General features: G+C 63.3%; 49 protein-coding genes, 1 tRNA gene and 4 pseudogenes (1 of these 54 running past the window's edge). 10 read left to right on the plus strand and 44 right to left on the minus strand.

Features of this window, described 5'->3' with window-relative positions; genetic code table 11:
* Positions 1 to 1054: 1054 nt before the first annotated feature.
* The 31 genes and pseudogenes from JWN03_RS25765 to JWN03_RS25910 form a co-directional block, all read right to left on the minus strand.
* Positions 1055 to 2009: pseudogene (locus JWN03_RS25765) on the minus strand (transposase); the annotation flags it as partial.
* A gap of 74 nt (positions 2010 to 2083) precedes the next feature.
* Positions 2084 to 3487 (minus strand): class-II fumarase/aspartase family protein, encoded by a 1404-nt coding sequence (locus JWN03_RS25770; RefSeq protein ID WP_297620175.1) that lies wholly within the window; start codon positions 3485 to 3487, stop codon positions 2084 to 2086.
* On the minus strand, positions 3474 to 5495 hold the full coding sequence (locus JWN03_RS25775; RefSeq protein WP_297620178.1) for an FAD/NAD(P)-binding protein: 2022 nt from the start codon (positions 5493 to 5495) through the stop codon (positions 3474 to 3476). The genes JWN03_RS25770 and JWN03_RS25775 overlap by 14 nt, the downstream gene beginning before the upstream one ends.
* A 38-nt stretch (positions 5496 to 5533) precedes the next feature.
* On the minus strand, positions 5534 to 5752 hold the full coding sequence (locus JWN03_RS25780) for a hypothetical protein (protein WP_297620181.1): 219 nt from the start codon (positions 5750 to 5752) through the stop codon (positions 5534 to 5536).
* 207 nt (positions 5753 to 5959) lie between these two features.
* Positions 5960 to 8164 carry an anthranilate synthase component I gene (locus tag JWN03_RS25785; RefSeq protein WP_297620184.1) on the minus strand — a complete coding sequence of 735 codons (2205 nt, stop codon included), beginning with the start codon at positions 8162 to 8164 and terminating at the stop codon, positions 5960 to 5962.
* Entirely contained in the window at positions 8161 to 9744 is a 1584-nt protein-coding gene (locus tag JWN03_RS25790) for a class I adenylate-forming enzyme family protein (RefSeq protein ID WP_297620187.1), read from the minus strand. The genes JWN03_RS25785 and JWN03_RS25790 overlap by 4 nt, the downstream gene beginning before the upstream one ends.
* 5 nt (positions 9745 to 9749) lie before the next feature.
* Positions 9750 to 10265 (minus strand): acyl-CoA thioesterase, encoded by a 516-nt coding sequence (locus JWN03_RS25795; RefSeq protein WP_297620190.1) that lies wholly within the window; start codon positions 10263 to 10265, stop codon positions 9750 to 9752.
* A complete protein-coding gene (locus JWN03_RS25800; protein ID WP_297620193.1) occupies positions 10262 to 11914 on the minus strand; it encodes an AMP-binding protein in 1653 nt (550 codons plus the stop codon). Before JWN03_RS25800 ends, JWN03_RS25795 begins: the two co-directional genes overlap by 4 nt.
* A 7-nt stretch (positions 11915 to 11921) precedes the next feature.
* Positions 11922 to 12998 carry a 3-deoxy-7-phosphoheptulonate synthase gene (gene aroF / locus JWN03_RS25805; RefSeq protein WP_297620196.1) on the minus strand — a complete coding sequence of 359 codons (1077 nt, stop codon included), beginning with the start codon at positions 12996 to 12998 and terminating at the stop codon, positions 11922 to 11924.
* A 14-nt stretch (positions 12999 to 13012) separates the two neighbouring features.
* Positions 13013 to 13336 carry a hypothetical protein gene (locus tag JWN03_RS25810; RefSeq protein ID WP_297620199.1) on the minus strand — a complete coding sequence of 108 codons (324 nt, stop codon included), beginning with the start codon at positions 13334 to 13336 and terminating at the stop codon, positions 13013 to 13015.
* A gap of 42 nt (positions 13337 to 13378) precedes the next feature.
* Positions 13379 to 13759 (minus strand): hypothetical protein, encoded by a 381-nt coding sequence (locus JWN03_RS25815; RefSeq protein ID WP_297620202.1) that lies wholly within the window; start codon positions 13757 to 13759, stop codon positions 13379 to 13381.
* Between the two features lie 38 nt (positions 13760 to 13797).
* Positions 13798 to 14415, minus strand: a pseudogene (locus tag JWN03_RS45570) (DUF2332 family protein); the annotation flags it as partial.
* The gene (locus JWN03_RS25820) at positions 14399 to 14947 is read right to left on the minus strand and encodes a nitroreductase family protein (protein ID WP_297620205.1); all 549 of its coding nucleotides are present in this window, start codon (positions 14945 to 14947) and stop codon (positions 14399 to 14401) included. The gene JWN03_RS25820 and the pseudogene JWN03_RS45570, both read right to left, overlap by 17 nt.
* On the minus strand, positions 14944 to 15309 hold the full coding sequence (locus JWN03_RS45575) for a ferredoxin (protein WP_366914472.1): 366 nt from the start codon (positions 15307 to 15309) through the stop codon (positions 14944 to 14946). The genes JWN03_RS25820 and JWN03_RS45575 overlap by 4 nt, the downstream gene beginning before the upstream one ends.
* Positions 15191 to 15982 carry a phytanoyl-CoA dioxygenase family protein gene (locus tag JWN03_RS25830; RefSeq protein WP_366914473.1) on the minus strand — a complete coding sequence of 264 codons (792 nt, stop codon included), beginning with the start codon at positions 15980 to 15982 and terminating at the stop codon, positions 15191 to 15193. The genes JWN03_RS45575 and JWN03_RS25830 overlap by 119 nt, the downstream gene beginning before the upstream one ends.
* On the minus strand, positions 15942 to 16805 hold the full coding sequence (locus JWN03_RS25835) for a maleylpyruvate isomerase family mycothiol-dependent enzyme (RefSeq protein ID WP_366914474.1): 864 nt from the start codon (positions 16803 to 16805) through the stop codon (positions 15942 to 15944). The genes JWN03_RS25830 and JWN03_RS25835 overlap by 41 nt, the downstream gene beginning before the upstream one ends.
* Complete coding sequence (locus JWN03_RS25840; RefSeq protein WP_297620211.1) at positions 16705 to 17421, minus strand: SDR family NAD(P)-dependent oxidoreductase; 717 nt, start codon at positions 17419 to 17421, stop codon at positions 16705 to 16707. The genes JWN03_RS25835 and JWN03_RS25840 overlap by 101 nt, the downstream gene beginning before the upstream one ends.
* Before the next feature lie 20 nt (positions 17422 to 17441).
* The gene (locus tag JWN03_RS25845) at positions 17442 to 18491 is read right to left on the minus strand and encodes a PEP-utilizing enzyme (protein ID WP_297620214.1); all 1050 of its coding nucleotides are present in this window, start codon (positions 18489 to 18491) and stop codon (positions 17442 to 17444) included.
* A gap of 31 nt (positions 18492 to 18522) precedes the next feature.
* Entirely contained in the window at positions 18523 to 19116 is a 594-nt protein-coding gene (locus JWN03_RS25850; RefSeq protein WP_297620217.1) for a hypothetical protein, read from the minus strand.
* Complete coding sequence (locus JWN03_RS25855) at positions 19109 to 19621, minus strand: LeuD/DmdB family oxidoreductase small subunit (RefSeq protein ID WP_297620220.1); 513 nt, start codon at positions 19619 to 19621, stop codon at positions 19109 to 19111. Before JWN03_RS25855 ends, JWN03_RS25850 begins: the two co-directional genes overlap by 8 nt.
* A complete protein-coding gene (locus tag JWN03_RS25860) occupies positions 19618 to 20877 on the minus strand; it encodes a 3-isopropylmalate dehydratase/homoaconitate hydratase family large subunit (protein WP_297620224.1) in 1260 nt (419 codons plus the stop codon). Before JWN03_RS25860 ends, JWN03_RS25855 begins: the two co-directional genes overlap by 4 nt.
* Positions 20867 to 21130 (minus strand): acyl carrier protein, encoded by a 264-nt coding sequence (locus JWN03_RS25865; protein ID WP_297620227.1) that lies wholly within the window; start codon positions 21128 to 21130, stop codon positions 20867 to 20869. Before JWN03_RS25865 ends, JWN03_RS25860 begins: the two co-directional genes overlap by 11 nt.
* A complete protein-coding gene (locus JWN03_RS25870) occupies positions 21123 to 22616 on the minus strand; it encodes a PEP-utilizing enzyme (protein WP_297620230.1) in 1494 nt (497 codons plus the stop codon). The genes JWN03_RS25865 and JWN03_RS25870 overlap by 8 nt, the downstream gene beginning before the upstream one ends.
* Positions 22609 to 23610 (minus strand): NAD-dependent epimerase/dehydratase family protein, encoded by a 1002-nt coding sequence (locus JWN03_RS25875; RefSeq protein WP_297620233.1) that lies wholly within the window; start codon positions 23608 to 23610, stop codon positions 22609 to 22611. The genes JWN03_RS25870 and JWN03_RS25875 overlap by 8 nt, the downstream gene beginning before the upstream one ends.
* Positions 23607 to 24734 (minus strand): SDR family oxidoreductase, encoded by a 1128-nt coding sequence (locus JWN03_RS25880; protein WP_297620236.1) that lies wholly within the window; start codon positions 24732 to 24734, stop codon positions 23607 to 23609. The genes JWN03_RS25875 and JWN03_RS25880 overlap by 4 nt, the downstream gene beginning before the upstream one ends.
* Entirely contained in the window at positions 24731 to 25900 is a 1170-nt protein-coding gene (locus JWN03_RS25885) for an acyl-CoA dehydrogenase family protein (RefSeq protein ID WP_297620239.1), read from the minus strand. Before JWN03_RS25885 ends, JWN03_RS25880 begins: the two co-directional genes overlap by 4 nt.
* Positions 25897 to 26919 carry a UbiA prenyltransferase family protein gene (locus JWN03_RS25890; RefSeq protein WP_297620241.1) on the minus strand — a complete coding sequence of 341 codons (1023 nt, stop codon included), beginning with the start codon at positions 26917 to 26919 and terminating at the stop codon, positions 25897 to 25899. Before JWN03_RS25890 ends, JWN03_RS25885 begins: the two co-directional genes overlap by 4 nt.
* Before the next feature lie 54 nt (positions 26920 to 26973).
* A complete protein-coding gene (locus tag JWN03_RS25895; protein ID WP_297620243.1) occupies positions 26974 to 28629 on the minus strand; it encodes an AMP-binding protein in 1656 nt (551 codons plus the stop codon).
* Positions 28626 to 29375 (minus strand): TenA family transcriptional regulator, encoded by a 750-nt coding sequence (locus tag JWN03_RS25900; RefSeq protein ID WP_297620246.1) that lies wholly within the window; start codon positions 29373 to 29375, stop codon positions 28626 to 28628. Before JWN03_RS25900 ends, JWN03_RS25895 begins: the two co-directional genes overlap by 4 nt.
* Positions 29372 to 30583: a cytochrome P450 gene (locus JWN03_RS25905; RefSeq protein ID WP_297620248.1), complete on the minus strand. Its 1212-nt coding sequence runs from the start codon at positions 30581 to 30583 to the stop codon at positions 29372 to 29374. The genes JWN03_RS25900 and JWN03_RS25905 overlap by 4 nt, the downstream gene beginning before the upstream one ends.
* Positions 30584 to 30605: 22 nt before the next feature.
* Positions 30606 to 31826, minus strand: coding sequence for a cytochrome P450 (locus tag JWN03_RS25910; RefSeq protein ID WP_297620251.1), 1221 nt, complete (start codon positions 31824 to 31826; stop codon positions 30606 to 30608).
* A gap of 686 nt (positions 31827 to 32512) precedes the next feature.
* Between JWN03_RS25910 and JWN03_RS25915 the strand changes: the two genes are divergently transcribed.
* On the plus strand, positions 32513 to 33415 hold the full coding sequence (locus JWN03_RS25915; RefSeq protein ID WP_297620254.1) for a LysR family transcriptional regulator: 903 nt from the start codon (positions 32513 to 32515) through the stop codon (positions 33413 to 33415).
* A 55-nt stretch (positions 33416 to 33470) separates the two neighbouring features.
* On the opposite strand, the gene JWN03_RS25920 is transcribed toward JWN03_RS25915, so the two are convergent.
* The 6 genes and pseudogenes from JWN03_RS25920 to JWN03_RS25945 all read right to left on the minus strand — a co-directional run bounded on the left by JWN03_RS25920 (position 33471) and on the right by JWN03_RS25945 (position 38028).
* Complete coding sequence (locus JWN03_RS25920) at positions 33471 to 34955, minus strand: DHA2 family efflux MFS transporter permease subunit (RefSeq protein WP_297620257.1); 1485 nt, start codon at positions 34953 to 34955, stop codon at positions 33471 to 33473.
* 46 nt (positions 34956 to 35001) lie between these two features.
* Positions 35002 to 36114, minus strand: a complete 1113-nt coding sequence (locus tag JWN03_RS25925; protein ID WP_297620260.1) for a citrate synthase 2 — start codon at positions 36112 to 36114, stop codon at positions 35002 to 35004.
* A gap of 337 nt (positions 36115 to 36451) precedes the next feature.
* A complete protein-coding gene (locus JWN03_RS25930; RefSeq protein WP_297620262.1) occupies positions 36452 to 36580 on the minus strand; it encodes a hypothetical protein in 129 nt (42 codons plus the stop codon).
* 114 nt (positions 36581 to 36694) lie between these two features.
* Positions 36695 to 37129, minus strand: a pseudogene (locus JWN03_RS25935) (hypothetical protein); the annotation flags it as partial.
* Positions 37129 to 37284: pseudogene (locus JWN03_RS25940) on the minus strand (transcriptional regulator); the annotation flags it as partial. The pseudogenes JWN03_RS25940 and JWN03_RS25935, both read right to left, overlap by 1 nt.
* A gap of 150 nt (positions 37285 to 37434) precedes the next feature.
* Positions 37435 to 38028 (minus strand): hypothetical protein, encoded by a 594-nt coding sequence (locus JWN03_RS25945; RefSeq protein ID WP_297620265.1) that lies wholly within the window; start codon positions 38026 to 38028, stop codon positions 37435 to 37437.
* Positions 38029 to 38479: 451 nt separating this feature from the next.
* Between JWN03_RS25945 and JWN03_RS25950 the strand changes: the two genes are divergently transcribed.
* Positions 38480 to 38680, plus strand: a complete 201-nt coding sequence (locus JWN03_RS25950) for a hypothetical protein (protein ID WP_297620268.1) — start codon at positions 38480 to 38482, stop codon at positions 38678 to 38680.
* Here JWN03_RS25950 and JWN03_RS25955 read toward each other — a convergent pair whose 3' ends face one another.
* Both JWN03_RS25955 and JWN03_RS25960 read right to left on the minus strand, forming a co-directional pair.
* Positions 38681 to 39442: a helix-turn-helix domain-containing protein gene (locus JWN03_RS25955; protein WP_297620270.1), complete on the minus strand. Its 762-nt coding sequence runs from the start codon at positions 39440 to 39442 to the stop codon at positions 38681 to 38683.
* A 970-nt stretch (positions 39443 to 40412) separates the two neighbouring features.
* Positions 40413 to 40865, minus strand: coding sequence for a hypothetical protein (locus JWN03_RS25960; protein ID WP_297620272.1), 453 nt, complete (start codon positions 40863 to 40865; stop codon positions 40413 to 40415).
* Positions 40866 to 41188: 323 nt separating this feature from the next.
* On the opposite strand from JWN03_RS25960, the gene JWN03_RS25965 reads away from it, so the two are divergent.
* The 5 genes from JWN03_RS25965 to JWN03_RS25985 all read left to right on the plus strand — a co-directional run bounded on the left by JWN03_RS25965 (position 41189) and on the right by JWN03_RS25985 (position 52759).
* Positions 41189 to 42469 (plus strand): hypothetical protein, encoded by a 1281-nt coding sequence (locus tag JWN03_RS25965; protein WP_297620274.1) that lies wholly within the window; start codon positions 41189 to 41191, stop codon positions 42467 to 42469.
* A gap of 205 nt (positions 42470 to 42674) precedes the next feature.
* Positions 42675 to 43319 (plus strand): murein transglycosylase, encoded by a 645-nt coding sequence (locus tag JWN03_RS25970; RefSeq protein ID WP_297620276.1) that lies wholly within the window; start codon positions 42675 to 42677, stop codon positions 43317 to 43319.
* A 222-nt stretch (positions 43320 to 43541) separates the two neighbouring features.
* Entirely contained in the window at positions 43542 to 49991 is a 6450-nt protein-coding gene (locus tag JWN03_RS25975) for a PA14 domain-containing protein (RefSeq protein WP_297620278.1), read from the plus strand.
* Positions 49988 to 50293, plus strand: coding sequence for a hypothetical protein (locus JWN03_RS25980; RefSeq protein WP_297620281.1), 306 nt, complete (start codon positions 49988 to 49990; stop codon positions 50291 to 50293). Before JWN03_RS25975 ends, JWN03_RS25980 begins: the two co-directional genes overlap by 4 nt.
* An 864-nt stretch (positions 50294 to 51157) precedes the next feature.
* A complete protein-coding gene (locus tag JWN03_RS25985; protein ID WP_297620284.1) occupies positions 51158 to 52759 on the plus strand; it encodes a DUF6301 family protein in 1602 nt (533 codons plus the stop codon).
* A gap of 456 nt (positions 52760 to 53215) precedes the next feature.
* On the opposite strand, the gene JWN03_RS25990 is transcribed toward JWN03_RS25985, so the two are convergent.
* Entirely contained in the window at positions 53216 to 53365 is a 150-nt protein-coding gene (locus tag JWN03_RS25990; RefSeq protein WP_297620287.1) for a hypothetical protein, read from the minus strand.
* Positions 53366 to 53686: 321 nt separating this feature from the next.
* Between JWN03_RS25990 and JWN03_RS25995 the strand changes: the two genes are divergently transcribed.
* Positions 53687 to 53914 carry a helix-turn-helix domain-containing protein gene (locus tag JWN03_RS25995; RefSeq protein ID WP_297620290.1) on the plus strand — a complete coding sequence of 76 codons (228 nt, stop codon included), beginning with the start codon at positions 53687 to 53689 and terminating at the stop codon, positions 53912 to 53914.
* A complete protein-coding gene (locus JWN03_RS26000; protein WP_297620293.1) occupies positions 53911 to 55242 on the plus strand; it encodes a tyrosine-type recombinase/integrase in 1332 nt (443 codons plus the stop codon). The genes JWN03_RS25995 and JWN03_RS26000 overlap by 4 nt, the downstream gene beginning before the upstream one ends.
* Positions 55243 to 55330: 88 nt before the next feature.
* Here JWN03_RS26000 and JWN03_RS26005 read toward each other — a convergent pair.
* The 3 genes from JWN03_RS26005 to JWN03_RS26015 all read right to left on the minus strand — a co-directional run bounded on the left by JWN03_RS26005 (position 55331) and on the right by JWN03_RS26015 (position 56383).
* Positions 55331 to 55404, minus strand: a tRNA-Met gene (locus JWN03_RS26005).
* 94 nt (positions 55405 to 55498) lie between these two features.
* Positions 55499 to 55969, minus strand: coding sequence for a nuclear transport factor 2 family protein (locus tag JWN03_RS26010; protein WP_297620296.1), 471 nt, complete (start codon positions 55967 to 55969; stop codon positions 55499 to 55501).
* A gap of 21 nt (positions 55970 to 55990) precedes the next feature.
* Positions 55991 to 56383 carry a carboxymuconolactone decarboxylase family protein gene (locus JWN03_RS26015; protein ID WP_297620299.1) on the minus strand — a complete coding sequence of 131 codons (393 nt, stop codon included), beginning with the start codon at positions 56381 to 56383 and terminating at the stop codon, positions 55991 to 55993.
* Positions 56384 to 56481: 98 nt separating this feature from the next.
* Between JWN03_RS26015 and JWN03_RS26020 the strand changes: the two genes are divergently transcribed.
* Positions 56482 to 57330 (plus strand): helix-turn-helix domain-containing protein, encoded by an 849-nt coding sequence (locus JWN03_RS26020; protein ID WP_297620302.1) that lies wholly within the window; start codon positions 56482 to 56484, stop codon positions 57328 to 57330.
* Here JWN03_RS26020 and JWN03_RS26025 read toward each other — a convergent pair.
* Positions 57315 to 57671, minus strand: partial view of a PP2C family protein-serine/threonine phosphatase gene (locus tag JWN03_RS26025; protein WP_297620304.1) — the final stretch only. 441 nt of this gene lie beyond the right edge of the window; only the last 357 of its 798 coding nucleotides appear in the window; its start codon lies beyond the right edge, outside the window; it ends in the stop codon at positions 57315 to 57317. The two genes, JWN03_RS26020 and JWN03_RS26025, sit on opposite strands and share 16 nt — an antisense overlap.

The raw sequence follows: 57671 nt of genomic DNA on the forward strand, positions 1-57671 counted from the left end.
CGCAGCAACACCAGCATGATGTCCATGGAGAGCCGGATGCGGGGAAACTCGCACGTCCGGTTCGGAGGGCGGTCCTGGGAAACGGACCCGAGGCAACTCGGACACCGCGCCCAGGGCCGACCCCTACGGGGAAGCAGTCCCGGACGTGCCGCAGCGTACCGCTACGTCCTATCTGCACAGGTCAGCGGAATATCAATCGTCCATGACGTCCGTCTGATCCCACGCGGTCCGCTGGGTTCCGCCCTGTCTTGATGCCAAAGTTGATGCCAAATCCCCGCAGGTGACCAGCGATTTCCCCGGCTGGGGTTGTCGGCCGACCACTGCGGTCTACGGCGGTGGCTGGCAGCAGCCACTTCTTCGGCATGGCCATTCCTCGGCCAATGTGCCGACGGCGACGATGGCTAGGGATTGCACCGGTTCGGCGCTATGCGGCACACCTGTGCCGCAGGAATCGGCATAACCCCGCCCCAGGTCCAGTTGTCGAGGGGTGCGGATCGTCTCGTCTGCACCTTCGGGACGCTGGGTCGGTCAACGGTCCGTCGTCTCACGAAATCGATGCGGTCGCTGGAGATCCGTGGCGTCGCACCCTCAGTCGTTGCCGTACTCGAGCTCGAGCCAATCCTCCAGGTCCTCGGGTCGACTTCGACGATGAATCCCTCCTCACCCAGTTCGGACTCAAGGGTCAGCTCGAATTTGTCGAATACGAGATGGCAAGTCGGACAGCTGAAGTAGTCCGGACTGACATCGATCTCGGCAATCGTTCCAGCGAAATGATCGCGCTCGTCAGCGCCGTATTGCGCCACCCGACGATCGACGATCGCTACCTGCAACCTGCCGATGTTCGAGCATGCCCGGCAGGCTGCCTGTGTGCTGTACTCCAGGAGTGGTGTCCAGTGCGGCCAAGCCTGCCACTTCGACTGTTCACTGCCACTTATTCGCCCTTCCCGGAATCGAGCCAGAGACAGCTTCGCGGCCTCGATTCATGTCCGTTGTCATCTGATGTGACGCAGGAGATGGGGCGTGTTTTTCAAGCTGAATGAGCCCAATGATTGTGTTATGCCGCTCGTGTATTGGCCTCCGGGGTCGTGGGTCGGTTGATCCAAACGGTGCCAAGTAGGTCGAGGATCTTCGGCGGTGTCGTGGTCGCGAAGCGGCGCGGGTGCCGGGCGCGGGCCTCGTCGAGCACCGCCTTGCGGTCGGCGGCTTTGCTGCCGGCGAGCCCGTAGTGGACATCGGCGGCGGTGTACAAGCCGATGCCAGTGTGGCGGTGTTCGTGGTTGCATCACCAGGCAAACGAGTCCATGAATTGTCGTGCCTGGGTGAGGGATCCGAAGCGAGCGGGGAATTCGGGACCGCATTTCAGGGTCTTGAACAGCGATTCAGAGTACGGGTTGTCATTCGATACTCGGGGTCGCGAATGCGAGCCGGTGACCCCAAGATCGGCGAGTAATGCGGCCACGGTCTTCGACGTTCTCGAGGTGCCCCAGTCGGCGTGAACGACCTGCGGGATGCCATGGACACCGAAGATCTCCAGCATCAATTCCGTTGCCCGAACACCGGATTCATGGGAATGGACATGAACCCCGACAAGGTAGCGGGAGTAAATATCGATCACAACGTAAGCGTCGAAATACTGGCCTTGACCGGGCCGGCGAGTTTGGTGATGTCCCAGGAATACACCTGCCGCAGAGCGGTCGCGACCAACTCCGGACACACCTTCGCTGGATACCGAGCCAACCGGCGTCGTTCACCGACCCGCCGATTTCGCGCAGCACCCGATAGATCGTGGACACCGAACGCAAGTAGATGCCCTCGTCGAGCAGCTGGGCATAGATCTGCAACGGCGCCAGATCCACGAACCGGGAACTATTGAGTACCTCCAAGGTTCGGCGTCGTTCCAGCACCGTGAGCTTGTTGGGCGGCGGCGCCACGCCTAGCGCGCACCGCGGAATCGATTTCACGATCGTCCGGGTCGGCGGACGCCGGGGATGGCGCACGAGTGCACAGCGGTGCTTCCGGTGTCGTACTGTGCCGGACGACCAAAAAATCGAATAAACGCCGATCAGCTCGCGGACCCGGCCGGTCACCTCCGACCCGGCTGGCGAGAGAGGACGAGGTCGATCAGGTCGGGGGCGAGGCCCAGGTAGGTTTCGGGGCGCAGTAGGTCGCGGATTTCGGCTGGGTCGAGGTGTGCTCGGATGGCCGGGTTTTCGGCGAGGACGTCCGCGAGGGGGCGGCCGGTGTCGTCGGCTTCGAACGCGGCGGCTTGCAGCATCTTCTTCGAGCGGACCCGGCCGAGCAGTGGGGTCAGGACGATCGACAGGCGCTCCGAAACCAGTTGGCCCGCACTGAGATCCAGGATGCGGCCCATGCGAGAGGGATCTGCCCGCAGGCCCGCGGACAGTTCGGCGGCGGTGTGGGCGCTGCCGCCGACCAGTAACAGGCATTCCCGCAGCGGATGCCATTCGGCGTGCCAGGCCCCGGCCGAGCGCTCGTCCTCGGCGAGCATGGCGCCGAACACCGTGGACGCCAGCGCCGGAACCTGCATCGATGCCGAGCGAATCAGCGTGGCCAGCACTGGATTCCGCTTCTGCGGCATGGCGGAGGATTCGCCGCGGCCCGCCGCCACCGGCTCGGACACTTCCATGAGCTCGGTGCGGGACTGCGTGATCACGTCGACGGCGAACTTGCCGAGCGCACCGGACGTCACCGCCAGCGCCGCCGCCAGGTCTGCGAGCGGGGTCCGGACGCCGTGCCAGGGCGCGGTGCCCTGGGCCAGCGACAGTTCGGCGGCCAGCTCCCCGGTCAGGCGGGCGTATATCTCGGCGGCGGGAGCCGTCGACAGCGCACCGCCGCTGCGGTGCGCGCATTCAACATAGGACGCGAACGTTCCTGCGGCACCACCGAATTGGATGGGCAGATGATGATCACGCACCTGGAGCAGCCGCTCGCGCGCGTCGAGCAGCCCGAGCACCCAGCTCGCGACCCGGGCCCCGAACGTGGTCGGCACGGCATGCATACCAAGGGTCCGCGCGGCCATCACAGTGTCGCGGTGCCGCTCGCCCAGCCCGGCCAGCGCGTCGATGCTCGCGTCGAGGTCGGCGATGATGGCCGTCAGCGCCCGCCGGGCGACCAGCATTGTGGCGGTGTCGAGAATGTCCTGACTTGTCGAACCCCAGTGGACATAGTCGGCCGCGACCGAATCAACCTCGGCCACCACACGCTGCAACTCCCCGACGAAGGCCACCACCGGATTCGCCGCGTCCCGCGATGCCCGGGCCAGCGTCCGGGCATCGAAGCGATGGGTCCCCACGGCCACGGTGATGCGCTCGGCTGTGGCCACCGGAATGATGCCCAGCCGCGCCTGCGCCCGGGCCAGCGCCAGCTCCACCTCGACCATGGCCTCAAGCCAGGCGTCATCGGACACCAGGGCTTCCATCGGCACGCCCGCGCGCACCGGCGCGAGCAGCCCCTCATCGACGACCATCGGCGTAGTCCTTTCGCTGGTGGCAGCCGCCCACCGTACAGTGCGCGGCAATGATCGAACGGGCGATGCCGTCGTTGTCGGACAGGGTCACCGAGTTCACTCCCGGCCGCGGCCCGGCGGCGGTCACCCAGTGCACGGCCTCGGTGGGCACGCCGACCGCGAAGCGGCGCGGGTGCGGGCGTCCGGCACTGTCGAGCACCGAGTGCGAGTCCCGGGCTACCTCAAGTCCGCCGGTCCGGTAGTGTGTGCCGTCCGGATTCGTCACCGCGAAGCCGCGGACCTTGTTGACCCGCAGCATATTACGCATCAATGTGTCGCCGGTGCCACGCAGGTCCGGTTCCGGCAGGCGCGCGTCGATGAGCACCTGTCCGGTGATGGCCGAGCCGTCGACCGCGGGCGAATCCGCCACGAAGCCCTCGTCTTCGGCGCGCACCCGCATCCCAGGCCCGATGATGCGCACCACGCCCGCCCGGATGAGCGCAGTTAGCTCCGCGATCCGGGTGGCGGGCGGACCGATGGACAGGAAGGCGTTCAACGGCGTGTACCACCCATCGAGGTCGTCGCGATACGACTCGCCAGTAATGCCACCGTGATCCACGATAAGCCGCACCTCGTTGCGCAGGTCCCGCAGCACGTCCAGGGCGGCCTTGACCGGGCCGCGCACATTGCCCAGCCGCGCATTGCGGACATCTGTGTCGAGGTAGTCGAGCAGCCAGTCGTGGAATTCGATGACGCCGCCGAATCGGCGGCCCTCGGTGGGATCGCCGAGGGCCCCCCAATTCCAGCGCTGCGCGGCGTCGATCCCGAATTCGGTGAGCAGTTCGGCGGCCGCGTGCTCGCTAGGCGCGTACAGGTAGCGGGTGCGGAACCCGCGCAGCTCGCGCGGACTGATCCGATCGGCGATCAGCAGCGCGTAGTAGACCGTCTCCACTTCCCGCGCCACCAGCGGCCAGACGTCGCGCCGGAACGAGACGTCACCGAAACGCTCTGCCCGGGTCCGAAATTCGGCAATGCAGGCCGGGTTGAGCAGGGTCGGCTCGTGCCGGTCGGCCACAGCCTTCTGATTCTCCCCCCGCGCGTGATGCGGGACGCCGCGCCGGCATCCGGCCACGATCAGTGGCTCCCGGCCGGAGCGCCGGTATTCCAGCCGTTCGTCGCCGGTCTCCTCGAACCGGCCACCGCGCCCGACCGTCAACAGCACCATGTGGTCGAAGAAGGTGAGACCGAGCCCGCGAATGATGACGGTCGACCGGTCCGGCACCCGATCGATATCGACATCGGCGGCATTGCCCGGCGCGATATGGATCGGCCCCGCCGCTGCGTGTGAAGCCGGCGGCCGTTGCGGCAGCACATGGCCCTGGGCGAGCACCACTGCGTGCAGGCCCACGATCCGTTCGCCCGTGCTCAGCGTCAGCGACTGCAGACCGGCGGGCTCATCCCGCAGATCCGTTGCCGTGGCAGTGATCTCGTGGACCCGCAGCCACGGCTGATACCGGTCGCGCAGGTGCTCGTACGCCCAGCGCAGGTAGTGCCCGTAGATGGCGCGGGTCGGATAGCCGTCGGGCGTAGTCCGGCACGCCTCCTCATACATGTCGGGCGACAGCTCGGCGAAGTTGCCGACCTTCGCCAGGAAGCTCGCCCACTCGTACAGGCTGGGCCCCGGCACCACAGGCCCCGCCATGGTCACACTGTCGTCGGTGAAGATGGTGACTTGGGCCGCAACGGTATTCATCAGCAGGTGCCGGGATTGCCCGGTGCGCCAGACCGCTCCGGTGCCGACCCGGGTCGAGTCGATCAGGTAGATCTCGGTGTCGGCGCGCTCGCCGTCGGCCACCAGGTTGGCGCAGAGACGCTCGAAGAAGCTCAGCCCGCGCGGACCTACACCGACCACCGCGATGCGCGCGGGACCCTCGGAGAGGCTGACGCACGGCTGTGGCAGACCGCGCAGCCCGTCCTCCGGGAGGTCCGGCAATCTCGGTTCGCGGAATTCTTGCTTGGACCTGGACACGATGTCCCCTTCATGAGATTCGCGACTGACGAACAGCGCTACACGGCAACCGATTCGGCGCGCGGCTCGACGGCGGGTGCAGCTTCCTCGCCGCGCACGTTCGCCGTGCGCAGCGTGGTGAGCGCACCGAGCGCCGCGATGATTGCGGCCACCAGCCGGGCACGTCGGAACCCGGCCGTCATGGCGTCAAGCGCCGGACTCATGTGCGCCAGTTCACCATTGATGCGGGAGATGTAGCGGGCCGTCAACACGGCCACCCGAGGGCGACGCCGCGAATGGTGCCTACGAAGTACGCGGACACCCGCTCACCTAACCACCGAGCCGTTGCAGTATTAGGCGATCACAAGCCCGGCATTCCGGCGACCTGTGTGGGACCCACCCGGTCATCGGGTCGAGATCGCAGAAGTTAGCAATGGCTGGACATACACCGCCACGAAAGTTGCGCCACGAGTTGCACTCCCGAGTCAGTGATTCGACATCGTCGCCTCGGGAGTAGTCCATCGGGCAAACGATCGCACAACGTTATCGAGGATGCGCTGCCCCATCGCGCCTGACGCGGTCATGATCGATTCGGGGTGGAATTGAACGCCCGCGAAAGGCAGACTGCGATGCTCGACCGCCATCACGATGCTGTCGTCCGTGACTGCGGTCACACGCAGTTCAGCCGGTGTGGAATCCTTCGAGGTGTAGAGCGAATGGTATCGACCCGCTTGGAAAGTGTCGGGCAGCCCGGACAATAGCTGGCTGTCTTTCGCAGTGCGGCATATCGCCGAAGGCACGCCGTGAACCGGTGTATCTAGTACCTCCAGCTGTCCGCCAAAGTACTCGATGAGTGCCTGCATGCCCAGGCAGACGCCGAACACCGGAATGCCGAGGCGCTGCGCGGCGGCGAGGGTGTCACCGATGTTGAAATCCGATGGGCGACCGGGTCCTGGGGAGAGCACGATCAGATCGGGTCGCCGATCGGCCAGGATCGGCAGATGTCCACCGGCACGGTAAGTGGTGACGTCGGCGCCGGTGCGCCTCAGATAGTCGGCGAGCGTGTGCACGAACGAGTCTCGATGATCGACCAGGAGAATTCTCAGTCCCTCTCCCGCGCGCGAGCATGCTGTCCTCGAATGCGATCGGACAGCACCGGGCTCATCGAAGATGCCCAGCAGTGCCTTTGCTTTCAGTTCGGTTTCAGCCTCCTCCGCGATCGGGTCCGATGCGCAAAGCAACGTCGCGCCTGCGCGGATGGTCGCCACCCCGTCATTGACATGGATAGTCCGCAATGTGAGAGTGGTGTCGAGGCCACCGTCGAATCCGATGTGCCCTGTCGCACCTCCATACCAGCGGCGAGGTGATCGTTCTACTCGCTCGATATATTGGGCCGCAGCGAGTTTCGGGGCGCCGGTAACAGTCACGGCCCACATGTGCGTCTGGAAGGCGTCGAGGGCGTCGCGGTCCGTGCGGAGTTCGCCTCGCACGTGATCGACTGTGTGGATCAGCTCGGAGTACATCTCGATCGTGCGCCGCCCGGTGACCTGAACAGTCCCGGGCTTGCACACTCGCGCCTTGTCGTTGCGATCGACGTCGGTACACATCGTGAGTTCACACTCATCTTTGCTGGAGTTCAGCAGCGTTCGGATCTGATCGGCGTCCTCTAGCGCGTCTCGCCCGCGAGCGATTGTCCCGCTGATGGGCGCGGATTCGACAACCAGCGTGTCGGAGATCTGGTCTCGACGAACGCTCACGAACATCTCAGGCGAGGCGCCTACCAGGTATTCACCGTCGCCCAGATTGGCGAAGAGGCTGTGCGGCGCGGGGTTTCGGGCGTAGAGCCGACGGAACAACTCGGCCGGGGTGTACAGGCAGCGCCGGTGAAATGCCTGTCCGGGAACGACTTCGAATAACTCCCCTGCGCGGAACTGCGGCATCGCCTGCCTGACCACCTCGGCATACTCGCCTGGCTTGTGGTCGCGGTCGGTTTGAGGATTGGCTGGGGTGAACGGACAGTCGGTGGTTGTTCGGGGCAATCCGACGGTCGTGCCGGTATCGGTGGTGAATTCGTAGCGGTACTCGACCGCTACATCTCGTGCGATATCGATCTCAACGATCGTGTCGGGCAAGTGTAGGACGAGGTCACGGTCACGGGAATCGCGTTCGCGCAGCACACCGATCGGCTCTGCATGAAACAGCAGGTCGTAGCCGAAAGCGCCGTACAGACCCAGCAGCGTGTCCTGCGGCGCGGCCATCACTGCGATGACTGCCCGGACCACGACGAAAACACCGACGTGACGAGTGCGATCCTCCTCGGGGAAGTCTCCGGCGGCGATACGGATCGGCACGCGAATCTCGGTGTCGGAACCCAATAAGGAGAAACCGGCGTCCGCCAGTGCGCGACGAAACACCGGAAGCAGAACCCGCCCCCGCGCGTTCAGCGCGACGATAGACATCTCGTGGGCTTGAACAGTGAATTCGATCGGCGGATCAGTGTATCCGAGCGCACGCTCCGATCCGCGATACCACAGCATGCCGCGCCGACGATCCAGAACGATTTCCAACTCCGACTGCGCGACGCCGGCTGGACCGGCCGATGCTGCGATTCGGTCGACACGGACTCCCGAGGCGGTCGTCCAGCTGTCGGCTGCATCAGATCGCGGTCTAGCACTCGTCGCCGAGGTCATCGGGCCGCCTTGGAAGAACGGAAGTCGTCTCGCATGTCGCGTTTGAGCGCCTTGCCCGTCACCCCGAGGTAGCCGCCCGACGACTGCACCATCAGTTTGTCGACGGTCGGCATCCCGGCATCCCGAAGAACGACGTTGACTCGGCTTCGTAGGACTTCCGAGTCGACGCCGTCGTGACGGACGTCGACCGTGAGGATGATCTCTCCCCGTGTTGTCCCGCGGCCGTCCGTGGCCTGGTCGTAAGTGGAGACGAGCGAACAATCGAAGATTTCGTCGATCTCGGCCATCACCAGTTCTTCGGCAAGCGCGCTGTAGGTCTCACCGTCGGAGTACACGATCTTGTCTGTCGTACGGTCGACGTGATAGCACAGGCCCCGGTCGTCCTGGAACGCGAGATCACCGGTCAACCAATATCCCGATAAGCGGTTCTTCTCGCTGCGCGAGGTGTCGTTCCAATATCCGGCGGTCATCGTCGGTGATTTCAGAGCGAGACGGCCGACCGTAAGTGGCGGTGCTGGTTTGTCATTGTCGCCCAATACACGGACGTCCACCCACTCGAAGGGCTTTCCGATGCAGCGCCCGTACCGATCAGTCCCGGGGGCATGGACGTTTCGGAACATCGCGAACCCGAATTCGGAGGAACCAAAGTTGTCGATGAACAGCGAACCCGAGGCAGTCATACCGTCGCGACCGGTATAGGTGCCGTGGCGGATCAACTCTCGAATGTGTGTCTCGTGGTTGGCGTCGCCTGTGCTCATCCAACGTGCGACCGAGGATAGGTCGTAGCGGTCTAGATCCAGTCTGCACAGGTCGACGAACGCCCGAGGGAACGCCGCGACCAGAGCGGGACGGAACTCGGCGATGCCAGCTGCCAGAGTTCGCGGCGTGCGGTCGGTGACGAGCCTGATGGTGGCACCGCGGACGACCGCCGACATCACCACCGAGATCGCTGAACCGTGGCTTTGCGGCAAGGCAGACAAAATCCGCTTCCCCAGCTCAGCGGTTCGTTGCCGATACACGCCGTAGTAGAAGCCGCCGTGGTTGAACTGAACCGCCTTCGGCACGCCGGTCGTGCCCGAAGTGTGTGCGATCAAGACCGGGTCGTTCAGGGCGTGTTCGTAGGGGGTGAAGTCGTCACCGGCTCCGTCGTATGGCTCGCTGAGATGTTTGACGGCGCCGACGCTGTCCACATCGTGGTCCACGTCGGTGACGAAGTGTGTAACTCCGACTTTCTCGAATATCTTCGTCGCGACGGCCGGATCGAGATAACTGTTGATGAAGACCGGGATCGCCCCCAGCTTCGTCAAGGCCGCGAAATTCACCAGATATCGTGCGCCCTCGCTGACGAAGATGCCTACCGGGTCCTTGGCTCGGACACCTGCGCGATGGAATCCCGCCGCGATACCGGTGGCCAGAGTGTCGAGTTCGGGCAGCGTGAATCGATGGTACTCACGTCCGTCCGGTCCGTGATAGCCGTGGTCGAGCTCGATGCGGCAGGTCGCGGAAATCTGAGGATGAGTGGCAGCCACGGCCAGTAGATTGCCGGCGCCGACGCGGTCCGGCGCGAAGAAGTCAGACATGGTTCTTAAGCCTCGTGATCGAGAGATGTAATGGTTCCGAAGGTCTTTGGGACAGCTGTGACGCCGCGTGAGCGGTCAGCGGTGGGGTCGAACCGGCGCATCGCTGCTCGGATGTCAGCGGGGATGGCGATCGATCCTGGCGTGTCAAGCGAGATGCACACGAGTACAACGCAGATGCTCAGTCGCTCCGAGCGACGGTCTGGCCCGGTTATCCTGAAATGCAACCGAAAAGACGATCGCCCGATGTCCTCCAAGCACAGTTCAAAGTGAATCGCGTCACCGAATCGGCTGGCCGCCGTGAAATTGCACTCCAGCCGCACCGCCGGTATTCCGATGCGCCGCACCATGAATAGCGCCGGGTAGTCCACATCTAATCCGATGGTGAACCACTCCTGCAGCACTTCATTCATCAGTACCAGATAGTTCGGATAGAAAACTATTCCCGCGGGGTCGCAGTGATGGAATTGGATGTCCTTCGACCGGCGGAACACTCCCTCAGGTCTAGCATCGGCCTCGGTCACCGGGTGTTCTCCGCATCAACAGAAAGCTTGGATCGCTGGAGTTTCCCGGAATCCGTGCGCGGCAACGATCTTCGGAAGCTGACATGGCGTGGATACTTGTATGGTGCCAGCCCAGCCTTAGCGAAGTGCTGGAGATCCTCGGCTAGGACCACGTCCGCTGTCCACCCCGCCGCCGGCACCACATACGCGGCGACGATCTGCCCGCGGACCGGATCCGGCAAGGCAGCGACACCACATTCGTAGACGCCGGGGTGTGTAAGCAGCAACTCCTCGATCTCAACCGGGGAGATGTTGTAGCCGGCCGACACGATCATGTCGTCGTATCGTCCGACATGGTGGTACGAGCCGGATTCGTCGATCCAGCCGGTATCGCCGGTCACGTTCCATCCGTCGACCACGTACGCACGCTGCCGGGCCTCGTCTGCCAGGTACCGGCACCCTGTCGGGCCTTTGACCGCCAGTCGTCCGACCGTGCCGGTCGAGACAGGCGATCCTTTGTCGTCCAGAACAGTGATGCGATATCCAGGCACGGCGCCACCGATTGCTCCGGGCGATGAGACGGTCGTGCCAGGGGGATTCGCGACGAAGATATGCAGGAGCTCAGTGGACCCGAGCCCATCGAGGAGTTCGAGTCCCGTCCGCTCGCGCCATCGCTGTCGTGTCGCGTCCGGCAGTGGTTCGCCCGCCGAAACGCAGATGCGTAGTGCAGGAAACGATTCCGAGGTTTCCGTAGCGATCTTGCGGTAGGCGGTCGGAGCAGTGAAGCAGATCGTCGCGCCATACTCCTCGATGCCGCGAGACAGGGCCTCCGGCGACGCCCGATCCAACAAGACTGTCGAAGCGCCTGCGGTCAGGGGAAACAGCAACAGGCCGCCGAGCCCGAAGGTGAATGCGAGCGGCGGCGATCCGATGAAGCGGTCCGTATCGTTCGCTCGCAGAATCGAACTCGGGAAGGTATTGCAGATCGCCAGGATGTCACGGTGGGTGTGCACCGTGGCTTTGGCTGGACCGGTCGTACCGGAGGTGAAGGCGATCAGGCACGGATCACCGGACCATGTGTCGACCGCCTCGAAGGTCGACCGCTTCATCGAGGCAGCCCGGGCCAGTTCCCCGCCCCAGGGTGCGTCATAGGACATCACTGTGATCGCGGGTCCGCTGGTCGGCAATGCGGTCACCAGGTCGGCCTCGAGCCCCTGTTCATAGAGCACATGGGTGATCTGGGCCTTGTCGATGATGTGCCGTAGTTCCTTAGCTCGCAGCAGCGGCATCGTGGGAACGACCACACCACCGGCCTTCACAACGGCAAGCCAGATCGCGGCGAAAGCCGGTGTGTTCCAACCTCGGACGAGCACCCGGTTGCCGGACGTCATCCCTAGGTCTTCGGCGAGCACCTGCGCCACTTGGTTGATAACGATGTCCAAATCGTGGTAACTCCACTGGAAGCTACCCGGCGCAAGGATCGCGAGCCCCTCCGCGCGGTCGGAGGATGCGCCGCCGAGTACGTCGGACACGCAGTTCAACCTGGGCGGGACGGCGAATTCTGCTTGATTGAGCAGTAGTTCGGGCCACGCGTCTGGTGGCGGTAGGTTGTCGAGCACGAAGCGGTCGAGGTGCGCGGATTCCGAGTATGCCGAAGCGATGCTTGTCATAGAGCCATCACCTCGGGATCGGCTGTTCGTCCAGGCCGTGGGCAGCGACGATCGGCTCTCCCACGGAGAAGGACCGGCCGACCCCGCTGACCACCCCGCCTAGAGCTTTCATCAGTTCGTCGAACTCGCCGGCAAGTAGTGCCTGCTCCGCGTCACATTGCGCACTGGTGGGGTCGGTATGCACGTCCACGATCAATCCGTCGGCACCGACGGCGGCGGCAGCCAGAGCCATCGGCAGGACGAGTTCTCGTCTGCCGACACTGTGACTCGGATCGACGATCACGGGGAGGTGCGTCCGCCGCTTCAGGACGGCGACTGCAGCCAGATCGAGCGTGAACCGGGTGGCATGCTCAAAGGAGCGGATGCCGCGCTCGCAGAGCACGACGTCCGGATTTCCTTCTTGGAGAACATATTCTGCGGCACCGAGCCATTCGTCGATGGTGCAGCCAAAGCCACGCTTCAGCAGGACGGGCACTTCAGCCCGGCCCAGCTCTGCGAGCAAGGTGTAGTTCTGCGCGTTCCTCGCCCCCACCTGGAACATATCGACCTTGTCGATCATCTCGTCGAGATCCCGCACATCTACGATCTCCGAAACTACGGGCAGCCCGAATTCCCGGCCGACCTGGGCCAGCAGCTCGACGCCGGGGCGATGCAAACCCTGGAACGAGTACGGTGACGTACGCGGCTTGTAGGCGCCTCCGCGCAGTATCGTCCCACCTGACTCCTTCACCGCGGCCGCCGATGCCTTCAACTGTGCCAGCGACTCCACGGCGCACGGGCCGGCCGCCACCACGAACTCCGGTCCGCCAAGCGAGACCGTCCCGGCGATCGTCACGATGGAGCCGGTTCCGGCCACGGACATCTCGGCGAGTGGGCTACCTCCGACAGGAACGAGTACCCGCGCGGATCGTGACACCGCTTCGACTCTGTCGGCAATCGATCGATCCGTATGGGGAACAATCAACACTTCCGCGGAACCGATCCATAGAGCACGGATATCAGAGATGCCCTCTGCCTCCAATTCAGCGCGAATTAGCACACTATCCTTTTGTGCTCGCACGCCATCCAGGACAATGAGTATCATTGCTCTTTCCCCCTTCAAAGGATTTTGGATCCCGCGATGCTTCCAATCGCGCAGACCCCGATCATCGCCGAAAATACGGCAGCCACGGCCGCGGCCGACCAGTACAGAGACAGCACTCCAGTTCCGACAATCGGCGCCGCAAGGCCTGAGCAGGCCACCGCGAGATAGCTGGAACCGACCTGCCCAAGCCGATCGGCAGGAGATTTCGAAACGACGATTGTCAGACGGGAACGGAATCCGAGTCCAGCTCCAGCCCCTCCGACAACTGCCGCCATGACAAACACCACCGTCGAGCTGAAGTGAAGCGCCCACACGAGAAATACGACGCCGATTGGCATGAATATTGCACCGAATATCAATCCAGTGCGGACCGATCGCATTCAAGCCGATACAACCTGCGAGGCCGCTGCAGTACCGAAGGCGGCGAATACAACCGCGCTAGTAAGCACACGATCATGAATATCCAATTCTCGTGTCATGAATTGCCCAGCCAAAGCGCCGAACAGACCCAATGACGCAAACGCCGCAAGTGCCACGCTGATGAAACCTTGTCGCATGCCCGCGGGAACACCGAACCACTGCGGCCGCAAAACAGGCCGGGTCATGGCCGCCGTCTCCATCGTCTCGGGCCCACGCCACATTGACAAGGCGTCGGAGGCGGCCTCCACCACGCCGTTACGGCGCGCCCGGGCCATCTCGGTCGCGGCGGCGAATTGTCGCACCTGATCCGGCCGGTCCGGTGCAGACAGGCAAACCGCCATTGACGGTCACCGGCGTCTTCGAGGTCGGTGGGGTTCAGGTCGAAGCCGACACGTGCGGCGACCCTTGGTGCTGGTAGTCGGGGCAGTACTGTCTCGTCTTTCAACTCGCAATCGATCCGCACCGGCGAATAAGTGCTGCCCAGACTCGCAGCGAACCATTCCGAGGAGTAGTGCACGACATAGGAGTCGAAATGAGGGTTCAGTCCCGAATCAGCTCGGCTGTCCGGCACGCCGAGGGTCGAGCCGCCCGCAGCCTGTGCGACGCGCATGGCCGGCGCAAGTACTGAGCACCGGTCCAACTCGTTGGCCTGAAACCTCCTGGCACGGAGAATTTCGGTGATCTGCGCGGCGTGCGTCTGCACGAATGATTCGAACGATGCTGCGAGGACTGTGCTGTCGGGATTCGTCTGGGAGGCTGAGCGAAAGCACGCCGCAAGCGGGTGTTGCACACCGGTGAGTGTTAGGTAGTGCACGGCGCTGAATAGCGCCGCCCGGGTAGCGCGGCTCCCGAAGACCGCGGGCCCGTCGAGTGCGTCCGCGTAGTCGCAGACCGCGTTCGCTAGCTGGGCATAGAATCGTGATTGCCTGGCGACTGCGGTGCCGTAGGCACGAAACACCGTGCGCGTCAAGGCTCTTCCATCAGATCGAGACGGCATCTTTGAAGTAGACCTTTCCCGAGAGATCCGGATCGACGCGACGGGCTGGTGGCGCAGCCTGCATCGGCATGCCGATGTACAACCAGCCCAGTAATTCCTCTGCCGACGCCAACTCGAGGAAGTCACGCACCCTGGGGTCGGACAATCGCGCGCCGGTCCGCCAGATGGATGCCCAGCCTTCCGAATGCAGGGCCAAACTCACCCCATAGGACACACAGACCGTCGCAGCCAGCTGCTCCCAGCGAGGGATTTTGTGGTCGGGCTCCGGACTGAAAACAATGCCCAGCAACAACGGCGCACGCTGGACCTTCTGACGTTCTTTGTCGGGCTCAGCACTGCCTTCTGCCAGCATGTCACCCAGCCGCTCGCGAGCTGCGTCACGCAGGACCACGAATCGCCATGGCCGTAATCGACCATGGTCGGGGCCGTGTGCAGCCGCGCGGATGAGCTCGAGCAGCGTTTCGTCGTCGGGTGCAGGGCTACACAGGCGGGGTTGGCTTCTGCGGCTTTTCAGCGCTACGACGAGATTCATCGCTCGTCGTAGCCGATCGAAATCGCTTGGGTAGGACAGCCTTCAACCGCCCGCTCGATCTCGGAGATAAGTCCCCCGGGCACGTCCTCGGCCAAAAGCGCCAATGTGCCCCGATCGTCCAACTCGAACACAGTCGGCGCGAAGAATCCGCAGATGCCGATTCCCTCGCACTTTGTTCTGTCGATTCGAATCCTCATGATTCGTCCCATCCTTCGGAGGTGTCGTCGATCAAGTGCCGCACCTTCAACAGATGACAAGCGGATGTTTGTCGTCGTCCCATATCTCCGAATCATCTTCCGCAGCAATGAAATACATGCCATATGCGATTCGCTCGGCGCTGCAGTCGAACAGGTTCGGGGCATGCCAGACTGCGCCATGGTGGGCGTGCATACCCCCGAAGGGCACCGTACGCGGCTGAGCCTGCACGCTATGAGCCCCGATCGCCGTTGGCAGGTCCACCCCCGATGACCGTTCGCCGAAGCCACGCAGCATCGCGTCTTGCCTGCCCCACCGGTGCGATCCGGGGACCACAAAAAGCAACGGCTCGTTGCCGCCGTCGTTGAGGTTCACCCATAGTGAGCAGATATGCCGGTCGAATTCGTACGGCGCGTAGGCACCGTCCTGGTGCCAGGAGGTTCGTCCGCCGGCGTGCTTGTCCTGCAGGATCATGCGGTCCTGCCACAATCGCCAGCGCGATTCTCCAGCCACCGCGTGCAAAGCTTGCCGAATCTGCTCCCCGGTCACGAACGATCTGAGATCGTCGTCGTCTCGAAACAGGTTCAGGCACTGGAACGTTTCGGTCGAGCTCAGTCGGAACGGGATCAGCGGCGAATCTGTGTCGAACCGATGCTCCAGCAGGTCGATCCCGAATCGCCGGAAGGCTTGTGCCCGAGCCTGTTCCAACCGCGGCGGGACCTCGGTCGCACCGTTGGCGGCATAGGCGCCGCGAATTTCCGATGACATTGCAGTCTCTTTCCTCACGGATGATCCCGGGCTATAGGTATGCGCGGGCGTGTTCGAGCAGCAGGCGGGCATTCGGGCCCTCGACGTCGAACGATTTCTCGAGGTCGGGGTTTCGCCGCCCTACAGCGAGCAACGCCCAACTCTGAAGGCAGCCACGGATCTCCTCGTCGGCGGCGGTATCGCCGAAACTGCAGATATCCCCTGTCTCGTCGTCAACCAGCGTCAACCGGATTCGTGCATGGCTGTCGTATCCGACTCGCGCCTTGGCCATTGCGTAGCGCACCGATTGCAGTGACAGCTCCGTAACGCACGCGGCTCCCTCGGCCGAGTACCGAGCCTCACGGTCAAGAACGGCGCGAATGTCGCCGTGGTGGGCCCAGTACTCCATCGTCCGTCCCATGGCCAGGTGTTCGGCACTCATTCCGAATCCCCATCGCACACGCTCGCTGCCGACGCAGGCGGACAAGGCGGTCCAGCATCTGTCCGATGCCTCCTGCGACCAGCGGCGCAGCTGCAGCAAATGCAGGTCCGACGCGCGTTCACAGCCCGCCGCGGTGAACGCCTCGGCACTCGGGAAGGCCGGCACAACGCGCTCGAATGAGCGGTTGCCGCCGTGCACGGTATCGGCGGCGACCTCATCGGTGTCGGCGAGGTGTGCGATCTGGTCGCGAATCGTCCAGCCCGCACAACGGGTTTCATGATCCAGCTCATCGACTGTCAGCTCGGCCAACGTACGACGGTAGAGGGACATCTCGTCCATCAGCACCCGAAGGCATCGCTGGTAGCCAGCCGGGTCACCTACCGAGTATGGCCCCACCATTGACTCCCAGGAATTGGCCGGTGACGAACCCGGCTTGCGCGGACGACAGGTACGCGATCGCGCCGACCACATCATCGATGTCGCCGAACCGCCCGAGCGGGGATTCCGCGGCCCGTCGCGACAATTCAGCCTTTGACGGCTCACCACCACCGAAGAACTCAGTGCCGTAGGTGTAGCCGGGCACCACGATGTTCGCGGTGCCTCCAATTTCCGCCATACGCGCGACCATCGAATGGTTCCAACCGTGAAGTGCGGACTTCGCCGCCCCGTAGGAGTCATTGCCGCGCAGGGCCGCGATCGAACTCACGGTGATGAGGCGGGAATTCTCCTTCGCGAACAGCGGAAGAACGGCCTCTGTGAGAAGCACAGCCGTCAGCACATTCGTCGAGAAGTCCTCCAACCAGCGCTTATGGACCGAATTCAGATCGGTGCCGGTGGTGCGCGATTTCCCGCCAGCACAATTAACCAGTACATCAACGGATGAACGGTCTTCGAGCGCCCGAGCAACATCATCAGGGTTGGTCAGATCACAGGCTTTGAATTCGACGCTCGGACCGAGTTCTTCGGCTACTGTCGCCAATCGATCGGCACGTCGCCCGAGGATAAGCACAGAGTCGCCACGCTTGACGAAATCCTCGGTGACCGCACGACCCATTCCCGAACCACCGCCACTGACAACAACCTTGCGCATGATTCCAATGTCTCCGTCCATCAGGTGTTCAGCCGGACCTGTCCAGCGTCGCCGTCGACCGTAACGGCGTCGAGTGAGCGCAGCAATGTTGTGCCGGTCGATGTCCCTGTCACACAAGGAATCCCCAGTTCTCGGGCAATTATCGCGGCATGGCTCAACGCACCGCCGATATCGGTGACCACTGCCGATGCCTCTGCCATGATCGGCACCCAGTCGATCGACGTGAAGCGGACGACGAGAATGTCGCCGGGCTTCCAATCTGCATCTTCGGGTGAATCCATGACCCTGGGCCTTCCGGTGTGAATTCCCCCGGATGCAGGTATTCCCGCCACGATTCCAGCGTCGTGAGTCGGAAGACTCGGCGCAATGTCACCGGGAATCCGGGCGGTCGCAGGTCGACACTGCAGCCAGACGACGCGGCCTTGGGCAACGCAGAATTCGATGTCGCTCGCGCCGATGACGGCCTCTTCGATCGCCAGACAGCGCGCGGCCACGGCCTGTCCCTCGGCCATGAGGCGGTCGCCGTCGACCAGTTTCCCTTGCCGCCAGATCTCCCGCGTCGGCGTGACCCGTCCTGCGACCACGGCGTCATTGCCTGAGGAGGACCACTCGAGAATTCCGCCACCCACGCCGTCGCCGATCCAGACCCCAGCCGCTTGCGCCTCGAAATAGGGCTGCAGCACAACGGGAATCGGGCCGAGCACCGCGCCGTCGTGGACGGCGTGGACTCGGGCATTGGCCCCCGATGCCCGCACCCGATGCAGTGCGGCGGGCACTGCGCTGCTGTCGACTGCCAGCTCAGAACTGAAAAGACCTGCATACGAGCGCTGTCCGCCGTCCTCCACGGTGGCCGACGAGCGGACCGCCCAGCGTTGCACCATCGGGTCGAGCCGGGTGGTATCGAAAGTGTCAGCAGGGACCGTATGTGTCACGAACCATGTCGGCGGCGTCGGCACGCCGGCACGCCGAAGCCGGACTAGCCCGGCGGCCTTCCCTCCAAACTGCGCTGCGATATCACTCAGCGCCGCACCGGAATCGGCGACGTCGTCAATCGCGCAGATCTCGGTCACGCGAGGCCCTCCTCAGAATGTGTGCCGATCATCAGTAGCCGTCCGCCGCGGTTCTCGCCCGCCCGCTCAGTTGTAGGAGCTCGGCATGCAGCTCCATCCACACCTGATGGAAGGATTCGGCCCGGATCCCGGAGATCGCCGAATCGTCTCCTCCCGCAGCATGATCGAGCAGCTTCAGAAGTCGCTCACGGTAGTCGTCGAATACCCTGGCGACCCCCGTGTGGGCACCGAGGGGGAAGGTGAGTTGGCTGACGGCTATGTGCAACTCCGTGGCGATCTCGTCCGTGGAGAGGGTTGCTCGGTGTGACTGCCAGCGCGAGATCGTTGCCTTGACAGCCTCGTTCGGTCCGATGAATGAGCGGTCGAACTGTTCGACGAGCTCGAGGTCGCGTGGCTCGGCATGGTCACGCCACCGTTCGACGGCTGCGTCGTCAGCGGCGATTCCATCCGACGTGACGATCCAATTGCCGCGGACCGCTCGCACCAGACCGGCTTCTCGGATTGTGTCGACCAGGACCCGGGCCTCCTGCGGTGGCATTCCGAGGATCTTGGCCAGCGGTTCGACGCCCAAACCGGCCCGCAACCTGATGACGTGTAGTGCCGCCTCGGCAGGCGTGTCAAACATGGGGTCCCACTTCCAGGCGGGTCTTGAGGCGTTCGAGTAGACCGCCGCCTTCCAACAGTTCGATCAAGAAGTCCGGCACGGCGGGGCATCTCAGTTCGACAACGCTGGTCTTGATAACGCCTGTGGCCAGGTCGATCGTGATTCCGCCGGTGTCCGGCAGCGAATCCGGGTCCGGGCATTCCAATACCGGCAGGCCGATATTGAAGGCGTTGCGGTAAAAAATCCTGGAGAATGATGTCGCGACCACGATCGGCACTTGCAGGTCACGCAGGGCGGTGGCAGCGTATTCCCGGCTGGAGCCGCACCCGAAATTCCTTCCGGCCACAATGATGTCGCCGGGCGCGAACTGTTCGGCAATGGCGGGGTGCAACGCTTTAAGGCCCTCGAGCGCGGCCCGAGGAGATTCCGAGGCCAGTGTCATGAAGCGGCCCGGGTAGAGGATGTCGGTGTCGACATTGTCACCGAGACGCCAGCGCCGCGCCGTAGCGGCTATTTCGATGATCATCGTGTCTCCAAGAACTCGCGGGGGTCCACGATCCGTCCAGCGACCGCGGCAGCGGCGACCGCGGCGGGCGAGGCCAGGTATACCGAGGCCGCAGGATTTCCCATACGACCCTGGAAGTTTCTGTTGGACGCGCTGATCGAGACCTCACCGTCGCCGAGTACGCCGTTCTGCAGCCCGGCGCAGGGACCGCAGCTGGGACTCTGCACGATGGCGCCGGCGTTAACGAAAACGTTGAGCAGGCCGTCAAGGGCCATGCGTTGGTAGACCCGTCGCGAGGCCGGGACCACGATGAGCCGTGTCTTGTCGCTGACCCTGCGCCCGTTGAGGATTCGGGCGGCTTGCACGAAGTCGTCGTATCGCCCGCCGGTACACGAGCCAATGAACGCCTGCTGCACCGCGACCGGCTCAACCTCTTCGATGGGCTTCGAGTTGGCGGGGTTGTGCGGCACGGCGCACATCGGAACCTGTTCGGACAGGTCGATGTCCACCTGATCGATCACACCGACACCCGACTCCGTGGGCACAGCCCCCCAGCGACGGACGAAACCATCCAACTCCGGGCTGCTGAATAGTCCCACCTTGGCCCCGAGTTCGACGGCCATGTTCGAGAAGACCGTGCGCTCATCCAGCGACATGGCTTCTACGCCTTCTCCATCGAATTCCAATGAGCGGTAGGTGAATTCGGAGGTGCCGAACCGGGCGAGCAGGGACAGCACGACATCCTTGGCGTATACGCCGTCGGGCAACCGCCCTTGGAGGCGAACCCGGACCGACTCGGGCACCTTCAGCCACAGACGGCCGAGCGCAAGCACCGAGACCATCTCGGTTGTCCCGATACCGGTGGCAAAGGAACCCAGCACCCCCGCTGTGCAGGTATGGGAGTCGGTGCCCACGACCACCGAACCCGGCTGGACCAGACCGCTTTCCAGCAGCGTTTGATGGCTGGGACCGTCGTAGAAGGCGCGGTTCACGATGCCGTGCCGTTCGGCGACCTCGGTCAGGAACGCATTGTTGGCGGCCTGGGCGGTATTCGCCGCGGGCACAAAGTGATCGATGGCCAGGAACACCCGGTCCGGGTTCCACACGGGCACGCCGAGCTTGGCGAACTCCCGGAACGTCGGCGGACCGAGGACGTCGTGGGTCAGGGCGACGTCGACATCACATTCCACCACCTCACCGGGAACGACACGTCGGCCGACTTTCTCGGAGAGAATGGCTGCGGCAAGCCCGATTTCGCGATTGATGTCACTGGCCATGCTGGACTGCCGATCGTAGTTCGTTGATCAGATCGAGCAGCTGTTGCACGGTGTCAGCTGTGACGATACGAGGATTGTCGATCAGGCTGACGCCGAACCGGTCCTCGAGCACACTCATCAGTTCGATGGCCGCCACCGAATCCACGCCCAGGTCTCTAATGAACGAATCGTCGGGCCGCAGATCACGGGCGATGCGAGTGACCTCAGTGTATGCCTTCGCGATATCGGCGAGGCCAGCCTTGCTTTCAGTCATGAATCTTCACCTTTCCTGTCCCACCGTCGATCGCGATGACGACGCCGGAGGGAATTGCTTCGATGTCCGCGCCGACAATGCAAGGGATGCCGTACTCGCGGCAGAGAATCGCTAAATGAGACATGGCGCTGCCTCGGCGGCTGACCGCCCCGGCCGCGAACCGCAACAGCGGAACCACATCGGCGTCGGCGGCCTCACACACGATGACGAAATCCTCGTCGGGGACGTCCTCGTCGGGACGCACCGCGATACCGCTGGCGAACCCGCCCGACACCCCGCGGGGCTGCACCCGCACGGCCGCCGCGAGCGGCTCGAAAATCTCGCCGTCACCGGTGATCTCGATATTCTCGGGCAGACCCACCGTCAGCGCCTCCTGGCACAGTTCGGCGCGCTCGGCCGCAGTGTCGGCCAGTACTCCCTTGACATCATCGAGCAGTTCGCCGACTGTGAGGAACGGCCACAGATCCTCGGGCACTGCCCGCTCGCTCGCCACTAGCGGCGCGAGCGTGCGGAATACATGCAGCACCCGCATCACCAGTGATTTCGAGTGCTCGCGGCAGGCCATGGTCTCGGCGACGGTTTTGGTCACCCCTGCCATGACCCGGTAGCGCGCGCCCTGGTACATGCCAGCGAGTGCGTCGGCCGGTGCCAGGAACGATTCGTAGCGCTCGGTCCCCTCCGCCTCGACCTGATGCCGGTAGGAGTATTTGGTCCAGATCGAATGTTGGTGCGCGACTTCGTAGAACGGGTAGTGCAGGAACTCCGCCGAGTTGGTCTCCCCGGTGACTGCGAGCCGGTGCAACCGTTTCCACACCAACTCGCTGGGTCGGGTCAGCAGCGCGATCACGTCGTCGGGTTGGTCGCAGACGCGTTCGAGGACCTTGTCCTGGTATCGCGCCAGCGGCACCAGGCTGGTCGTTGAGAGAATATGTTCGTACCAGCAGGATCGGATCAACGTCGCCGCTTCTCGTGCCAGCGAGGACGCGCTGTAGGCGTCGGCGAGGACGATCCGGGCCTCGAGGTCGACCAGACGTTCTTCCAGATTCCTGATACGCACCACAGCCAGCGCGATCTCCCGGCCCATCCGCACGACACCGCGCATCTGATTGATCTTGTTCTCGGCCAGCGCCCCAAACGAGGCCGGCGCGGGAATGCCCTCGAAGTACGCCAGGCCGACGTCGTCAGCCGTCACCCCAGGCACCGATGCAGCGATCTGCGCGTATGCCGAATAGTTGTGGTACGGACGGCATTTAAAATATCCGAGGAAGGTGTAGTGCTCGCCGGTCGTCCACGACCGCGCCCCCCACATCTTCTCGGTGAGTCGCCGAGTGGCAGCTTCCATCGGCGTTCCCACCAATGACCACGAGAAGGGCGAAAGTCGTTCCGGGGCAACCTCACCGAAGTTGCCCGCCGAGTAGATCCGGAAAGCCGGATGCGGATCAGTGTCGAGAGGCCCTACGACGCCGAGCCTTTCGCATTCACGCATGCGTGTACCTCACGTCGATGTGTTGGGGTCGCGACCAGGACTGTCCGGCCATGGCGGCGCTCATCTGCTGGATGTAGCCCTCACGGCCGCGCACCTCCCGAGTGAATTCCGAATCCGCGCGGGCGTCGACGTCGACCCAGCCGTGGGCGTAATCAGTGAGGTTCGCATCAGTCCCGATACGGCGCATAAGGGTGCGCATGAGCCATTCAGCACGGCCGGTGTCGGCCTTGATGATTCGCGGGTATTTGCCGAAGGGCAGGCAGATCCGCGTTAGGATCTCGCACAGGCTCGGGTTCTGTGGATCGAACCAGGTGACGGTGCGTCCGAACTCGGTCCACTCCGCCATGTCGACGACCAATTCCGCGGCACCGAGCACATCACCCACGTAACAGGGGTACTGCCCACCGTCGGTGATCGGAATCGGATACCCCGCAAGGGCCATCGGAAACAGGGCAGGCAGACCGTATCGGATATCGGGAATGGCTGCGTCGTATCCCAGGCCCAGCAGAGGACCGAACCTGACGATGTTGTGCCGGGTGGCCGACTGTCGCACCCGATGCTCAGCGACGTACTTCCCGTATTCGTACCAGTTGCGGAACCGCTGGCCGACGAACAATTGGTCGCTGGCGACCGCCTTGTCCGGCTCCCCCAGCGCCAGAATCGAGGACACATGCACGAGGCGCGGCGGATTCGCCGCCGACTCCACCAGTTGCAGCAAAGTCGCGATGCCACGATCGTGCACCTGTAAACTCTCAGTGCTGCTGGACTGCCACGACACGCTGCCCGCAGCGAAGACGCACACGTCCGCCTCGGTGATAGCAGCGCGGGCACGCTCGGCGCCGAGCCCGGGCGCTGTCAGATCACACTGCTGATGCTCCCAGGTCCCGACTCCTCGATGGCGTGACAAAGCGACCACACTGTGCCCGCGTTCCTGACATCTGTCGGCGATCAGCGCGCCCAGGTACCCGCTGCCGCCGATGACAGCTACTCTCATTCTCGAAACCTCGCGAGTGGACGGTGTTTGGGCGCACTGATCGATTCCCGGACTCCATCGAGCCCGAATGTCAAGCGCGCCGCCGTTTCCAGCGACACCGAAGGTATGGTGACCACGCCGTGGGCACCCAGTACGGTGCGCAGCGCGGATCGGTCGAAGGTGCGATCAAGTCCGATGTAGCGCAAACCGATGAGTGCGTTCTGCCAGCGGCCGTCCAACCGGGCGAACCGCTCGCCCAGCGCGGAGGCGTTGACCACCTGGCCCCGGTTGGCGGGCACGATCCGTATCCACCGGTCGAAGGCATAGGGATCGACCATTCGGCCGGCTTCCACCAGCGCACGCAGCGTTGGCGCCTGTGCACCATTGGCGATGTGGACGAACTCGATTCCCGACGGCACGGATTGCGCCGCAAGAGCTTCCGCGACGGCGAGCAACATCTCGGCGGCCTTGTCGCGTGGCATGCAGTCCACCCGTGCGTTGCGCATGGCGGGCAGCAGTCCCAGCGGGATGTCGTTCCACCGTTCAGCCAACAGGTAGAGCGAATTCTTGTAGAGGGTCTCACGGGTGGTCGAATCACCGAGAAGCGCAGGGAGTCTGGCGATCAACACCGGCACCTCGAGGGTGCGGGCCGCGCGCAGCACCGCCTCCTCGCCAACCCATTTGAAATGTTCGTAGCGGGTGCGATCACCGCCAGGACCCAGTCGAGTCTCTGGCACGGTGCCTACCGCCGATCCCGCCACGTAGGTCGTCGAAGTGTGCAGGTACGGAATAGAGCGACCGGAAATGTCACCCAATCGGCGAGCAAATCCGACCCCGTGCACGGCACCAGCCACATTGCTCGTCTGCAGCGACTCCGCGGTTCCCATCCAGACGGTGCTGCCGGCGCAGTTCACGACACAGGTCACCTCGTGGGCGAGGCGTTCCAGCACATTCTCCTCGACGCCCCAATGCTTGACAGAGACGTCGCCGGTGACCAATTCGATTGCACCCGAACGTGATTCGATCCGTCGCCGCAGGCGAGTGGCTCCGATGGACGGGCGCACCAACCCGATCAGAGGCGCTGGCGTCACGTCGGCGATGGCGTGACCCAGCTGACCGCTGAGACCGGACACCAGGACCGTCATGAGAGCGACACCCGCGTGTCGTACCGCGAGTCGGCGCGCAGATCCCCCGCGACCATTTCTAGCATCATCTCGTCGCTGCCACCGCCGAGGCGAGCCAGTCGCGAATCGCGCCATAGCCGGCTCATTGGCGTCTCATCCTCGAGATAGCCGGAACCACCGAAGATGTGCATGCATTCGCTCATGACGCGCTCGCACAGGCGGGCTGCGGTCACCTTCAGTCCGGCGACATCTCGTGCTGAGCAACCGCTTCCCGCCGCCAGTCGTTCGCCCGCACCGTAAACCGCGAATTCCAACACCGTCACCTTGGCGGCCAATTCGGCCAGCCGCAGCCGCAGCGCTTGATGGTTGATCAAAGCGGTGCCGAACTGCTGGCGGCTTTGTGCGTGCGCGGTCGCCAGGCCGAGGGCGTACCGGCAGCCCCCGACTGCCTGTGCCGCCACCGACAGCCGTTCGTGCATGAGCGCCCAGGAGGCCACTGCCAGCCCGCCGCCGACGCGGCCCAGGATCGCCTCGGCGTCCAGTTCGGCGTCGATGCGCACCCACGAGGTGTCGAGGCAGGACGTGCCCACCTTGGAATGCTTTTTCACGGTGTGGATTTCGCTGGCTGGCACCACCACTGTCGTGAGCAGCGCCGGTTGGTCGTCGTCCACCACGTACTTGCCCAGGATGATCGCGAAATCACAGACCTCGCCCAGTGAGAGATACTTCTTCTCCCCGCACACCCGCACGCGGCCATCGCCGAGCGGCGTGATCCGCGTGCTGATACCGAGCAGGTCCGACCCGCCGACGGGTTCGGAGGCGCCGAACGCGCCGATCGTGGTGCCGTCCAGCACACCATTCCAGAGCTTGCGGTGGTAGTCATTGCCACCAAAGCGCCGCAGCGCGGAGGCACAAGTCTCCAACTGCAGGCTCAATCCGACCGACAAACCCAGCATGCCTTGGTTAGCGACGCGCTCAGCGACGAGCAGCCCGAGAATGGGATCACCGGTCACCGTCTCGTCCGGCCAGCGTTGATGGAACAGTCCCGCCGTCGCGAGATCCTCGACGAATTCTCGGGGGAACAGCCCCTCGCGCTCGGCATTGGCACCGTAGCGGTCGCAGGCCGCTGCGATGATCGCATCCAGGCGGGCGCGCTCCTGCTCGCCCTCATGTCCCGCATATCTCATGACCGCTCCAAATTGTCGGCGGCGACGAGGCCCGCAGTGGTCGCGGTCCCCTCGCTGAGTGCTTGCTGCTGACGCCGAATCCCGCCGCCCACCACGCGTTTGACGTAGACGCGACCGCCTCCGCGCAGGAGGGTGAACATCACTGCACCAGCGATCAGCGCGGTCACGGGCGAGAAGACGGCGACCATCCCTGCGTGCCGCCAGAACTCACCGCTCTTGAACCGCTTCATATCGGCCATCCGGGTCAGCCGGCCCCGGTCGGGTTCACACATCGCGCGATATGTCGAGCCGTAGTTCGCCGCCATGACGCCGAGGCCGAACACCTCGAACGGCAACCACCACCACGTGCCGTGGACGATGCCGCTCACAACGACCGGAATCGCACTCGCGAAGCCCAGCATCGCGGCCAGCCGGTATGCGGCCGGTGCGCCCAGCCGGATGGCGACGGTCATGTTCCCGACAGAGGCGTCCAAGTCCACATCACGTAGCGCCGCCAGGATGTTATTGGAAATACAGGCCAACACGCAGTAGCAGATGATCGAGGCCAACGCCCACCACGCACCGCCGCTGGCGAAGATCCATGCGATTACCGCGGGAACCGTCTGTGGAATGGTGACCATGACCGAGGCCACGATCCCGTCGTCTTTGACCTTCGAGTACGCCACCGACGCGACCACCGCGCCAAGCATGATCCCCAGGGCAAGCATGAATCTCGGCACGGTGTGGGCGGCGAAGCCGAGCACCACGAAGGCCGCGATCAGATAGACCGCCGCCCAGGCCCAGCTCGCTTTGCGGGTGATGATGCCCGCGGGCAGCGGCAGATACGGCGCGGTGACGTGATCGCCCTCTTCGTCGAGGATGTCGTTGACGATGAACAGACTGCCGCCCGACAACGCGCAGAACAGCGCCAGCAACACAATGTCGCGCGGGGCGTTGCCGCCGGGGCCGGTCGCCTCGGCGGCCGCCCAGCCCATGAAAGCCGGCCAGATGTTGATGTTCGACAGATGGATGCGGGTCATCCACCAAGCGGATTCGCACCGCAGCAGGACAGCATGCACGGATATACGCACGATTCACCCGGCATTCAACGTCGGCGACACGACCGCAGCAGCGTGACGCAACCACACTTCGCGCCGTCGAGGCTTTCCGCTGGTGGTCATCGGCAACTCACCCGGATCCAGCTGCAGCCACCGCAATTCCGCGGCATCGCCGAGGATGCCGGTCAGGATCTCCTCGATGGTGTCGCGCTCGGCAGGTTCAAGGGCGAACTCCGTCGCCACCGCCACCACCGGCTGCTCTCCTGATGCGGAGCCAACCACGCACGACCGCCGAAACAGGCTGGGCCGCAGGATGTCCACCAGCTGGCCTTCGAGGTCCTCCATGTGGATGGACTCACCGCGGACCTTGATCGAATCGCCGATGCGACCCACCACATACAGTTCGTCGTCGTGCACGAATCCGCTATCTCCGGTCCGCAGCCAGCCGTCGACTCGATCGGTGTCGAGCGAGCCATCTTCGGTGGAGTAGGACTGCGCGACCGATTCGGCGCGCACCCACACTTCACCAACCGATCGCTCAGTCATGGGTTGCTGCTGCAGGTCGCGAATGCTCAGCTCTACCCCTGCCAGTGGTGTGCCGCAGCTGACCAGCCATCCGGCCCGAAGTGGTTGTGCACCACTGATCTCGGCCTCCTGACCGATCGCCACGCGACTGCCGAACGGCACGGCGGTGCGGCCGAGGTCAACGGCGCGAGTGATCTGGCCGGGCCTCACACCAGTGACGGCCAGGGTGCCTTCCGCCAGCCCATAGGCCGGGGTGAGTGCGGTGAACTTGAAGCCGTGGGGCTCGAGGAGCGCGCCGAATTGTGAAATCGAATCCAGTTGCACGCGTTCCGCGCCACTGATCACCGAACGAAGCGAGGAGAAGTCGCAGCCTTTCAGCTGCTCGGGCTGCACTCGCTTGACCACCCATTCGAAGCCGAAGTTGGGCATGAACATCACGGCGAAGGGTTGGCGTCCGTATTCGAGTAGCCAGCGCAGCGGCTCGCGCACGAAATCGCTGGGCGACATCATCTTGTGCTCTGCCTGAACAGTGACCGGCGACAGCATGCCGCCGATCAGCCCCATGTCGTGATACAGCGGCAGCCACGAGACGCCGACGTGGTCGCCGAGCGCCAGCCATTCGCGGATCATCGCGAGGTTGGCTTCTACGTTGTCATGGGTAATGCGAAGTCCCTTGGGGTTTCCTCGCGACCCCGAGGTGAACTGCATGATGGCGGTACCCGTGTTCGGGGTCGCCACCGAACCGGCGCAAGAGCTCCAGCCCGGTTCCAGAGCCTTCACCACACGGCCTGAGGAATCGAACGCAGCGCTTAGGGTTTCGCGGTAGCGCGGCTCGGCGACGAAGTGTCGCACGCCGCCCACGCCAGCAATGCCGGCGATGAACGGCGCATATCCGCTGCTGCCGCCGAGCGACTTGGGCGCGGGTAGCACGGTCGGGATGGCCCCGGCCCAGAGGAGACCGAAGAAGCTGAGAATGAATTCCGGGCTCTGTCCCAGCACCACGGGGACGACTTCGCCGGATCCCACTCCGGCGCTTCGGAATTCAGCGGCCTTTGCGCGCACGCCCGCGGCGAGTTCGGCGTAGGTGAACCGCTCCCAGCGCTCGCCTTTCCAGAAGCTGAGCCCTCGATCGGTGACCGGGCTGTCGATCCATGCGGTGAGCGTCATCGCGCTGCTCCGCTGTCGCTGGTCTGCACGGCGATGGCACCGGTAGCGACCCCATAGTAAAAGTCCTGCAGTGCTTGCCACTGCGCGATGCCTTCGCGCACCACGACCAGTGCTTCGGTCTCGAACTCCGGTGCCTCTGTGGCATATTTGGCGATGAGCTTGCGCGCGCCCTCGGAGTGGTGGACGTCGACCTCACCGTGCACCGAGAACCATTCGGCGTCGTGGTCGCTAATCCCGAGCGTGCTGGTCAGGTGGTCGAACATCTTCTGAGCGGCGGCCGGTGTCTGACGTTCGTTCACATAGAACGCGAGCAGACCGTATACGAAGTTCTTGTCGCGGCAGACACTCATGATGTAGTCGATGAACCGGCCCACCTGCGGGGCCATACGGTCGCGGTCGAAATCCGCGTCCTGAGCGCCAATGGCGCGGGCGAAGCGGGCCATGAGCCGGTAGTGGGCGTCACTGCCGTCCTCGAGGGTGGTCTCCTCGGCTATGAGCTGGCCCATCTGCCACTGACGCACATCCTCGTACGGACTGATCGAGTGGATGGCAGAGAAGCCGCGATTTTGTTCGTAGGTCTGGAAGTACTTCTGCACCGCCCAGTCGCGCAGGCCGTCACTGCTGACGTCACCACCCAGCAGCGAGCGGGTGAAAGAGTGCTTCACGTAACCTGATTCGTCGATGACACGGTCGATTTCGGCGAGCGTCGCCGCGACCGGTGTTGCGGTTTCCTTGAGCGCAGTCATCTGGTCTTGACCTCCAGCATCGAATACGACCGCATGGCGAAGCGGTCGCCCTGTACGGGTTCTGACAGCAAGCTGATTCGGGGATAGCGGGTGAAGATGCGGTCGAGCGCGATCTCGGCTTCCATGCGCGCGAGCGCCGCGCCCATACAGAAGTGGATGCCCGAACCGAAAGCCATGGATTTGCCTTCGTCACGAGTGATCGCGTACTGGTCCGGGTTGGGGAACTGGCGTGGGTCGCGGTTGGCTGCGCCGATCATTCCCATAACCCGTTGTCCAGCAACGAATTCCACGCCTTCGTACGTGAACTCTTTAGTGACCAGTCGCCCGACGTACTGGACGGGCGAATCCCAGCGCACCGATTCGGCAATGGCTCCTGCAGCAAGCTCAGGCTGCTGCAGCAACAGCTGCAACTCGTCGGGATTGCGTAGCAGCGCGACGAGAGTGCTGCCAATCGTGCTCGTCGTCGTCTCGTGTCCGGCGGCGAACAGGAAAACCACGTTGCCGATAATCTCGGCGCGAGTGAGTCGCTCACCGTCGGCTTCTGCCTCCAGCAGCGCGGATATCAGATCGTGCCCGGGCTGTCGGGCCTTCTCCTCGACAATTTGCCCGAACAGTTCGAGAAACCAACTGGAAGCAGCTTCGGCAGCCTCAAGCTGCGCGTCCGAGATCAAGGGATCCAGCAGCGGCACCAGCGCCGAGGAACGGACCTTCGCTGCGTCATGGAGGTTCTCGGGCACGCCCAGCATGCGGCAGATGACCTTCACCGGCAGCCGGTCGGCAACTGCGCGGATGAAGTTGTTGTCATGTTCGAGGTCGTCGAGCAGGCTGTCGACCACGTCGCGGGTGTAGGCGCGCAGGGATTCGACCCGTCGTGGAGTGAACGCTTGTGCAAAGATCCGGCGCAGGCGCGTGTGGTCCGGCGGGTCTTTGTAGAAGATCCAGTCCACCGACACCCGGTCCACTCCCCCGCCTTCGGTGAAGTTGCCGAAGAAGCGCATTTCATCGCCGCGCCCGAGATTGTTCGAGCGCAGCAGGTCGTCGAGCTCGCGATATCCCGAGATCAACCACGCGTTCAGTTGGGGATGGAAGAAGATGGGCGAGTGCGCTCGCAGCTTGTGATAGTGGGGATACGGATCGCGCAGAAAGTCTTGCGTGAACGGGTCGAAAACGTCTGCGGCGCTTCGATCGTCTTGGTTCACCTGTGCCATCGGCACTCCTTGCGAATAATTGTCACAGTGCGACCCGTAGTGAGTTCAGGCCGCGAACGAAGAGGCTTCGGTTCCAGTCCGGCTTTTCGTCGACCACCTGAGGGACCCCGAATCGCCGGAAATATTCACGGAATACGACCGACGCTTCAGCCCGCGCGAGCGAGGCGCCCAGGCAGAAGTGGATGCCGCCACCGAAGCCGAGATGCGACCTCGCATTCTCACGGCGCACGTCGAATCGGTCACCGTCGGCGAAGACCAGCGGATCGCCGTTCGCGGCCTGCTGCAGGACCACCACCATGTCGCCCTCAGAAATCTGCATGTCGCCGACGACGACCGGTTCGTGGGCGATACGCGAGGTAGTCCGGATCGGGCCCTCGTAGCGCAGCACTTCCTCGATGGCGTTGGGCATCAGATCGGGTTCGGCCACTAGCGTCTCTACTGCGTGCGGGTTGCGCGCGAAGGCCAACAGCCCGTTGCCGATCAAGTTCATAGTGGTCTCGTGGCCGGCCCACACCAGCAACATGAGGTTGGCGATCAGGGCTTGGCGGCCGCTGTCGGTTCTGAAATTCGGGTTGCCGAGGACCAGCTTCGAGGTGATGTCATTACGTGGCGCGCGCCGCCTGTCGTCGATGAGATCGGATAGATAAGCAGAGAAATTCTCGACGGCTCGCCCGCACTCGAGCAGAGCGTCGGCCGACACCCCGGGTTCGAACAGCCGGACCAGATCTGAGGACCAGCGCTTGAAGGCGGCGCGGTCACCGCCGCGTACCCCGAGAATCTCGCAGATCACCAGAATCGGGACCTCGTAGGCCAATGACGGCATCAGATCGACCGGTTGATCGGCACCCTGGATCGCTGTCATCGCGTCGGCGACGACGGCCTCGATAATGGGATCGAAGTCCTGGATGGCTCGCGGCGTGAAGGTCGCCGCGAACGCCGACCTGATCGGAGTATGGTCCGGCGGGTCGAGCTGCGACATCCACTTCCGCAGCATCGCGATCGGCGCACGGCCTTCCGGCCCCAGCTGTTCTTCCATCAGATCCCAGTAGCCGGCCTTCCCGAAGGCCTTGTGGTTCCGGACTATCCGATTAGCTTCGTCGTGACCGGTGACCAGCCAATATTTATTGGGAGGAAATGCCGAGCTCTGAACTATCCGTCCCAGATCCCGCATTTTCACATACAGCGGCCGAGGATTGTCGAGATAAACCTCGTCGAACAGATGCGCCTCGAGGTTTTCAGCCATCAAACAACTCCGTAGATAGTGGGAGCACCATGCCGACACCAGAACATCGACCAACACCCTTGAGCCTGTCTCGTTGAGCATACGATCGAGACGGTCATTGTTTCCAAGACTAATAATCGATACCCGGTATACCGATCCGCCTATGCCCCCGCAGCCGATCCACCAAACATGAATCCCTCAATCGGAAGTAAAGCAAAAGTAAACTCACATCGACACAATGTGAGTAGTTAGCAAAGGTAAGCCTTCCCAAATATCTAGCAGCTTTTTCCCGTAAAATACCCATGACCAGCAGATATGTTGGGCTGCAACCCTTTTCAAAGACGCCCGCTTTGATCGTGCGCGCCTGCTGAGTCCGGGGCGGTGACCTGGGTCACCGCGTGCGTGAGTGGACATCACTGGATCGACTAGCTACCTTTCCACATACGAGGGTACGAATCGGGGGGTTCTCAAGCAGTAGCTGCAAAAATCTTCACATCGGCGGACGTCACGGTGCCGATCCTTATACAAACGCGGGGATGGTTCTCTGCATAGGCCGACCTATCTACACGGCTGCCAAAAGCAAATTTATTTCAAGATTCTCGCAGGACCCCATGAGGGCTATCCTGCGATTTCGCACGCGAAAGAGATGGTTTCCCTTGCCTGCAAATCTGACATGTTCGGATACTGAGGGTATCGATGAAATCGCAATGCGGCATCTTCGCTACTTCTTGACGGTCGCGCGGGAGGGAAGCGTGTCGGCGGCAGCGCGCGAGTTGCGGATTGCGCAGCCGAGCCTGAGTCAGCAGCTTCGCAAGCTCGAAAGGCGTGTCGGCGCCGATCTCTTCTATCGGACAGCGCAGGGCCTGAGCCTGACCGCTGCTGGTCGTCGATTCCTCGAGACCATCGAAGGCGTTCCGGCCTTGGTCAAATCGGCCGCCGAGGCCGCGGCGCTCAGTAGGCAGTCGTTCACGATCAGCGTCTGCAGCGGCATGACCCTCGAGCTCGTCGACTCGGTTCGCGAAGCCCTGCTCGGCCACCCGGGATCGCCGCACAGCTCCGCGCATCCTCCTTCGCTGGACCTGCGAGTAGCCGATCCCGAACGAATGGCGAATCTGCTCGAACACGGTGAGCTCGACTTCGCGATCGTTCGTCTGCCACTGCGGAATCCACGCATGCTGATCGCGCAGATCGCCGACGAGGAGCTGGGGATTGCGGTCGGCAAACAACATCCCTTCGCGACGCGGGCCAGCGTGTCCATCGATGATCTGCAAGCACACCGGCTCCTGCTGTTCGACCTCGAGCAGCATCAGGGCTGCACCCGCGCCCTGCTGACACAACTTGAGACGCTCGGCTGGTCTCCGGAAGTGGTCCACGCGAACATGAGCCAGCCGATCCTGGTGCAGCACGCCCTGCATAGTTCGACCGATCTGGTGTCGCTTCGACCACGTTCGATCACCACAACCGATCGAACGCTGTCGTGGGCTCGCATCGAGGGCACACCGCAACTCCGCGAACGATTCGGCCTCATGGCATTACAGTCGGCCTCCCCAGCCAAACTACTGCTAGCCGCCTCCAACCGGCGCGGCTGGCCACTCTCAATCGGCAACTAGACACCCGCGGGAGATCCCGGACGGAATCTCCCGCAGCGATTACGTCGTTCCGGGCCTACGCCGTGGCACCGGCTTCCAGACCGGTGTCCACGCTCGACGTCTCACCGTCGGCAGCGCTCGCCTGACGTTCGAGCATCGCCGACGCCAACGCACCGACTGCCAGCAGCAGCACCGGCAGCCAGGCGGAGTCACGGATTGCGGAGCACAACCCGTCTCGGGCTTGGGCTGACAGCTGTGTTCCCGTCCCAGAACCGGTGGCCGCAAAGGCGTGAAAACCCTTGGACACCATCAAGGTCGTGATGAGAGCGCTCGTCGCGGCGCTACCGAGCACTGCGCCGGTCTGCCGGATCGTGTTGTATACGCCCGATCCCGCACCAGCCAGTTCCAGGGGGAGGTTGCGGTTGGCGATGGCCGGCAGCGGCGCCCAAATACAGGAATTCGCCGCACCCATCACCGTGAGGGGGATCAGGAGCATCGGCACCGAGGTGTCGGGCCGCAGCACCGCGGCGAACCACAGCATCGCAATAGCGTAGAGAGCGAACCCGAGACCGGGTACCACCCGTGGGTGGAGCCGATCGGCGAGCTTCCCCATGAGCGGGGCCAGCATTCCGGTGATCACCGCCAGTGGGGCGAACACCAGACCAGACTTGATCGCCGACATCTCACGCACGGTCTGCAGGTAGAGGAATCCCGACAGCGTCAGCCAGGTGATCGAGGCGCCCATCATGCTGATGCCAAGATTAGACAACACGAAGTTGCGGTCGCGGAACAATCGGAGCGGCATCAGTGGTGCCCGGTTGCCATCGCGGGCCTGATGCAGCACGAAGGCCACCAGCACCACGAGGCCACAGACGATGATGGACCACGTACGCGCCGACCAGTCGTAGCTGTTGCCCTGCTGAATTCCGTAGACCAGCAACAACACTCCCGCCGAACTGAGCACCACCCCGGCCACGTCGTTGCGTTTGTCGCCGGGAGGGAAGCTCGGCACGAGCACCACGGCAAGGACCAAACCGATGAGTCCAATCGGAACGTTGACAAGGAAGATCCACTGCCAACCCAGGCTATCCACTAGGAAGCCGCCCAGCACCGGTCCAACCAGCGAAGCGAGTCCAGCGACACCGCCCCATAGGCCGAGTGCCGGGCCACGCTTGTCGGGAGGGAACGTCCGGGTGATGACCGTCATCGTCTGCGGTGTCATGATCGCCGCACCCAAGCCTTGGAAGGAACGCGCGACGATCAGCTCGTTGATGCCGGTAGCCAGACCACACGCCAAGGAAGCTAGTGTGAACAACACCAACCCGGCCAGATACAGATTCTTGGGCCCGAACCGGTCCCCCATTCGACCGGCTACCAGCAATGGAGCGACATAGCTCAGCAGGTAGGCACTGGTCACCCAGATAACACCATTGACGTCTGTATGCAGATCCACCAGAATTGCCGGATTCGCCACGGCGACAATCGTCATATCGAGGGTGATCATGAAGAACCCCACGACAAGCGCATATAGTGGTGGCCACGGACTTTTTTCGTCGCGCATTAACTCGCTCTATCTATGATTATGTCCAGGAATCCATGTCTACGTTCTACGAAACGACGGATTCCCACCCTTCGACGTCACGTATTCCTCGGGGCGATTCCCCTTGATAGTCTGCCGCCGGACGAACCAGCTTACCCAATCGCTGTTGTTCGAGAATATGGGCACTCCACCCCGCCGTCCGCGCGCAGGTGAACATCGCGGGCATCATCTCCGTCGGCACACCGGCGAAGTCGAGAATCACGGCTGCCCAAAATTCGACGTTGGTTTCGATCGGATGATCTGGCCTGCGTTCCCGTAATTCCGTCAATGCCGCATCCTCCAGCGCGAGTGCGGCCTCATAGCGTGGAGCGCCCAACTCCTTCGCTGCGGCGCGGAGGATGCGGGCACGCGGATCCTCCGCGCGGTACACCCGATGCCCGAAGCCCATCAACCGCTCCTTGCGATCCAACAGGCCGCGCACCAGAGCGCGCGGATCCGTCGTCTCCGCAGCCTCGATCATCGGCAACACCCGGGCAGGGGCGCCCCCGTGCAGCGGACCACTCATCGCCCCGACCGCGCCCGACAACGCCGCAGCCACATCCGCGCCGGTCGAGGCGATGACTCGCGCCGTAAAGGTGGACGCGTTCATGCCGTGCTCGGCGGCAGACACCCAGTACATGTCGATCGCCTTGATGTGTTGGGGATCCGGTTCCCCTTTCCATCGAGCCATGAACTTCGAGGTGAGAGTCTCATAGCCGTCCAAAACATGATCAGGAACCGCCGCGAGACCGTCTCCCCGGGCGGCCTCGGCCACATACGCCAATGCCCGCGCCGACGATTCCGCCAGTTGAGAACGTGCAGCGTCACAATCGATGTCCAGCAGCGCCCGATAACCGCAGGCCGGCGCGAGCATGGCCAGGCCAGCCTGTACGTCCGTACGAATATCGCCGGAAGGAGATGCCAACGCGAGCGGCTCCATGGCCATGAGCGTGTCGCCAAACCTACCGTCAACCAACAGCGCCCAAACGTCGCCGAAGGTGATTCCGGAAACGATCAGATCGTTTACATCCAACCCACGATAACGAAGAACACCCCCATTCTTGTCGGGCTCAGCAATTTCTGTTGTGAATGCCACAACACCTTCGAGCCCAGCGGAAGTATTCGAGACAGGAGGAGTCATGATCGCCACCCTAACCAGATGACGACACAAAAAAGAACAGCAGTCGAACCGGCAACAGGCATCTGTGCGTTACATCACACAAGAATCCAGCAATTATAGGTCCTAAGCTATATCAACCCATCGCCGATTGCTAATATCTCACACCACCAACAGGCGATCCTCTACTAGCAATTTTAGAGCCTCCGTCCACAAAAGGCGCTACAGATACGGAATATATACACCCCTGGATCTGAACGAACGGCGACGCCTGCACAGCGAACTTATCCAAGCGACACAACGTCAATCGCATCGGATAACGTTCCAGAATCAATGCCACAGAATACGGTGAGATTACCCGCTAATCCAGTTTCTTCTGGATGCGCTGTTGCTCGGCCAGTTTCCGGATTGTTGGCTGCGGATCGGATTCCCGATACAGCCGCACGGCCCGCGCCTTCAACTCATCTGGGTACTTCTTCGGTGCTGCCACGAATGACTCCTTCCGGTCCTATCGGACCACAGTGAGCCCTCCGAGAAAGCGGGAACCTCAAGCCGCTGGCCGTCATTCCCTCCGGGCTGCCGATCGGTGAGGTCATGGAGCGCCCGGCATAGATCCAAGCCGAGTACCCCGGAGCAGAGGTCCGCCGTGGCACACGAAACAAGTGGGAAATCTGGCCTGCTCGACGCCGAGCAAGCCGCGGATCGACTCGACGCTGGCGTAGGCGCCCAGCGCGAAGAACGAGAACGCGATGACCCGCAACGCGGCCTTTTCCCGCTTCTCCGGATCGCGGCCGGCGAACTGCCACGCGACCGCAGCCGCCGAGGACACCTCGATCACCGAGTCCAGACCGAACCCGATCAGCGCGGTGGAGGAGGCGCGGGCGCCCTCACTCAACGCGATGACGGCCTCGATGACGTTGTAGGTGATCGTGGCCGTGACGAACCAGCGGATCCGTCGCGCCAGCAACGCTTTTCGCTGCGGTGACGCCCCAAGCGTGAGTGCCGCGGGCAGTGACGGCATTCCCAGGGACTGCGACATCAGCAGCACTCCTCGGAACCCGACGCCGGGCAGCAGGCCGGATCCACGGCCAGCACGAGACCGGTGAGGTCGTCGAGTACGCGCCCGATCCGTGGGTCAGCGAGTTCGTAGCGGGAGCGGCGGCCTTCGGGCACCGCGACGACCAGGCCGCATCCGGGGCGTCGGCGCGCAGGATCGCGCTCGCTGTCGCCCGTCGCGGTCTGAGGCCAACTCACCACAGGCCGCGCAGTCCGATCATCCCGGTTGTTGCTTACGCGCTGGTGCTGGAGGGAATTCTCTGAGGATGTGGGCTGTCGGATGGTGGGTCAGAAGCCTTGGGGGTCCTCCGGGTGCAAGCCAGGACCGTACGGCGTGTAAGTCGGGGAGGGGCGGAAGTAGGCGCCAGATTGCTTGATCCATAACAGGATCAGGGTGGCAAGGCCCACTAGCCAGGTCAAGACGGCGAGGATGGTGTCGAGCGTGGTGCTGCTCGACGTGATGATCACCGTGTCCAGCATGCTGAGTGTGTTCAGGCCGAACAGGACGCTGCCGGTGATGCGTGCCCAGTTCTTTCCGGCGCGGGTCGCGAAGGCCATCCAGATCCACAACCCGATGGAGATCAGGGAGATGGCGGTGCTGAGCACGTATGCGACGGTGACAATCGTATCGAGTTGGCTGTCGGTGAAATGCCCCTTGCCATGGGTGGCTGCTGTCTGGTGTGCGTGCGATAGCTGAGTGAAGCTGTACAGCAGACCGATCAGGCTGAGCGACGCACCGGCTAGCATCGAATAGAAGGCGTAGGTCACAGTTTTCGGCGGCGTCGCCTTGTCGGTCGCGGGCCCGCCGGGATACGGCTGTCCCGTCCCGAACGGCTCGTAGGTGTACTGCCCCGGGCAGGGCGGGTACTCATCGCTCGTCATCTTGGCTCTTTCTCGACCGCCCGACGCAACCTGGGTATGTCATCTCATCACAATCGATCGCCGAACCCATTGCCGCGCAACGCCCCAAGCCGCGACTCACCGTGCGAATGAGGAAGCATCGGATACCCGAACCAGATCCGGCACGGTGGCTGGTCTGTGGAACTAGCGCCCCAGTGACTGCGCTGATCGAATCTCCGGCTACTGTCCGAAAACCAACTGGCCGAGGCTATCTCGGCTTTCAGTAACCCATTGAAATCAGCGTAAAGCTCTCCGCATCAGGCGGTTCGGGTTGTCCACTCCACAGTCTGGCTTCAGTCAGTGCACGTATTCGCTCTTGCCTCTTCCACGCCGACCACACGGGTCTCGGAAGTGGCCAAGCCGAGCACCTTCCAGGCGGCTGCCTGGATTGAACACGCATGCCGAATGCTCCTCTGTAGGACATGCTTTCACGATGACCGGCATGCTGGATCGCTGGGATCCGATGGATTCGGTTCCACCGGACCACGACCGCTTCATCCCCGACGATGGTACGAAGTGGGCGGAGAAGCGCTGGCGCAACGTGTCCGGTCTTATCTACGCCGGACAGGCCGATATCTGTTGGGCCGGCAGGTATTGCGCGCCGCGGTCCACGGGAACCTCAATCGCCAGCTGATCAGTCGACCGGCTTGCGACGTCTGACAAGCTGAAGTTGCTCGTAGGGGCGCATCGTCTGGACCGGGCGCAGGAACCGGTATGTGTACTGGTCGTTGGCGCCGGTGTGCGGATTTCGGACCAGTACCAGGTCGGCGCTTGTTTGTTCCTTGGTCAGATCAGTGTGGAAGAACCGTGTGAAGTCCCGGGGCGATTGCGCGTAGCAGAAGTTGAAGATCTCATCGAGCCGCTGCTGTGAGACCAGCCCCGGTCCCATGACACGGAGAAGAAACACCAGGCGGGTTGCGGCGGCCTCCCAGTTGGCAAGCAAATCGCGTGCGGGTCGGGTCATGACCCACTCGACCAGGTTGGTGGGCCGCGAGGAGGTGGGTTCGGCCGGAATCAGGCTGGGCACGGCCCGGCGTGCGGCGTTGTTGGCCGCCAGGATGTCCAGGTTCGGGAAACTGAGGTAGTAGGCCGGTGCTGTGACCATTTCCAGATGGTCCAGATCGTCGTCGCTGATAGCCGGCGGCCAGGTGCCCACTTGCAGGGTGTCGAGGTCCGCCAGCACGAGCGAGGTCACCTTGCGCTGCAACCAGTCCGGTAGATCCAGCGCGCGGCACCACGCCACCAAGCTTTCCGGGCTCGGATTACGCAAACCTGCCTCCCACTTCCGCAACGATGACACCGTCGTCAACGCGGCGACGGCTAGCTCTTCCTGGGTCAGCCCCAGCGCTTCCCGCTGACGCCGCAGGTACACCCCGACCTCGGGTCGATCGCACACCCAGGTCGTCGGGCCGGTTCTGCGGCGCTGCTGTGCCGGTGGGACCGGGCGCAAGTGTTGCGGGGCAATCGATCTCGGATCGGTGCTGGTGAGTAATGGTAGGGCATTCTGCACGGCCAGCCTCTCTTACAATCTCACGCGGAGCCTGGCATCGGTGGGGGACTGCCGAATGTTCGGTCTATTGCATGTGACGGCCCCCGTCTGGCGAATTCATGGCGACGCAATCTAACTTTGAAAAGAAACATATACGCAGACGATGTGAAACATGCACTGTTAAGTGCATCACACTCGATTGTCGGGCATCGCTGACTTTTTGATAGTCGGGGCGAGGATTCGTCTGCCATGGGGTTGGTTTCACCACTACCCGGGCGCTCGCACAGTCGACTCGGCACGCGCCCTGGGGCCCTTTGGGTTGCCCCCTTTCGTCCCGCGAAGCTGGCAATTCAAGCTAGCCGAAGCCTGGTTAAATGCACGTGGCTTGTCCGATTTGTCGGGTTATTGCCGACGGTCAAGTCGGCGAACGAGATGGCGGAGATAACCGTGACAAGAAGTGTCACTACCTGCTCTGCGCTCGGGCATTAGTAGTGTGGCTAGCAAGGCAAAAACTTTCCTGACCAGTGTTTTTTCTGCAGCGGATGTGTGCCACGGCCTCGTCGTGGACCCGCTCTCAACTGACTGTTGCCCCTTGATTGCTGTGTGCAGCAATACGTTTGGCGACGCTCCTAGCTTGCGCCCGAATGTCTGCTGCGTGCTGACAGTTGAGCCTGATCGAAGAGGATCGTCCCGGACCTCTGGTATGGGTTGCCACAGATTCACTAATGTTTCCGGGGTTTCGGATCGGCAGGTTTGCCTAACTTGCGTCCTGCGTACTCGCGTTGCACAGTTCTGCTCATGACGAGATCCTGTGAAGCAGCTGAGAGGGCAATGTGAGGCTGGTTCAGCTGCATCGCTGAGCTGTTGTTTTTCGGGGTCAGCCGCGACTACCCAGGACGGGTGTAAGCGGCAAGTAATCGAACGCGTTGCCATTGATTTGGCGCGTATCCCAGGAAGTGTAGGCGTTTCCTGCGCGGGGCAATTCTGTGCTGCGCAATTCAAGTCCGTGCCGGCGGCAGTGCGGTTCCCATTTGTCTGATGGGCCGTTTGTCCTCAGGGTCGGATTCATCATGAAGGGGTTGTCGATGTGTAAGTTCAATATTGTCCGCCGGGGCGTTATCGCAGCTGTTCTGATCAGCTCCTTCACGGTGCCGGGTGCGGTCGCAGCTGCGCAGTCTGTTGCCGTGACACCGGCGGGCGGCAACGGTCCCGCAGCCGAGCTGATCGATGCGAACACGAACAATTCAGGGCAAACCGATCCCGCTGCTCCCAACTCGGGCCAGTCCGGATCCTCAAGCGGTGGCTCCTCTTCGGGCGGATCGTCGTTCACGGGCCCGTCGTTCAACGGAGGCTCCTCCGGCGGATCACTCAGCACCGGCTCGGCGGCTGATCTCCTCGGCCGCGCCCTCCACGGTGTGGTGACCGGTTCCTGACATTCGCTGACATCGCTTTCGGCGGGGTCGCCACGACGTCGTCGACGGGCGTGGCGGTGAGCGAATCTTTCCAACGCCCTGGGCTCCGCCGGATCTGTATCCGCCGACCGACCGCAAAGTCGGCGAGCTCAGGTCCCTGATGGCAGCGAAAGCCGTTGCTGCGCACCGGTGCCGGACAGAAGTTCATTGCGGGGAAACTACCGAAAACTGGTGGAGAGTCATGAACAGCATCGAACCCAACCGAGACGATCACGCCTCCTCCGGAGGCGCCGACCTCGTTCCTCTGGACGGTAGCGAGGTCGCTGTGCCGGAGACGACGGACTACATCGCCGTTCCCGTGCAGGCACACGGTGGCATCGATCCCGAGGCGCAAACGGAGTTCATTGCCGTCCCGGTCAGCGCGGCCGATGATTCCGGTGCCACCGGGTTCGTCTCCGACGACGCGTATATGGACGCAGTAACCGAGATCATTGTTCTCCCGTACGACCTGGCCGCTGCGGGCGTCACCTCATCCGCTGAGGTCGACAACCCTGGTGGCGCAGGCGATCTCGAGGACGACGCCGATGCTGTGCACCCCGGATCGAGACTGGCAGCGCTCTGGCAGCGGGCTGTCGGCTTCGTCGCTGAGCGTGACCTGCGCAAGCAGCTTCCGCGTGTCGGTGCGATTGCCGCGCTGCTTTCCTTGGTCATCGGGGGTGTATTCGCCTTCCAGGCGAAGGGTGACGACCGGGTCGGCAACGTCATGGCGTCGGACGATTCGATGTCCTCCAGCACCGACGAGTTGACCACCCAGCTCGGGCCCTATTCGACTGCGGACCTGTCGAGCACCTTCGCGACACCGTCCGATGCACCCGTCCCGACCGACATCGCCTCCACCGATGTCGGCCTGCCGCCCGCGCCGGGCGGCACCGATACCGGTGTGCCATCCACGGACATTCCGCCTACCACCGACACCTCGGTCACGGACACCTCGACCATCGCCCCGGAGACCATGACCACCACTACTACGACCACGACAGACCAGCCCACCGTGTCGGTCAGTGGGAGTTTCTCGGTGCAACTCCCACCGTGGACGGGCCTCAACCAGGATCCGGCGACCACGACCACGACCACCGTGACGGTATTCGTCCCGACGTCCGACTCCCTCGCCACGACGCCCCCCGTGACCACGACCACGACGCCGCCTGCAACCACGATGGCCCCGGTAACTACAACACCTCCGGTGACCACGACAGCCCCGGTGACCACGGTGCCTCCGGTGACTACAACGGCGCCGGTGACCACAACTTCTATCAACCCCAGCACGACCCCGCCACCGACGAACTCGTGCAGTACGACGCCGCTAGTGGCGAAGACAACGAAACCGACAACGTCACAGCCGACGATCTCCCGTCCACCGTCCACCACCCCACCGCGGCCCTCGACCACCACCAAACCGCCTGCATCGAGCAAGCCATCCACTACCCCGGCCAAACCGACCACGACCCGCCCCTGCGGGTAGGTGGACGGGTTGAAAGATCGGTTGTCACAGTGAAATTCGAGAAATGATGGCGAAATCGAAAACCTTACCGCGACCCGGCCCGCGCACGAAGGCCACTGCGGGGTCCTGGCTGCTGGCGGTGGTCCTGGCGGCGGGGACCGGCGTTGGCTGCGGTGCGCTGGCACATCGAGTCCCTGACCCAGCACCTCCCGGATCCGGGGGAGCGATGCCGGTGATTCGGCTGGATGCGGTGGAGAACAAACTCGACCAGCTGCACGACTGGGCCAAAATACATGCCGACGAGCACGGTATCCCGGTGCGGGCGGTGCAGGCCTACGGGTACGCGAGCGTGGTGATGGCCAAGGCCCAACCGGGCTGCCATCTCGGCTGGACCACCCTGGCCGGGATCGCCCGCGTGGAAAGCGACCACGCCCGCTTCGGCGGCGCCACTATCGACGCCGACGGGCAGGTACGTCCACCCATTCGCGGGGTCGCACTCAACGGCACTGGTGGCAACGCTGTGATCGTCGACCCCGCAGCGACTTCCCATTCGCAGCGACCGGTGTACGCGCGCGCGATGGGGCCGTTCCAGTTCATCCCCGACACCTGGCAACGCTGGGGTGCCCACGCCGGCACGGACTACCAAACTCTGGCGACGGCAATACAGAACGGCAAACCCGTCAGCTCCCCAGAGCTGACGGGCAGCCCGGACAACATCGACGACGCCGCACTGGCGGCAGGGCGATATCTCTGCGCCTCCGGCGGTGACCTGGCCACCGCTCGCGGGTGGCGGCAAGCGATCTTCGCCTACAACCACTCCACCGCCTACGTCAACCAAGTACGCAACACCGCAACCGGGTACGACACATGACCTGATCACCCACCGCGCACTCGACACGAATAACTGCCGTGCTCGAGAACCCAAATTGATGATGGCTGTACCACCTGGCGCTGAAGATCGACTTCCGGCGTCGATGCCGGCAACCGGAAATTCGGACTGATTCCATCAGCATATTTCGGGCTTTAGTGCCCTCGACCTGATCTTTTGATTCGGCTAGTCCCGCTGTGCGGGGCCGACATTTTTGTGGGAGACATGATTTCTCGGTTATGGCGAAGCGTGTGGAAGTACACGCGTTCGCGGCCGTGGCTATTTGCCGTGGCCGGTATATTGATTTTGGCGTTGACGGCGCAGACAGTGCACGTGATGGTGACACCGACAGCGGCGAGTAAACACACGATCGATGCCGCACGGAATCTGCCACTGCTCAAACCGGTCGACAGTGCGGAACCGTTGAAGGATCAGTCCGATCAGAAGGGCCAGCAGGGTGATTTCACCCCGCTGATAAAAGGCACTCAGACTGCCTTCGATCCGAAGACTTCGAAGGAATCGGAGCGGTCGGACAAGTCGATCGCGTACGTCAACAAAAATGGTTCGCATTCGGTGGTGCTGTCGCAGACGCCGATGAGCGTCGCCGACGGGCACGGCGGCTGGGCGGCAATCGACACCCGAGTCGTGGACAAGCCCAACGAAAAAGCCGGCGTCGTGCGAGACGGTGCGCACACCCAGTTCGCGCCTTACGCCGACGACCCCAAGCTCCTGGAGGTCGATTCCGGTCAGGCACCCGTGTCACTGGCGCTCGACGGGGCCAAGAAGGTCAAACGGGCCGTCAAGGACTCCACGGTCACCTACTCCGACGTACTGGCAGGCCAGGACCTGACGTACACGGTAGAACCGGGTGCAGTCAAAGAAGCATTGATCATCAAGAACGCCAAGGCCGTTGGTGACGGCAAGTGGACGTTCACCCTCAAGCTCGGCAACGGATTGACCCCTCAGCTCAAGGGCGACGAGGTTGTCATCACCGACGCCAAGGGCGAGCAGGTGGCGGCATTCCCGGCGATCGCTGTCTTCGACTCTGCGAACAAAGACAGCAAAGACAAGGCGAAGACCGCTGCGCACACCGGTGGCAAGTATGCCCTGGTACGCAAGGGTGATGCGTGGACGCTGTCGGTGTCGGTCGACAAGGGCTGGCTGACCGACAAGAAGCGGGTCTTCCCGATCACCGTCGACCCGACCTACACCTACGGGTTCGGTACCGGCGCGTCATCGTTCGCATACAGCTCCGACGGTGCCACCTCATGCCAGAACACGTGCGGGATCGCCGTCGGCAACTCACTGCCCAACGGCCAGAACCTGTTGTGGCGGTCCGCTTTCCGGTTCGACTTCTCACCGGTGGCGGGGAAAACGGTCGTGGGCGCACGACTGGACTTTCAGCAGACCGGCACGACCGGCACCCCTAACCCGTTCACCTCCACTGTTTCTAAGGCCGCTAACCCCCTCGGGTACAACGCGGCCGGCATCGCGCTGGCATCCGGGCCGATCGGTGCTACCGGCACGATGCAGTCACAGGCGCTGACCGATTTCGTCACTGCCGCAGTAGCCGCCAACGACCCTAATGCCTGGTTGATGCTGACCGGTAGTGAAACCAGTGACTTGTCGTACAAGCAACTGCAGGTCCGGCTGATACTTGACTACGGCACCGCACCACCGGCTTCGGCACCAGCCACTCCGGTCGATAACGCGGTGATGGCATCCCTCACACCGACGTTGCAGTCCTCAGCGGTGTCGAACCCCTCTGGAGATGCGACACAGTACTGCTTCAAGGTCTCGACCGGGATCGATGGCCGCTCGGGCAGTGTCGTGGATTCGGGATGCCTGGATACCCCGTCGTGGACGGTCCCGAAATATGTGCTCCATGACGGTGGCAGCTACACGTGGACCGTCGATACCGCGATCAAAGGCGGGGTGACCGTGACCCCGGCGCAGTGGGTGCGCCACTTCCGGGTGGATCAAAGGATCGGAGACCCGGGGCCGGTACCGATCGATGACGCGGGCCCGATGAGGGTGAACCTGTTCAACGGTAACGCCCATACCGAGGTCAGCGGCCCCGGATTTGCGGCGGTGGGCGGCAGCGCAGGGGTGAAGTTCGCCTATAACTCCCAGGCCGGTGAAGCGCACGGCATGCGGGCGTCGTATTTCAACGATCCCCAGCACAACGGCACTCCCGGTAACGCGCCAGTGCTCGTGCGCAACGAGTCTCAGGTGAACCTGAACTGGTCGAATCCGCTCGGGAGTTCGAATGGGAACTTGAATCCGGGTGCATTGGAATCTCGAACGCGCCCGCCGGCGTTGGCACCGGACTATTACGTTGTCCGGTGGGAAGGTTATTTCCAGGCCACCTACGCGGGGAACTACCAGTTCACGGGTGTGAATATCGATGGCGCGCGGATTTGGGTGGGCAACACCCTGGTCTACGATCATCCCGACCGTTTCAACGCCGACCCGTTCCAGCTTGGGTTGAATGGCTGGTCGAACCAGATCGCGCTGCAGCAAAACCAACGAGTCCCGCTCAAGGTGGAGCTCTACCACAAATCGATGGACCCTGCGCTGATGCAGCTGTGGGTACAGACCGACCCAGCCCGGCCCCAGCTGGTGACAACCGACTCGCTGTTCCCACAGGACACTTCCCCGCTACCGGCGGGCTGGACACTGGGCACCCCTGGCAGTGGCTACACCCACGCCGAGTTGCTTGATGGTGCCGTGGTGCTGACCGACACGTCCGGTGGCGTGCATTCGTGGGTTCGCACTCCGGGCGGCTACGCGCCGCCGCCGGACGAGGACGGCGTGCTTGCCTTCGACGCGGCTGGCCAGATCTCGGTGACCGAGAGCGGTGCGGTGTCGCTGTTCAACGCCGATGGCACCCTCGCAGCGGTGTCCTCGGTGTTGGACAGCAAGAAACCTGCTTCGCTGCAATACGTCTACTCGGGCACTCCACCACGACTGACACAGATCAAAGACCCGGTCTCGAGGCGCGCACAGACCCTGTACTACAACACCGATAACAGCGATTCCTGTTACGGCGGTGCGTCCAAACCAGCAGGTGCCACGAGTGCGCCGCAGGGCAAGTTGTGCCGGATCGCATACTGGGACGGTACCGAAACCCGTTTGTGGTATGACAGGCTGACCTTGTTGCGGATCGAGAACCCGGGCGGAGAGGTATCGGACTTCGGGTACCTGAAGATCCTGGAGCAGAAGGTCTGCCACCCCAACCCCACCAAGGGGAAGCCCGACATTTGCACGACCACGGACGCGGTGGAAGACCGCGACGGCCCCCACGGGCCGCTGGTCAAGTTCCGCTCCCCGCTTATCAATGACTGGATAGCGGCTCAGCCGCCGTTTTCCCTCACTGCCGGCGTTGAGACCGACATCAACTACAACCTCACTGCCGACATTCCTGGTAACGCGGACTCCGAGAAGGAGAAGAAGCAGCGAGTCACGTTCGTTGCGCTGCCGCAAACCGGGACGGGGTTCCCGCTGGCAGCTCGGGCTCAGCATTCCTACGGCTACGACTTCGTCGGCCACGTGGCTTACGTGAACGTAGCGGGCTTGAGCCCTCAGAGCGGGTACGTCCGCAAGGCCACGATGGACGATTCAGGTCGCACACTGACCAGCACCGATGCTTTGGCGGCCACGACGGCGACGGAATGGGTCCCAGGCAAGGACCTGCCACAAGCCGTGATCGACACGGCGGGCCGACGGTCGACCACGATCTATGACCACGCCGATCGCCCGACCGATACCTACGGTCCCGCACCTGCGGCGTGTTTCACCGGGCAGACGCCAACGTCGGTGTGTGCGGCGTCGATACCTCACAATCACACCGATTACGACCAGGGCATGGCCGGGTTACAGGCGGCGTTCTACGACAACCCGTTCCTGTCAGGGGCCCCGAAGCTATGGGCGACTGGCGTCGGCACCGCTGATGGGACACTGTCGGGGGCCTGGACCAACGCCGCACCGGTGACGAACAGCGGTGGCTGGTCGGGCCGGTTCACCGGCGAGATCCAATTCCCGGCTGCTGGCGACTACCCGATCGGGCTCACTATCGTTGATGGGGTGCGGTTGTGGATCGACGATGGCCTACTGATCGACTCCTGGAGCGACAAAGCCGTCACCACCGCCGCTGGCACATACAGCAACGGCTCTGCCGGCAGCTGGCATCGAATCCGAGTCGACTACTACAACCACTCCGGCACCTCGGGTGCGCTGAACCTCACCTGGACCCCGCCGGGCTCGTCGACGGTGACTGTACCGGGGCAGAATCTGGCACCCCGCTACGGGTTGGCGACTGGTGCGCTCACCGACGATACCTCCGGCGGCAGCACCGAACGCGCGCCGTCCACGCACCTTGCTACAGGTTTCTCGGATTCGGGCGCGGGGATAGACCCGGTGTTGGGGTTGCCGGTGTCGGTCACTGCGGACGCGGGCGGGATGAACCTCACCGCGAAGCATACGTACGAAAAGCCGGGCGACGGGTATCTGCGCGGCCTTGCCGGTGCGTTGCCCGCCGGTGATATCGGATCTCCCGACAAGCGGGTCACCAACACTCTGTACGGGGACACAGAGACCCGGGCGAACCCGTGTGATGCGAACGCACCGGCCGCGATTCAGGGCGGCCTGGCCAAGACCGTCACCGGAGCGACACCCGCCAGCGGCCTGGCCGTGACCAGCGAAAAGGTTTACGACACCGCCGGACGCATCGTGGCCTCCCGGATCGGTAACGGCGACTGGGCGTGCACCAGCTACGACGCCCGCAGCCGCGTGGTCAAACAGACCTACCCCACCTTCGGTGGGCAACCCGCCCGCACTACCGCCACCGACTATGCGGTGGGCGGGGATCCGCTGACCACGAAGGTGACCGACGCGTCCGGATCAATCACCACAGCGATCGACCTACTCGGGGAGCCGCTGAAATACACCGATGCCTCCGGTGTCGTGACCGACCGTGTCTACGATGCGGCGGGGCGCCTTACCAAAAACACCGTCACAGTCAAGGGTACGGCCAGCGTGACCACCTACACCTGGGATGACGTGTCGCACCTGACATCGATTGCCCTCGACGGCAATTCGATCGCCACCCCCAGCTACACCAACGCTGGTGAACTGGCCAGCGTCGCGTACGGCAACGGATCTCGGCTCGACTCACTGAACCGCAACGATTCCGGTGTACCGGCCGCGCTGACCTGGAAAACGTCGCAGTCCACAGTCGTGGACTCGGTGACCCGATCCCGCAGTAATCGGATCACCGACGATACGACTACCGCGGACGGCAAGGCCGTTGCCAATTACGCCTACACCTACGACGCCGTCGGCCGCCTGGTCGCAGCGACGGTTCCACACCACCAACTTACGTATGGGTTCGACCGCACCAACGGATGTGGCCCCGCCACCGGTGCCGGTGCAAACACAAACCGCACTTCGTTCACCGATGTACGCGATGGGGGAAACCCCGCGGTCACAGCCTACTGCTACGACAACGCCGATCGGCTGCTGTCGACTACCGGCGCAACTGCCCTGTCGTTGACCTACGATGTCCACGGCGACACGACCCAAGTCGGAGGCGACCAACTCGGCTACGACGCCACCGACCGCCATGCCTCCACCAAAACCACTGCCGGGACACTGATCTCCTACGGATATGACCCGGCCAACCGATTGATCACTCGTAGCGTGACCGGGGCGGCGCAGTCAGCGAACAACACCACCACCCACTACGGATTCACCTCGTCCTCAGATAGCGCCGATGTCATTCTCGACGCCAGCGGTGCGATGGTGCAGCGGATCCTGAAACTTCCCGGTGGGGTGCTGCTGACAGTGAACGTAGCCCAGTCGACCGCCGGAGGCGGGTGGCCGCCGACGACAACCCATCCAACGACATGGTCGTACCCGAACCTGCACGGCGACGTCCTGTTCACCGCCGACGGCACTGCCGTTCGTTCCGCTCAGATTTATCTCTACGATCCGTACGGCCAAGACATCGACCCCGGCACGGGAGAATTCACCGATATCCCGATCGCAGCCACTGCGCAGGGCGGCATGGACTTCGGATACCTCGGCCAAAACGAACGCGCAATCGAACACCTCGCTGGCGTCCAGGCCATCGAGATGGGTGTCCGCACTTTCCTGCCAATCCTCGGCAGGTTCCTGCAAGTCGATCCGATCGCCGGCGGGTCGGCCAACGCCTACGATTACGCGTTCGCCGACCCGGTCAACAACTTGGATCTGGCAGGTACAAATGCGGGCCGTGCAGCCCTCGGAGTGCTGGGCGTAGTTGGAGGCGTGGCCGCCATGGCTACCGGAGTCGGCGAAGTAGCGTTGGGCGTCGCAGCAGTGGGTGCCGTTGTTGTAGGCACCGGCATGCTTCTCTCCGCTGATAGCGCTCAGCCGAAGCCCAATGGTAGTTTGACGCCGTCGCAAGAGAAGTCGATTAGATCGTTGGAGGCGCGAGCTAAAGAGCATCAAGAAAAACTGGATGAATACCGAGCGGATCCGTGGGGCCATGACAATCAAGGTATTCTTGAAAAGAACAAAGATAACCCGGATGTTGTTCAGAAGATCATCAATTCTCGAATCAAGCACTTAGAGCAGGAGATTAACGAATTTAAGAAGCAGGCCGATGACATCAGAAAAGGGGCGGGAAAGTGAGTCGTGAAACCGGTGGTGAAATAACGTATGAGCGCTTGATCGAAGTATTCAACGTGTTGATTGCTCATACCAAAAGCCGGTCGGTCGGTGAAACTGTTTCGATCGGAGACGACTACTTTTGGTCAGTACCGATCGCAGAGATGAATGCGGTTTCAGAGGATCCGCCAAGTCTGACAATTGGTCAGATCTCCGAATCGTGGAGCAATATCGAAACCATGCTCGCTGATGATTATGTCATTTCCTATGGTCTCGTCTGGTTCGCGGATGTTCTTCGGGCGATCGCGAAGGGTGTAAATGGATAACCTGATCGGCCAATGGAATTATTGGAGGTCGGGGCACCCTTCGCCGTCTCCTGCGCCAACACTAATTTCGGCGAATCCTCGGGGTTAATGTAGTCAGCACCAGGTTTGGTCGCTTCGGTGCTCTCCAGCATCGAAGCGACCGCCGCCGGCTCTCTTCGGGAGTCACCGACTGCATGCGCGCGCACCCGAGGATGCAGATGGCGGAGATGGGGTCGTAGGCGCGGTTCCGCGGCGCCTTCTGTGACATCTGTCCGCTGAACGGATGGCTGTGAGCCAGGCGAGCTTGCTTGAGCACTCCGTGCCTCGCCGAGGGGTCTGCCACGTCGAAAGCGGTGCCGCCCCAGAAGGGCCACAGCAACGGGGTGCCCGAGGACGTCCTGGATGCTGTCGCGCGCGCCCTTCAACTCTCACAAGCCGAACGTGAGCACCTGTTCAACCTGGCACGCGCGGCCAAGCCTCACCCACCAAATCCCGGCGCAGAACCGGCACCCGACACCAATCTGCACTGCACGACAACAGATCTCATCCTAGACCCGCTCGCCACCGGCACCCGATCCGAACAGGCGACCTCAGCGAGTTCATCTCGCGCGCACACGCCGACCCGTCAGGTCAGCACAGCAAGCGGCCGTCCCGCCCGCCTACGACCCCAGCCTCCACCCGAGTTGACGTCGGAGCGTTGACCTTTCAGCCAAGCCCCGTGGCCGATTCGAAGCGCACGACATGCGGCATGACAGTGCGTTCACAACGTCCCAGCCTGTTATGGCGCGAATGGTCGATTGTCCGGACGCCAACGCTGCGCCTGGTCCCCTTGCGGCCCACATTCGAGACGGCCGGTGGTTGAATCGGGCGCGGTAGGCTGCGGCCGTGAGTGACCTTGAGAACCCGGCTGGGAGGGAGCGCGAGTCTGCTGAGCGGGCGCTCGCGGAGTGGTGGGCGCGCAACTGGGGCCGCCCGGTGGACCTCGGATTGCTCGCCGACATCCTTCCCGTTCTGCTCCGAGCAGAGTTCGGCCGGTGGTCGCGGGCCGACATGGAACAGCTGATGGCTATCGTCGGGCGCCCCGCCACAATCGATTCCGGCGATCTCGTTGCGCAGGCTGCCGGGGCGCGACTCGTCGCCATCAAGGCAGCCAGTGCTGAGGAACGTTTCGGATTCGGTGAGTTCCGAAGTCTGGGAATGACTTTCACATGTCCGGGCGAGCAGCAGGATCCGATGTTCATCGGCGCGCTCGGTGATTGCGTTCGGCTGCTCGGCGTTCCGGATCTGGTGGGCGGCCCGGATGCTCAGGCCATCTGGCGCCGCGACGGCAGAACCCTGATTCTGTGCCGCAGATCCGAGCCTAGCGCCGTGCAACTGACCATCGAGCCAACAGCAGCACGTGATGCAGCCGACCGTGCGGTGTGGTCGCGCGGAACGTGGAAGCCGAGCTGCCGTTGGCTGGCTTGGCCGGAAGAGGACCGTCGCTACGACGTCGGAGTCATCGGATTCAAGGAACCCACCACTAGCGGCCTCGCACAATTCGAATCGGATCTCGATGCACTGTTCGATTCTTTGAATCGGGACCTGCCGCTGTTGTACCCGCATGCGACATATGTCATTTGGCAGTTAAGCATCCCGGAGCGCCCGGACTGGCTCGTGCAGGGCTGGTTCTGCGCATACGCCCAACACCGCGTGGAAATCCAAGAAGGCGGCGAACTACGAGCTCGGATGTATCCCCACGGCCCGAGCTCAGCACGCGAGATCGCCGTTGCAACCAAGGCAGCGGTCCGCGCTGGCGGCGTTGTCCATCCAGGCCGTCAATTGCGCTTCCGCGCCTGGCTGTCACCCACAACTCAAGCCCTACAAGCATTTCGGCTGGGTCTGGAGTGGGACGAGCAGGATCCGACAGCGGACGGTGCGGACCAGCAGCCCGACGACGCCGGGCCGCCGTCTGCGGGGCGGACAGGCAGCAGCGCGCAGAACCCGTTGCTGCTGCCGGCGGACTACGACGGCGCCGTGCGAATCGCCACGCTGGCCGCCGGATTCGACTGGACTTGGTACATCGACAAGGATCTACAGCGTTTCTGCGACGCCGCCGGGTGGTCGATCACCGGGTCCAACGAATATCGCGACGACCTGCGTACCGATCTGAGCATCCAATCGCGATCAGCGACAGTCGGGTTCATGAAACGAATGTTCGATGACATTTGGCTGCCCGTCACCGACCGGCTCGATGAGTCGTTGCCGTGGGAACAGCGCCGGAAAGCCCTCGCCGACACGTTCGTGGTATTCGGTGATCGCTTGATCGAGGCTCTGGGTCCACCGACCGGGCGCGAACCGGGCGAGACCGGGACCCTGCTGTGGGACCGCTACCGCGTCTGGATCAGGCTCGAAGTCGGTTCGGGAGACATCCGTCTGCATATCGTCAGCTGGGAGTGGCAGGCAGCCGCCGACGCCGAGGCGAAATACGATGCGGGTGACTGGTGACAGTCACGAGCGGCAAGACTTCCCTTGGATCGGTGTCTGAGGTTGCCGAGCAGTTCCGGCCGGAGGCAGCCGCCCTTTTCCAGGGCCGGCTGCCGCCGATTTCAGCGATACGTACGTCCGCTCATCGGCATTACAGCGCATTGGTGGCCAGCAGGTTTGTGCGACGGCGACGGGCAACTGGCGAATCAAGCATCGGTTCCGCGTTCCAGCGCCACACCTGTCGTGATTTGCTGCAGTTCAGCGAAAGCCGCTGAGCTGCACAGATTCTGGTGCAAAATCCCCTTTGGGCTAGCCGACCCCCAGAGAAACGGGCATCGGCGGATCGACAACGCGCCGCTGCGCGGCACTGAAATCGTCGTCCCAATACTCGAACACACATTCGATATGACACATACCGAGCGTTTGCCCGGAATAGGCCGGGGTGGCGGACCTGTCCGCCACCCCGGCCTCATTCAGCTACTCGTCGTCGTCCTGCTCGTTACGGTTCGACGCCTCGTCAGCACGATCGGCGAATCCGCTTGTCGCGGTGTCCGATTGCAGATCCCGTTCGGCAACTTCGCCGATCCGGTCGGCCGATTCGCGGTTCAGTGCCCGCTTAGCTTTCACCGACCTATTCGCCTCTGCGAGACCGCCACCACTTCATCACGGAGTTGACGGTCAGCACGCCACCAATGCCGGTTCCGGCACCGACGGTGATCATTGAGGCACCGACGAGAAAGGTCATTACGAGCAGCCGCCCCCCGGATCGCCAATTGTGACCATCCCCGGGAAGGATTTTCGGCAGCTTTGTCGCCAGTACAGGGTGCCCAGGTTCAAGAACCCATTCCGCGCACGAGGCGCTTGACCCAACGAACGCACCGGAGGGTCCATATCCGTCGTACCGCACCGGTACCTAGCCGATCCGGCACCCGACCAAAGGATGCGACCATGCCCGAACCCGACCCGGATGCCAGCCACCGCAATCACTGGGGCGCGCTTCCGCTACTGCTGTCCGTGCCCAAAGCCTCCGCGCTGCTTGGGATCAGCCGCTCCGCGGCCTACCGGCTCGCCGAGTCCGGCGACCTACCGACGAAGCGAATGGGCGGACGCGTCTACATCGTCACCGCCAGGCTGCAGGCGATGCTCGAACAGGACGACCTCGGGGAGGCAGCATGAAGCAGGGGCACGTCCGCAAGCGCGGCAAGACCTGGTACTACCAGTTCCGGCTGCCGGAGAAGGGCCCTGACGGGAAACCCGTCTTCGATTCCAAGGGTGGGTTCGCCACCGAGAAGGAGGCATGGGCGGCCTGCCGCGACGCGATCAAGGCGGTAGAGCAGAACAAGCGCGTGAAACGCTCCAAAATCACCGTTCGCGAGTTCTTCGTCGACGAGTGGCTGCCCGCGATCAAGATGGTCGTCGACGCCACCACCTACGACAACTGGCAGGCGTTCGTTCACGCCTACATCGTCCCGCGCCTGGGCAACAGTGATCTGCAGCAGCTCACCGCGCCGACGCTGGTGAAGTTCTACGCCCAACTGCTGGTCGACGGACGCATCAAGCCCGACAACAACATTCGCATGTACGAATACTGGACCAAACAACTGCGGCGGGGGCAGGAACCTACACCTCGCCAGGTGGTCGAGGCTTGTGGTGTCACCATTCACGCTGCTCGCTCCGCCGTACGTCGCTTCAAGGCTGGGCGGATACCGAAGCCGAAACCGGCCGGCCTCGAGAAGAAGACGGTCCGCAACATCCACATCACCATCCACCGCGCACTCGTTGACGCCGTCGCATGGAAATACCTCACCGACAACCCCGCCGACGACGCCAAGCCACCCCGCGCGGCACGGTCCCGGCGACCGGTGTGGACACCCGAACAGGCCACTCAGTTCATGGACAGCATCAGTTTCGACCGCTTCTACGCACTGTTCCGCCTGGAGTTGACCACCGGGCTGCGGCGCGCGGAGATCTGCGGGATCCGTTGGCCCTCATTGGATCTCGACACAGGGACGCTGTCGGTACACGAGGGCCGGGTCGTCGTTGCCGGGCGCGCCCAGGACGCTCAGGTCAAGACCGAAGACTCCGCGCGCTTGATCGCCCTCGACGAGGAGACTGTCACGGCGCTGCGCGTGTGGAAGTTGATTCAGGACACCGAACGAGCGCTCTACGGTGACGATTTCCGCGACACTGATCTGGTCTTCACCTACGAAGATGGTCGCCCTGTTCACCCGGATTCCATCCGGGAACGGTTCAAACGTCTCGCCGCGCATGCGGGTCTGCTCGAGATCCGCTTCTACGATCTCCGGCACACCTACATCACCGCATCGCTGATGGCCGGAATCAGCCCGAAGGTGGTCAGCCAACGCGCCGGGCACGCCGACGTTGCCTTCACCATGAAGACCTACCAGCACGTCCTGCCCGGCATGGACGAAGACGCCGCCGACCGCGCCGCCAGCTACATACTGGGACGCCGCGAAACCCCAGCGACGGCACAGCATCCATGAAATTGAGTTTGGCTAATGATGCCAAACGTGATGCCAATTGAACGGCAAAACGGCCCAGAACCTGTTGGTTCTGGGCCGTTTTGCCTAGTAGCGGGGACAGGATTTGAACCTGCGACCTCTGGGTTATGAGCCCAGCGAGCTACCGAGCTGCTCCACCCCGCGTCGGTGTGAGGATGACGTTACCTCGGGGTAGGGGGAAACTCCAAAACGGGCATCCCAGACCACCTTTGTAGGGGATCTGGGATGCCCGGGATGGTTAGGCGGCTTGGGGGCGGACACCTCCGGCGGCGAGGGTGAGGATTTCTTTGTTGCCGTCGGCCCAGGTGGGGGTCATGGCGATGTCGTTGATGTGCCAGATGTTGTCGACGCGGGTCAGGCCGATGCGGTAAGTGCCGCCCAGGGTCCAGCGTGGGGAGCCGAAGGGGTTGGCGAGGACGTGGACTGCCTGGAAGACGGCGGTGAGGACGGCATTGTCGCCGTCGACCGTGACCAGGTGATTGCCGAGCAGGTGCTGGGTGGCGTCGAAGGCGCCCAGCAGGCGGGACCAGTCGGCGTGGATCTGGGCGGGGGTGACGTGTGAGGGGTCGCCGCCCCAGATGGCGGTGTAGTCGAGGCGGACCGAGTCCGCGAAAACGGTGGGGAAACTATCCCAGTCGCGGGTGTCGATGTACCACATCATGGCGGTGGCGGTGTCGATCACGTCGGCGCGGTCCTGTGCGGAAGTCATTGTGTTCTCCTGTGATTCGGGTCAGTTGACGGGGAGCAGGTTGTGGTCGGCGAAGACTCGGCGGGCGACGCCCATGGCGGCGAGTACGCGCGGGAATCCGGCGTACGGCAGCGCCTGGATGACGGCCTCGACCAGTTCGGTGGACGTCAGTCCGACATTGAGGGCGGTGGCGAGGTGGGCTTCCACTTGGGGTTCGGTGGCGCCGAGGCCGATGAGGACACCGAGGATGACCAGTTCCCGTCGCCCGGCATCGAGTCCGGGACGGGAGTTGATCTCGCCGTAGGCGAATTCGACGGCGAACCGGTGCAGGTCGGGCGCGATATCGGCCAGCGAGTCGTACACCCGCTGCCGGGCAGCGGTCGGGCCGCCGAGCTCGGCCAGCCGGGCCGCTCCTTTGTCGTACCGTTCGTTCATGGGTATGAGATTGCCTGGCGCACAACGGGCTACCCAGACCTCCGTTGTTCCGGGTACTCACAGGGCCAGGCTCCCGGTCCTCAGGCAAACTGGACGGCATGGCAGAACGCAATCCGCTGGGGGAATTCCTCCAGTCCCGCCGGGCCCGCATCAGTCCCGAGCAGGTCGGACTGCGGGCCGGTGCGTCCGGACGGACCCGGCGACGGGTCGCCGGGCTGCGGAGTGAGGAGCTCGCCCAGTTGGCGGGAATCAGCGTCGAGTACTACCAGCGGCTCGAGCAGGGCCGGGCCAACCACCCCTCCGACGAGGTGCTGGACTCCATTGCCGAGGTGCTGCGCCTGGACGACACCGAACGCGGTTATCTGCGCAGACTCGCGAACCCGCCGCGCATTCGGGACCAGCGCAGCGCACCCACCGCCGTCCGGCCGCAATTGCAGCGCATGCTCGACCTCGTCGACAAGGTGCCCGCGGTGATCATCACCGACCGCTTCGATGTGCTCGCGGCCAATCCGCTGGCCGAGCGATTGTTCGAGCCGATCTCGAATGTCTTGCACGACAATGGAAATCTCGCCAGGACGCTATTCCTCGAAGCGGCCGCTCGCGAGTTCTATGTGGAATGGGACGACGTGGCCGCAGCCACCGTCGCCGCCTTACGATTGGCCGCGGGCAGCCATCCCGAAGACGCGGATCTGACCGCACTCATCGATGAATTAGCCACCGGCAGTGCCGAATTCGCCACCCTGTGGGCCGAGGGCGACGTGGCGGTGCGCACCTACGGCTCGAAGAACTTCCGGCATCCGGCGGTCGGCGTACTGACGCTCGATTACGAGAATCTGGAACTGCCCGGCGATCTGCGGCAACGACTGGTCACCTTCAGCCCGGACTCCGCCACCGCGACCGATGCGGCCCTGCAGGTCCTGGCCGCGCAGACCTACATCAGCCGCTGAACCACCGGCGGCACGCCGGGCAGCAGCCGGGCGTCCACCACGAGCGCCGTGGTGTTGTCGCGGCCACCACCGTCGAGGGCGGCCTGCACCAGCGCCGTCGCGGCATTGCTCGCCGAACCGTCCTCGGCGAGAAGAGCTTTGATCGCCGCCATCTCGAGGCGCTTACCCACGCCGTCGGAGCAGAGCAGCAGTCGCCCGGCGCTCGAGCCGGTGACCGCATGGCCGATATCCTCCGGCCGTGTGGTCCGCGCGGAGGTCGTGACCAGATGGCCCATGCCGGGCATCGGCACCTGCCCGCGCGCCCGGAAGTATTCGGCCACAGTGTGATCGGTGGTGAGCAG

The organism is Nocardia sp., from assembly GCF_025465275.1.
Classification (GTDB): Bacteria; Actinomycetota; Actinomycetes; order Mycobacteriales; family Mycobacteriaceae; genus Nocardia.

Bases quoted from the DNA above. Each gene is read 5' to 3' on its own strand.
- JWN03_RS25975 (WP_297620278.1), top strand. From the start codon at position 43,542: ATGATTTCTCGGTTATGGCGAAGCGTGTGGAAGTACACGCGTTCGCGG.
- JWN03_RS25905 (WP_297620248.1), bottom strand. From the start codon at position 30,583: ATGGCACAGGTGAACCAAGACGATCGAAGCGCCGCAGACGTTTTCGAC.
- JWN03_RS25850 (WP_297620217.1), bottom strand. From the start codon at position 19,116: ATGTTTGACACGCCTGCCGAGGCGGCACTACACGTCATCAGGTTGCGG.
- JWN03_RS25965 (WP_297620274.1), top strand. From the start codon at position 41,189: ATGAACAGCATCGAACCCAACCGAGACGATCACGCCTCCTCCGGAGGC.
- JWN03_RS25970 (WP_297620276.1), top strand. From the start codon at position 42,675: ATGCCGGTGATTCGGCTGGATGCGGTGGAGAACAAACTCGACCAGCTG.
- JWN03_RS25880 (WP_297620236.1), bottom strand. From the start codon at position 24,734: ATGACGGTCCTGGTGTCCGGTCTCAGCGGTCAGCTGGGTCACGCCATC.
- JWN03_RS25945 (WP_297620265.1), bottom strand. From the start codon at position 38,028: ATGACGAGCGATGAGTACCCGCCCTGCCCGGGGCAGTACACCTACGAG.
- JWN03_RS25895 (WP_297620243.1), bottom strand. From the start codon at position 28,629: ATGACGCTCACCGCATGGATCGACAGCCCGGTCACCGATCGAGGGCTC.
- JWN03_RS25950 (WP_297620268.1), top strand. From the start codon at position 38,480: ATGACCGGCATGCTGGATCGCTGGGATCCGATGGATTCGGTTCCACCG.
- JWN03_RS25870 (WP_297620230.1), bottom strand. From the start codon at position 22,616: ATGCGTGAATGCGAAAGGCTCGGCGTCGTAGGGCCTCTCGACACTGAT.
- JWN03_RS25790 (WP_297620187.1), bottom strand. From the start codon at position 9,744: ATGTCTGACTTCTTCGCGCCGGACCGCGTCGGCGCCGGCAATCTACTG.
- JWN03_RS25855 (WP_297620220.1), bottom strand. From the start codon at position 19,621: ATGATCATCGAAATAGCCGCTACGGCGCGGCGCTGGCGTCTCGGTGAC.
- JWN03_RS25925 (WP_297620260.1), bottom strand. From the start codon at position 36,114: ATGACTCCTCCTGTCTCGAATACTTCCGCTGGGCTCGAAGGTGTTGTG.
- JWN03_RS25810 (WP_297620199.1), bottom strand. From the start codon at position 13,336: ATGCCAATCGGCGTCGTATTTCTCGTGTGGGCGCTTCACTTCAGCTCG.
- JWN03_RS45575 (WP_366914472.1), bottom strand. From the start codon at position 15,309: ATGCCCCGAACCTGTTCGACTGCAGCGCCGAGCGAATCGCATATGGCA.
- JWN03_RS25875 (WP_297620233.1), bottom strand. From the start codon at position 23,610: ATGAGAGTAGCTGTCATCGGCGGCAGCGGGTACCTGGGCGCGCTGATC.
- JWN03_RS25890 (WP_297620241.1), bottom strand. From the start codon at position 26,919: ATGACCCGCATCCATCTGTCGAACATCAACATCTGGCCGGCTTTCATG.
- aroF (WP_297620196.1), bottom strand. From the start codon at position 12,998: ATGATACTCATTGTCCTGGATGGCGTGCGAGCACAAAAGGATAGTGTG.
- JWN03_RS26010 (WP_297620296.1), bottom strand. From the start codon at position 55,969: ATGACTTCCGCACAGGACCGCGCCGACGTGATCGACACCGCCACCGCC.
- JWN03_RS25815 (WP_297620202.1), bottom strand. From the start codon at position 13,759: ATGGCGGTTTGCCTGTCTGCACCGGACCGGCCGGATCAGGTGCGACAA.
- JWN03_RS25840 (WP_297620211.1), bottom strand. From the start codon at position 17,421: ATGCGCAAGGTTGTTGTCAGTGGCGGTGGTTCGGGAATGGGTCGTGCG.
- JWN03_RS25865 (WP_297620227.1), bottom strand. From the start codon at position 21,130: ATGACTGAAAGCAAGGCTGGCCTCGCCGATATCGCGAAGGCATACACT.
- JWN03_RS25770 (WP_297620175.1), bottom strand. From the start codon at position 3,487: ATGGTCGTCGATGAGGGGCTGCTCGCGCCGGTGCGCGCGGGCGTGCCG.
- JWN03_RS25900 (WP_297620246.1), bottom strand. From the start codon at position 29,375: ATGACTGCGCTCAAGGAAACCGCAACACCGGTCGCGGCGACGCTCGCC.
- JWN03_RS25995 (WP_297620290.1), top strand. From the start codon at position 53,687: ATGCCCGAACCCGACCCGGATGCCAGCCACCGCAATCACTGGGGCGCG.
- JWN03_RS25785 (WP_297620184.1), bottom strand. From the start codon at position 8,164: ATGACCTCGGCGACGAGTGCTAGACCGCGATCTGATGCAGCCGACAGC.
- JWN03_RS25915 (WP_297620254.1), top strand. From the start codon at position 32,513: ATGCGGCATCTTCGCTACTTCTTGACGGTCGCGCGGGAGGGAAGCGTG.
- JWN03_RS26020 (WP_297620302.1), top strand. From the start codon at position 56,482: ATGGCAGAACGCAATCCGCTGGGGGAATTCCTCCAGTCCCGCCGGGCC.
- JWN03_RS25800 (WP_297620193.1), bottom strand. From the start codon at position 11,914: ATGACAAGCATCGCTTCGGCATACTCGGAATCCGCGCACCTCGACCGC.
- JWN03_RS25830 (WP_366914473.1), bottom strand. From the start codon at position 15,982: ATGCCCGCCTGCTGCTCGAACACGCCCGCGCATACCTATAGCCCGGGA.
- JWN03_RS25860 (WP_297620224.1), bottom strand. From the start codon at position 20,877: ATGGCCAGTGACATCAATCGCGAAATCGGGCTTGCCGCAGCCATTCTC.
- JWN03_RS26000 (WP_297620293.1), top strand. From the start codon at position 53,911: ATGAAGCAGGGGCACGTCCGCAAGCGCGGCAAGACCTGGTACTACCAG.
- JWN03_RS26015 (WP_297620299.1), bottom strand. From the start codon at position 56,383: ATGAACGAACGGTACGACAAAGGAGCGGCCCGGCTGGCCGAGCTCGGC.
- JWN03_RS25910 (WP_297620251.1), bottom strand. From the start codon at position 31,826: ATGGCTGAAAACCTCGAGGCGCATCTGTTCGACGAGGTTTATCTCGAC.
- JWN03_RS25820 (WP_297620205.1), bottom strand. From the start codon at position 14,947: ATGAATCTCGTCGTAGCGCTGAAAAGCCGCAGAAGCCAACCCCGCCTG.
- JWN03_RS25835 (WP_366914474.1), bottom strand. From the start codon at position 16,805: ATGATGTGGTCGGCGCGATCGCGTACCTGTCGTCCGCGCAAGCCGGGT.
- JWN03_RS25885 (WP_297620239.1), bottom strand. From the start codon at position 25,900: ATGAGATATGCGGGACATGAGGGCGAGCAGGAGCGCGCCCGCCTGGAT.
- JWN03_RS25920 (WP_297620257.1), bottom strand. From the start codon at position 34,955: ATGCGCGACGAAAAAAGTCCGTGGCCACCACTATATGCGCTTGTCGTG.